Raw genomic sequence first — 41,993 nt, forward strand, 5'->3', positions numbered from 1 at the left:
CGGTGTCGGCTTCGACGCGCAGCCGCAGCCCGAACCGGTCGAGCCCGAGCGGCCGGATCCGGCCGCCGCGCAGTTCCGCGGGCAGGTGCTTGGCCAGCTGGCCGACGACGTCGGCGTGGTCGGCTTCCAGGTGCCGCAGCCATTTGGCCTCGTAGTCGTGGAACGGGTCCGGCGGCGCCGCGCTGAACGTGTGCGGGCGCAGCGAGTGGGTGCCTTCGGCGTCGGCGAGCACGAGCGACGCCGGGGTGAGCCGCAGCAGCGTCACGCCGTGGCCGACGTCGAGGAGGCGCTCGTCCGGGCGTGTTTCGGCGATCGCCACCGCCCGGGCGCGGGCCGAGACCGGGGACAGCGGCCGCAGCCAGCCGGTGATCCACAGCAGCCCGCGGATGGGTTCACGCAGCGCGACCGGGGCCTGGTCGGCGAGCTCGACCATCACGGCCAGCTCCCCGCGCTGGGTCTGCTTCGCCGCGTGGACCAGCTGGTGGTCGTCCGGCAGCAGCACGCTGACGCTGCCGCTGTGGTGCACGTGGTGCAGGAGCGGCACGACGCGCTCGCCGTCCAGATCCGCGCGTTCGCAGGTCGGCAGCAACGACGCGGGGCCGTTGCGCGTCGCGATCGTCTTGGCGCGCTCGGCGGGGTTCGGTGCCGGCGGGCGGCGGACGCTTGTGGGTGCCTCGGTCACGGCTCACCTCCTACTTAGGTGAGCCTAACCTGAATCCGACGGTCTGGATAGTCAAAGCGATCACGTGCTTTCCGCTGAACGGCGCATCCGGTAACGCCGATGCCCAGTTTGTCGAAGAGTGGGTAACAACCCGACCCCGTGGGGGTTCCGCGTGCCGATCGTCCCGGTCCCCGAGCGCGTCCCCGCGTTCGAGCTGGACCCCGCCATGCCGTCCGGGGCCCTGCCGATCTTCGGCGAGTACCTCGACCGACTCGGCCGCAACGCCGCGAACCAGCGGCTGCTGTCCTGGTTCTTCCTGGCGTTCGGGGTCGCCCAGTTCTTCACCGGCGCCGGGGTGGTGCTGCCGGTCGGCATCCTCGCGCTGGTGGGTTCGGTCGAGGCGTGGTGGCTCTACCGCGCGTACGTGCGCGTGCCGGAGACGCGGCTGAAGCGCGAGGCCTTCCGGCAGGTGGACATCGCCGCCGACGGCTTGGTCGCCGCGGGTCGGTCGGTCGGGGTGCGGCTGCCCGACGGCCGGTGGCTGCGCGTCCGCCTCGACGAGCCCTACCGGCTGCTGCTGGCCGCGCACCGGCGGGTGTGGCTGCTCGGCCGGGGGCAGAAGGTGTTCGTCGGCTTCCCCGGCGTGATGCGCGTCCGCCGCGCCCGGATCTTCGACGCGCCACCGGCGGACGCGGCCGCCGTGCCACCAGTCCCGGGGGCGTACTCGCCGCGGCTCGACCCGGTGCTGACCGCGCACCGGCGCCGCATCGCCCGCGACCACCGCGCGCTGGCCGCGTTCCTGCTGCTCCTGGCCGGATTCGCCGGCTGGGTCCGGCTCGACTTCCCGGCGACGGGCTGGATCGCGTGGACGTTCGCGGGCGGCGCCCTGCTCACCGCGCTCGTGGCGGCGGCCCGATCGGTGGCCTACAGCCGCTCCCTCGCGGCGGACCACTGGACGGAGCTGCGTGCGGTGCTGGACGGCCCGGTCCGCATAGGCTCCCGCGGCGCCCGCCTGAGCGGCCTGACGATGCTGGCCGACGGAACGGTGATCGCCTTCCGCATGCCCGCGGCAGACCCGTCGATGGCGGCGAACGTCGCGGCCACCGGACGCCTGTGGATCGCCGGCGTCCCGCGGCCCGGCGGCGCGACAGCGGGCGTGCCGGGCTACCCGGTGCTGGGCACGGTCTGGCTCGGCTGAGCGGGCGTCCGGTCGCGGCGGGGCAGCAGCAGCGGCGTCACCAGCACGAACGCCCCGGCGATGCCGATCGCCACGCGCGGGCCCGTGAAACCGGCCAGCGCGCCCCAGACCGCGGTCAGCGTGGCGATCGCCGCCTTGGTGCTGACCGACCACGCCGACAGCGTCCGCGCGATGCGGTCCCCCGGGAGCTGCTCGAGCCGGTAGGTCACGAGGACCGGGTTGAAGACGCTGCAGCTGACGATCAGGCCGAGTTCGACGACCATGACGTACACCAGGCCGCCCGGGCCGGCCGGGATGAAGGCCAGCGCGAGCAGCCAGCACGCCCTGACTGCGCCGCTCGCCACCAGGACGGGATGGCGGCCGAACTTCCGGACGAGCCGCGGGGTCAGCCGCGACCCGGCGAGCCCGCCGAGGCACGGGACGGCGAACGCGAGCCCGTACTGCCACGGCGTGAACCCCAGCTGGTTCAGCATCAGCACGGCGAGCAGCGGCTCGGTGCCCATGACCAGGCCGTTGAACACCATGGCGTTGAACAGCAGCGGCCGCAGTCCCGGGTGCGCCAGCAGGAACCGCCACCCGTCGGCGAGCTCGCGCGGGCGCAGCCGGGTGGCGTTGCGCGGCCGCGGCTCGGCTCCGCCGATCGCGCGGATCCCCAGCGCGGAAAGCAGGAAGCTGACGGCGTTCGCGACCACCGACGTCACCGGCCCGAACAGCGCGAACGCCGCTCCGCCCAGCGGTGGCCCGAGCGCGGTGGCGGTCCAGTTCGTGGCCTCGAACCGGCCGTTCGCGAGCAGCAGGTCTTCGGGCGGGACGAGCCCCTTGAGGAAGGCGCCGCTCGCGGAGGTGAAGGTGATGTCCGCCGCCGCGACGACCACCGAGACGGCCAGCAGCTGGGCGAAGCTCAGCACCCCGAAGGCATAGCCGGCGGGCACGCTGATCAGGGCGCCGAACCGGACCAGGTCCATGGCGATCAGCACCGGCTGCTTCCGGTGGCGATCGACCCACGGCCCCAGCGGCACGGCCACCAGCGCACCGACGGCCGGCCCGACCGCGGCCAGCGCGGAGACGGCCGCCGGCCCGGCGTGCAGCACCAGGATCGCGAGCAGGGGAAAGGCCCCGAAACCGAGCCACGTCCCGAACGCGCTCACGGCGTAAGCCGACCAGAGCCACCTGAACCGCGGTCCCAGCGACCGCCCGCGCATCACGTCGGCGATCAAAGCGGGGAACGGCCACCCGGGGCAACCGACATGCCGCGGCGCAACCGGTCGTCCTCGAGGAGCCGGCCCGCCTAACCCAGCGACTTCCGCGTCGCCTGTTCGGTCTCCAGGACGCCCTGGCGGATGCCCTCCAGCTGGTCGCTCAGCTCGCGCACCGCGCCGGTGTCGACGGCGACGTCCGTCGTCGCGGCCGTCAGCTCCGCCACGCGCGCCACCAGGCTGTCCAGGCCCAGCGCGCCGGACTGCAGCTGGGCCAGCAGCTTGTCCCGCGCGCCCGACAGCCGCGCGTGCACGTCCGCCTGCGCCTGGACCGCCGTCAGGGCTTGCTCCAGGTCGCCGCGCACCTCCGGGTTGGCCGTGCGCAGTTCACGCTGCAGCCGGCGTCGTTCGTGCGCGACGGCGTCGAGGTCGACGCGGGAAAGCGCCTGCCCGGTCGCCGACGCGCGGCCGGCCAGCCGTCGCAGCGTCGACAGCGTCTCCTGGACGACGGGCTCCATGTCCGCGACGCGGTCGGCCAGCGGGCCGGAAGCCAGGGAGCCGCTGAGGGAGGCGAACCCCTCCGCCGCGGCCGAAGCCCGGCGCAGCCAGCCGTCCTCGGCCGATCCCGGGACGACGTCCAGCACCCGCGCCTCGCGCGGTGCCGGCTCCTTCTCGCGCGTCGCGGCCGCCACACCCGCCCACACCGCGAGGACGGCGACGCCGACTCCGGCCGACGCGACGACCGGCAGCTGCACGGCCCACGCCACCCCCGCCGAGGTGGCGGCGAGCAGCAGCCCCCACGGTTCGGCGAGCTCACGGGCGAACTTCATGGCCGCCAGGATCTCAGAAATTCGAGATCACGGACGTGAAGACCTGGTTGATCGAGTCCGGTTTGGACGAGTCGTACTCCGATCCCGCCGTCGCCTCCGCGATCTGCTTCAGCACGTCCTGGTCGGCGTCCGAGCCGTAGGCGATGGTGAACAGCCGGACCGACTCCGCGTTGCCCTCCGGCCGCAGCTGCGGCAGCAGGTGCTCGACGTCGACGCCGCCGGAGTCCTCGTTGCGGCCGTCGGTGAGCACCACGACCGCGTTGATCGCCGTCGGGTCCAGGTGGGCGTTCAGGTACTGGTACGCGGCCAGCGACGAGTCGTACAGCCCCGTGCCGGACTGGGGCGTCAGCCCGCTGAGCCGCATCGCGAGGGTTTCCTTGCCGCTGTTGCCGAGCGGCTGCACCGGCAGCAGTTCCTGGTAGTCCTTGTCGCCGTCGAGGTGGGTCGAGAACTGCCAGAGCCCGACCTGGTCGCGGGGCACGAACTGGCCGAGCGAGTCGATCGCGGCCTGCTTCGCCAGGTCGATCTTGCTCTTGCCGGTGCCCTTCACCTCGTCGCCCATCGAGCCCGAGACGTCCACCACGAGCAGCACGTTCGCCTTCTTGCGCAGGTCGGTCCACGACGCCAGCAGCTTCGAGAGCACCGTGGGCGACGGCGGCCGCAGGAAGGTGATCTTCGCGTCCGGCTGGGCGCCGTTGGCCGTCGTCACCTGCGGGCCCGGTTTGCCGTCGAACGAGCGGAAGCCGAGCGCGGCGAACTTCGCCTGCGTCTCCTGGCCTCGCAGGAAGCCAAGGAAGTCGGCGGCGATCTGCTTGCGGGTCGCGTCGGCCCAGTTCAGCGTGACGAACGGGTGGTCGGAGTTCAGCGTCCCGTCGGCCGGGTAGACCGCCACGAGCGGCACCTTCGGCGGCGCGTGCTGACCGACCTTCGCCGGGTCGTTCGTCGGGTTGCCCTGGTTGTAGCCGATCAGCGAGCTCTCCTCGACGGTCACCGCCGAGATGTAGGACAGCGCCGCGCCGCGGTCGTCGGCCTTCTGCAGGTTCGTCAGGAACGTCAGCGTGTTGTCCCCGTAGTGCACGATCGCCTGCTCGATGTTGGAGACGAACTGCTTCGCGTCCGGCTTCTCGAGGGCGGCCGCGGTGAGGTCGGACGACGTGCCGGTGGCCGCGTAGTACGCGCCGATGGTGGCGTTCAGCCCCGCAGTGGAGATGTTCGGGTTCGTCTTGCCGAGCCGGAACTTCCCCCACTCCGGGTGGCCGTACTTCGCCCAGCCCGCCGGGTCGGTGGCCAGCGCGGCGAGGTCCTTCCAGCCGATCGGCTTGCCCGGCCAGCCGAGCGCCTCGGCCATCGGCTTCGGCATCGCGACGACCAGCGGCGAGTTTGCGACCGACTGCGGGTCGCCGTCCGGCACGATCGACGCCGTGTCGCCCTTGGCGTTGACGCGCAGCAGGTTGACCCAACCGCCCGCGGCCGGCGTCCAGACGTCCGGGCGCGGCCCGTCGGTGGCTTCGTTCCAGCCCCTCGCCAGCGCCTGCATCGCCACGCCGGACGATTTCGACCGCACGACGACGTCGACGCAATGGCCGGCGACGGTCCGTCCGGAGTAAGCCTTCGCCGCTTCTTGGACGATGCCGAACTTTTCCGGCGAAGAAGCGATGTTGAGCGCGACCGCGTCCGCCCCGGAGCACTTCGGCTGCTCGGCGGCGTCGTCGCCCGAACCGCTGGTCCAGTACCGGATCCCGATGATCAAGGCGATGGCGACCACGATCGCGGCCAGGAACGGGAGAATTTTTCTCCTGCGTCGCGCTGGTTGGGAATTGATCATCGAATCCTCCCCGTTCCGCCACCCGGAAGTTCATTATCCGGGCGCCGGAACGGGGCGGGGACGGTAATTCCGAATCTTGACTAGGACTTAGGGCCGCGGCGCGACCACGTCCAGGCGTAGCCGGGGTCCTCGGACGCGTCGGCGGCTTCGCCGAGCTCCAGCGGCGCGAACGTGTCGACCATGACCGCCGTCTCGTCGAAGAACTCCGCGCCGATCGACGCCTCCGCCGCGCCCGGCTGCGGGCCGTGCGTGAAGCCGGACGGGTGCAGCGACAGCGAGCCGATCCCGATCCCCGAGCCCTTCCGGGCCTCGTAGTTGCCGCGCACGTAGAACATCAGCTCGTCGGAGTCGACGTTCGCGTGGTTGTACGGCACCGGGATCGCGCCCTCGTGGTAGTCGACCTTCCGCGGGCAGAAGGAGCAGACCACGAAGTTCGGGCCCTCGAACGTCTGGTGCACGGGCGGCGGCTGGTGCACGCGGCCGGTGATCGGCTCGAAGTCGTCGATGTTGAACACCCATGGGTAGAGGCAGCCGTCCCAGCCGACGACGTCGAAGGGGTGCGTCGCGTACGTGTAGCGGGTCAGCCCGGCGCGGTGGCGCACGAGCACCTCGACGTCCTCGCCGTCTTCCAGTAGCGGCTCCGAAGGCCCGCGGATGTCACGCTCGCAGTACGGCGAGTGCTCCAGGAACTGCCCCTTCGCCGACAGGTAGCGCTTCGGCGGCCCGATGTGGCCGCGCGCCTCCAGGGTGAAGAGGTTGACCTCGCCGTGGGGGACGACCCGGTAGGTGCACGACGTCGGGATGACGACGTAGTCGCCGTCGCCGACCTCGAGGCGGCCGTAGATCGTCTCGAAGGTCGCGGAGCCGCCGTGGACGTAGAACAGCTCGTCGCCGGCCGCGTTGCGGTACAGCGGGCTGGGGGCGGTCGCCGTGACGAACCCGATGGTGACGTCGTTGTTGCCGAACAGCCGGCGCCGGTCGGTGACCGCGTCGGCCTCACCGCCGAACTTGAGGTCCTGCGTCTTGAACGCCCGCGGCTTGAGCGGGTGGTTCGGCGTGAGCGACCCGCGGTCCTCTTCGACGGCCACGGCGTCGACGATCGCCGTCGGCAGGCCGCGGTGGTAGAGCAGGGCGGAGTCCGCGGAGAAGCCTTCGACGCCCATGAGCTCCTCGGCGTAGAGGCCGCCGTCCGGCTTGCGGAACGCGGTGTGCCGCTTGTGCGGGATCTCACCTACTCGCCGGTAGTAAGGCATCGCCGTCCCTCCTGGAGGTGTCCGTTGTGCGAACGATTTTGTCCTCATGTCGTACGCTACTAGCGTGTCAGTCGTGTCAAGCGCTGTGGAACTCACGCCCCCCGGCCCCCGTGGAATTCCTCCCCTGTTCGCGAGGCTCGTCGACGACTCGGCGCTGTTCCCGCCGGGGGACGCGGCCATGCCCGAAGCGCTGCGCGCGCACTTCGCGAGCCGGGAGTCCGAACACGCCGGTGTACTGGGGGTTTTCCTCTGCCAGGCCTCCCGGCTGCCGGAACTGATCACCGAGCTGATCAAGATCAAACCGAAGCAGCCGCTGCCGCTTTCGCTGATCATCGACACCGGCCTGGGTGGTGTCCCGAAGGCCATCTCGATCGTCGAGTCGCGCAGTGAGCTGCTCGCGCTGCGGATGGTCGAGATGCCCGCGCCGTCGGACGTCGACGAGGTGTGGCTGGAGCGCGTCTCCGAGTTCGTGCCCGAGGACGTCATCCGGGTCGTCGAGCCGCGACGCGGTGTCGGCTGGCTCGACGGCGTGCGGAAGGTGATCGAGCACGGCAGCTGGCCGAAGATCCGCTGCGGCGGCCAGGCCGGCGAGAACTTCCCGAGCGTCGACGAGGTGGCGGACTTCCTCGCCGTCGTCAGCGGGTCCAGCGGGGCGTCGTTCAAGGCGACGAACAGCCTGCACCGCGCGGTCCGGCACACCGACCCCGGCACCGGCTTCGTGCACCACGGCTTCCTGAACCTGCTCGTGGCGTCCGCGCGCAGCCTCGCCGGCGGCGACGTCCGCGCGGCGCTGGAGTCGACCGATGCCCAGGCGCTGGCCGACGAGGCCCGCGCGCTGTCCGAGCCGGCCGCGAAGGCCGTGCGGGCGCTCTTCGCGTCCTACGCGGCGGCGTCGTTCGAGGAGCCCGTCGCCGACCTGGGCGAACTCGGCTTGCTGTGACCAGCCGGGAGGGGTCGCTGACGCTCGACCGGGGCTTGGCGCTGCTGCAGGCAGTGGCCGACGCCGGCGGCGACGCGGCGACCATCTCCGAGCTGGCCGTGGCCATCGGGGCCAGCCGCGCGGCCGTCTACCGGCTGCTCGTGCCGCTTTCGGAGCGTGGGCTGGTCTGGCGGGACGGCACCAAGGTCCGCCTCGGCGTCGGCCTGCTCCGGCTGGCCGGGCAGGTGCTGCCGCAGCTGCGTGACGCGGCCGGCCCGGTGCTGCGTGAGCTGGCCGAGAAGGTCGGCGCGACCGCGCACCTGTCGGTCGCGCAGGGGACGCAAGCGCTTGCGGTGGCGGTCGTGGAGCCGTCCTGGACCAACTTCCACGTCGCCTACCGGGTGGGCAGCCGGCACTCGCTGACCGCCGGCGCGGCCGGCAAGGCGATGACCCTGCGTCCCGGCGGCGACGGCTGGGTGACGTCGACGGGGGAGCTCGAGGCGGGTGCGTCCGGCGTCGCGGCGCCGGTCCGCGGGGTGCCCGGGCTGCGGGCGAGCGTCGGCGTCGTCTCGATGGAGCCGTTGAAGGCCGCCGAAGTGGGTCCCCAGGTCGTCGCGGCCGCTTCCCGGCTGGCCGGCATCCTGAAGACGGACGCCTCCTAGCGCCGCGAGACCGCCAGCAGCGGGCGGACCATCGTCAGCAGCAGAGCGACGTCGACGCTGAACAGTAGGCGCTCGAACAGGCCCAGCGTGACGTCCTGCTGGGCCGGGCCGAGAACGAGCGTGAGCACGAACCCGGCGAGCACCACGCCGACGCTGGCGAAGCTCGCCGTCGCCAGGCGCCGGATCGTCGTCCGGCGGGGCTCCCACGGGCAGCGCTCGCGGCCCTTCCTGGTGAGCACGAACGCGGCCGCGGGCAGCGCGACGAACGCCGTCAACGCGGCGATGTTGTGGACCTGCCCGGCGAGCGAGCGCGCCTGCCCGTCGGGGTCGACGGGCACGAGGCCGCACACGAGCAGCCCGGCCGACCAGACGCCGAGCAGCACGCAGACGGCCGTGGTGCCCGGACGGTGGGCCTTGGCGATGCCGGCGAGCAGCGCGACCGAGCCGAGCGAGAGGGCCAGGCACATGATGCTGAACAGGGGAGCGGCCGACGACGTGCCGAGCTTGCCGTAGACGTACTCCGACAGCGTCTGCCAGATCGGGCTGACCTGGCCGGACAGCCGCAGGTGCAGGTCGATCGAGATGGCCACGGCGAGACCGATGCCGCCGAGCGCGACCCGGCCGTGCAGCGGCGAGACCGCGCTCGAAGGCTTGTTCACCTGGTGCTCTCCCTTTCGTTTCCGAAAGGTTACCGGTGAACCTGTGAGCCGGCGGTCAGAAGGCCAGCTGGACCAGGGCGAACGCGGCGAATCCGGCGAACGCGAAGCCGGCGCAGCGCTGGATCAGCTTCGGGTTGATCCGGCTGCGGATCTTCCCGCCGATGAACACCGCGAGCCCGGCGACGACGACGAGCGCGGCGAAGGCGCCGACGCCGACCGCGACGGGGTTGCCGATACGGGCGGCGAGGCTCGCCGTCGCGAGCTGGGAGGCGTCGCCCCACTCGGCGGCGAAGAGCACGCCGAAGGACGTCATCGCGGAGCGCATGAAGGACAGCGGAGCCGGGCCGACGCGCGAAGCGTCATCGCCTGCTTCGTCGGCTTCGCTGAATCCCTCGCGAAGGAGCATGAAAGCACCGAGGCCGAACATCGCGGCGACCACGAGGGAAAGGACGACGTCCGGTAACAGCGTCAACACGCTGCCGAACGCGACCGCTATCACGCATTGCACGGCGAACGCCGCGCACACACCGGCGAAAACCGGCCAGCCGCGGAAACGGGTGGTCAGCACCAGGGTCGCGACCAGCGTCTTGTCCGGCAGCTCCACGGCGAGGACCAGGCCGAACGCGCTGATCAACGCCACCATAGCGGCAGTCATGAGTATTCTTTCGCCCCTTTCACTGCAACGATAAAGGGGAGCTCGGGAAAGCCGCAAGCTGATGGCGCACGCGAAATTGCCGGATCGGCGGTCATGAATTCGATATCCAGGGACGTCGCAGAAATTTCTTCGGCGTGCCGAATTTTCGGTTGTGGCCTGCGGTAGGTTCACCGGCATGGGGTCACAGGCGCGTGCTGCGCAGGTCGAAGAGGTCATCCGCCGGCTGGAAGCTCACTACGTCTTCCCGGACGTCGCCACGAAGCTCGCGAAGGTGCTTCGCGCGCGTCTCGACGAAGGCGCGTATGCGGACCTGGGCGACGCGGAATTCGCGACGGCCGTCACAGCCGATCTCCAGTCGGTGAACGACGACAAGCACCTGCGGCTGCGCCACCACGCCGACCCCGTGGCCGAGGACGGCGACGCCGAGCACGCGTCGGAGGACTTCCGGCGCGCGGCCGAGCTGGAGAACTTCGGCATCGCGTCGGTGCGGCGGCTGCCGGGCAACGTCGGCTATCTCGACACGACCCTGCTCTACCCGCTAGACATCGCGGCGGCGGCGATCTCGGCGGCGATGACGCTGGTCGCGCCGGCCGACGCGCTGCTGCTCGACGTGCGGCGCAACCGCGGCGGCACCCCGGACACGAGCGCATTCCTGCAGAGCTACCTCGTCGACGAGCGGACCCACTACCTGGACATCTACGAGCGCGAAGGCGACCTCGTCACCCAGATGTGGACGCTGCCGTACGTCCCGGGCCCGAAGTTCGGCGGCTCCAAGCCGATCTGGGTGCTCACCGGCCCGGCGACGTTCTCCGGCGGCGAGGACCTGGCGTTCTCGCTGCAGCGGCAGGGGCGCGCGAAGACCGTCGGCGAGCCGACGCGAGGCGGCGCCCACCCGCGTGAGCAGTACAAAGTGGACACCCACCTGGACGTGACGGTGTCGATCGCCCGCTCGTACGACCCGAAGACGGGCGAGAACTGGGAGGGCGTCGGCGTGCCGCCGAACATCCCGGTCGCCGCGGACAAGGCGTTCGACACGGCGTACGCGCTGGCCCTGCGGCACGTCCTCGAACTAGGCGACGAGGGCCCGCGGCGGGGCGTGGCGGACGAGGCGCGGAAGGCGCTCGACCAGCTGTAGGACGTTGGTCCCGCCGCGAACGGGACCAGTTGATCTGGCCGCGTCACCAGGCCCGGAGCACGCTGGACCACGTGGAGGTCCTTGAGCTAGCGCGGTGGCAGTTCGGCATCACCACCGTCTACCACTTCCTGATGGTCCCGCTGACCATCGGGCTGTCGATCCTGGTCGCGGCGATGCAGACCCGCTGGGTCCGCACCGGCGAGCTGCGGCACCTGAAGATGACCAAGTTCTGGGGCAAGCTGCTGCTGGTCAACTTCGCCATGGGCGTGGTGACCGGGATCGTGCAGGAGTTCCAGTTCGGGATGAACTGGAGCGCGTACTCCCGCTTCGTCGGCGACGTCTTCGGCGCGCCGCTCGCGATGGAGGGGCTCGTCGCGTTCTTCGTCGAGTCGACGTTCCTCGGCCTGTGGATCTTCGGCTGGGACCGGCTGCCGAAGAAGGTCCACCTGGCCTGCGCGTGGGCGTTTTCGCTGGCCACGATGGCCTCGGCGTACTTCATCCTGGCCGCGAACTCGTGGATGCAACACCCGGTGGGCGTGACGTTCGAGAACGGCAAGCCGACCATGAACTCGATCTGGGCGGTGCTGACGAACAACACGGCGCTGGCCGCGATCCCGCACACCCTCGCCGGCGCGTTCTCGGTTGCGGCGGCGTTCCTGGTCGGCGTCGCGGGCTGGCACCTGTGGCGCCGGCGTGGTCACGAGGACGTCTGGCGGTCGTCGCTGCGCCTCGGCGGCTGGGTCGGCGTGGCAGCGTTCGCGGTCCTCGCGATCACCGGCGACACGCAGGGCAAGCTGATGTTCGAGCAGCAGCCGATGAAGATGGCCTCGGCGGAAGCGCTGTGCCACACGGAGAAACCGGCGAGCTTCTCGATCATCGCGATCGGCGACGTGTCGGGCGCGAACTGCGAAGACGTCAAGACGTTCAACGTGCCGGCGCTGCTGTCGTTCCTGGCGCACAACGACTTCAAGACCGAGGTCAAGGGCGTGGAGAACCTGGTGACGGAGTACCAGGCCAAGTACGGCACGAACTACCCGGACGACCCGGCGCTCGGCTCACTGGCGGGCAAGCCGATCGACTACGTCCCGAACCTCCCGGTGACGTACTGGGGCTTCCGCATGATGATCGGCTTCGGCGCGGTCTCGGCGGGCATCGGCGTCCTGGCCCTCTGGCTGACCCGCCGCGGCCGCATCCCGGGCAGCCGCTGGTTCCCGTGGCTGGTCCTCGGCGGCATCGCGACACCGTTCCTGGGCAACAGCGCGGGCTGGATCTTCACGGAGATGGGCCGTCAGCCGTTCGTGGTGGCCCCCAACCCGACCGGCGTCGACGGCGTGTGGATGTTCACGGCCCAGGCGGTGTCGAAGGTGACGACCGGCGAGGTGTGGACCTCACTGATCGCGCTGACCACGGTCTACGCGGCCCTCGGCGTGGTGGAGCTGTACCTGATGCGCAAGTACATCCGCGGCGGCATCGAAGCGGTGATGCCCCCGAAACAGGAACCCGACAAGACGGGCGACGACACGCTCGCCTTCGCGTACTGAGGGCCGAGAAATGACAAAACCCCAGCTCAACGGCTATGCGGCCGCCCCAGTCTTACCCCAGGCAGCCTCCGCCCTTCCCGGGGGGCGTCCCCAAACCCAGTGTATCGGCCTGATCACTCTCGCGGGTTACCCACAGCAAATCTGTGGACAACTCGACCTGCTGTGGATAACTCACGGCGATCAGGGCGCGATCGGCGGCCATCGTCGGGTCGCTGTGGTAGGTGCGCGATGAGCCTCGAAATCGCCTGGTTCGTCGTCATCGCCTTCTTCTGGCTCGGCTACCTGTTCCTCGAGGGCTTCGACTTCGGCGTCGGCATGCTGCTGCCCGTCCTCGCGAAGGACAACACCGAGCGGCGCGTCATGGTCAACACCATCGGGCCCGTCTGGGACGGCAACGAGGTCTGGCTCATCGTCGCCGGCGGGGCCATGTTCGCCGCCTTCCCCGCCTGGTACGCCGGGCTGTTCTCGGCCGCCTACCTGCCGCTGCTGCTCGTGCTGCTCGCCCTCATCGGCCGCGGCGTCGCCTTCGAGTACCGCGGGAAGGTCGACTCCGAACGCTGGCGGCGCAACTGGGACCGCGTCATCATGGCCGGCTCGTGGATCCCGCCGCTCGGCGTCGGGCTCATCCTCGCCACCACCGTCCTCGGCCTGCCGCTCGACGCCGACGGCAACCGCGTCGGCTCCGCCTTCGCCGCCGTCCGCTGGGACACCCTGCTCGGCGCCGTCGCCATCGCCGCTTTCTCGATCACGCACGGCGCCGCGTTCCTCGCCCTCAAAACGAGCGGTGACCTGCGGGAACGCGCCCGCAGCCTGGCGCTGAAGCTGCTGCCGGCCGCCATGGTGCCGATGGTCGCGTTCCTCTCGGTCGTGCAGTGGCGCGCGGGCACGCTGTGGACGCTGCTCGCCTTCGGGATCAGCGCCGTCGCCGCGGCCGTCGCCTGGCTGCGGCTGCGGGCCGACCGCGACGGGCAGGCGTTCGCCGCGCTCGGCATCGTCATCGCCGGGGCCGCCGTCACGATGTTCGGCTCGCTCTTCCCGAACGTCCTGCCGTCGACGCTCGACGCCGCCAACACCCTGACCATCGCCGGCGCCGCGTCGAGCCCGTACACGCTGACCGTGATGACCTGGGTCGCCGTCTTCGGCGCGCCCGCCGTGCTGGTCTACCAGGGCTGGACGTACTGGGTGTTCCGCAAGCGCATCGGCACCCAGCACATTCCTGCGGCGGTCCACGCACCATGACGGAGCCTTTTTTCGGGGCGGAGCCCCGGTTGTCACAGCTTCCCGGACGCGCTCCCCTTTCCGCCTCGGAGTCCACAGTGGACTCGGCGCGGCCGGGAAAGGGCCCGCTCGGCGCATTGCCGGTCCTCGTGCCGGCCGTGCGCCGGGCGCTGGCCCTGGTCGGCTTCCTCGCCTTCCTCAACGCCGCCGCGCTGGTGGCACAGGCGTTCCTGCTCGCCGACGTCCTCGCGGCGATCGTCGGAGCAGGTGCCGGGGGACGCACCGCCCAGCTGGCCGCGCTGCTCGCGCTCGTCGCGACGCGCGCGCTGACCGGCTGGGCGGTGCGCACGGTCTCCGCCCGCGCGGCGTCGACCGCCCAACGCGAACTGCGCGCGAAAGCCGTCGACCACGCGCTGCGCCTGGGACCGGAGTGGATCGCCCGGCGCGGCCACGGCGAGCTGACCGCGCTCACCACCCGCGGGCTCGACGCGCTGGACGCCTACTTCCGCGAGTACCTGCCGGCGCTGGTGACGGCGGCCGTCGTGCCCCTCGGCGCCGGTGCGGCCATCCTGCTCGCCGACTGGCCGTCCGGCGTGATCGTCGCGCTGACGGTGCCGCTGCTGCCGATGTTCGCCATCCTCGTCGGCAAGTTCACCGCCGACCGCGTCGCCGGCGCGACCGACGCGACGCACCGGATGTCCGAGCGGCTCCTGGAACTCGTGCGCGTGCTGCCGGTGCTGACCGCGTTCCGCCGGGCCACCGCGCAGGCGGAGACGGTCCGGCGGCTGTCCGAACGTCACCGCCGCGCCACACTGAAGACGCTGAAGGTGGCGTTTTCCTCGGCGTTCGTGCTCGAACTGGTCGCGACGCTGTCGGTCGCGCTGGTCGCGGTGGTGATCGGCGTCCGGCTCGCGGGCGGTCACCTGCCGCTGGCCATCGGGCTCGGCGTGCTCATCCTCGCGCCGGAGTGCTACCAGCCGCTGCGCGCGGTCGGCGCCGCGTTCCACGCCAGCGAGGACGGCGTCGAAGCGGTCCGGCGCGTCGCCGATTTGCTGGCGCTGCCCGTGCCTGCGGCGGGGACCGCGGTTCCGTCGCGCGGCGAGCTGCGCGTCTCGGACCTGCGCGTCGCGCGGCGCGGCGGGTTCGCGCCCGACGGCGAGTCGTTCGCGGTCCGGCCCGGCGAGACGGTCTGGCTCCGCGCACCGAGCGGCGGCGGCAAGTCGACGACGCTCTCGGCGCTGCTCGGCTTCGTCCCGGCGCACGACGGCGCCATCACGGTCGGCTCGGCGAACCTCGCCGACGCCGACCTCGAGCGCTGGCGCGAACAGGTCGCGTGGGTGCCGCAGTCGCCGGTGTTCACCGGCGGGACGGTCCGCGAGGAGGTCGGCTCCTCCGGTGCGGTGCTCGCCGAACTCGGGCTGGCCGGACTGGCCGACCGCCCGGTTTCCCAGCTGTCGCTGGGCCAGCGTCAACGCGTCGCTGTCGCCCGGGCGCTGGTCCGGGTGCAGCGCGGGGCTTGGTTGCTGCTGCTCGACGAGCCGACCGCGCACCTCGACGAGGCCAGCGCACGTCTGGTGCTCGACGCGGTGCAGCGCGCGGTCGACAACGGTGCCGCGGCGATCATCGCGGCCCACGAGCGCACGGCCGCTGTCGACATGTCGCCAGCACCTTTGGTCGCTTCCGAGCCGTCCACAGTGGACGCTGAGGGCGCGCCGCTGGGGTGGCGCGCGCTCCTCGACGGGCGGTTCTTCGGCGGCGCCGCGCTGGGCGCGCTCGCGCTGCTGGCCGGGGTGGCGCTGACGGCGACGTCGGGCTGGCTCATCGCCAAGGCGTCCCAGCAGCCGCCGATCCTGACGCTGACGGTCGCGGTCGTCGGCGTCCGGGCGTTCGGCCTGGGCCGCGCGGGCCTGCGGTACGTCGAACGGCTGGTCACGCACGACGCCGCGTTCCGCATCGCCGGCCGCGTCCGGGTGCGGCTGTGGAACTCGCTGGTCCGGCTCGGGCCGGCGCGGAGCCTGCGCGCGGGCGAGGGGCAACAGCGGCTGGTCGCCGACGTCGACACCGTGCGCGACCTGCTGCCGCGGGTCGTGTCGCCACCACTGGTGGTGGCACTGGTCGCGATGGGAGCGATCGCCGTGCAGACGTCGGTGCTGCCCGCGGCCGGGCTGACACTGGCTGCGGCGGTAGCGCTCGGGTTGTGCGCGCCGTGGGTGGCGTTGCGCGCGGAGCGCCGCGCGACGTCGGCCCTGGCGGCCGGCCGTCGCGACGTGGCGACGCGGGTGTTGGTGCTGTTCGAGGCGGCGGCCGAGCTGCTGGCGTTCGGCAAGGCGGGCGAACACCGCCGCGCTCTCGTGGACGCCGACACGCGACTGTCCGCGCAAGCGCGTCGGCAGGCTTTCGGTTCGGGGGCAGCGGAAGCACTGGTGACGCTGGTCTGCGGTGCGGCGACGGTGGTCAGCACGGCGTTGGCGGCGCAGGCGGTCGCGGGCGGACGGCTCGACCCGGTCCTGGCGCCGTTGCTGGCGTTGGTGCCCCTCGCGTTGGCGGAGGTTCTCGCGCTGCTGCCGCCGGTGGCGCAGCACTGGGACACGCTGCAGCGCGCTCGCCGCCGTCTCGCCGACGTGCCGGAACCGCCGGTGGCCGTCCGGCGCGGCGAGGGTGTCGAGCTGCGGGGAGCGGACCTCGGCTGGCCGGGCGGGCCGGTGATCTTGCGCGACGTCGAGGTGGAGTTGGCGCCGGGCACGTACGCGGCGGTGGTGGGGCCGAGCGGAGCGGGCAAGTCGACGCTCGTCGCGGCGCTGCTGGGCTTCCTCGCGCCTCGCCGCGGCGTGGTCGAGGTGCCGGCGGGGGTGGCGTGGGCACCGCAGGAGCCGATGCTCGCCGCGACGACGGTCGCCGAAAACCTGCGCCTGGCCGACCCGACGGCGACCGAGGAGGAGTTGCGCGCGGCGTTGCGCGGCGCGGCGTTGACCGATGTGTCACCGGAGACGGTGCTCGGCAGTGGTGGCAGTGGACTGTCCGGCGGCCAGGCGCAGCGGGTGGCGCTGGCCCGGGCGCTGCTCGCGGCGCCGTCGGCGGGTCTCGTGCTGCTGGACGAGCCCACGGCGCACCTCGACGAGCCGACGGCCCGGTTTCTTCGGGAGCACCTGCGGGAGGCGCTGGCGGGCCGGACGGTGGTGCACGTGACGCATCGGGCGGAGGAGGCGGACGGAGCGGACGTGGTCCTCGAAGTCCGCGACGGCCGGGTCGTCACGCGGGTGCCGGTCAAGTGATCGAATCCTGCGGTGTCCTTGCCGGGGCGCCACCGCGCCGCGCGATAATGACGGAACTCATGGATCCGACGCTTGCCGCGCGGGCACTGTCCGCCGCCACCGAGATCACGAGCACCGCCCTGTCCGGCGACGACCCGGGAGCGGTGCTGGACACGGTCGTCGCCCGAGCGGCCGAGCTCGCGGACGCCGACCTGGGCCTGGCGATGGTGAGCACGGAGGACGGCCGCGTGGTGGTGGAGGCAGCCCACTACGCAACGCCCCACCCGGCTGCCGCCGCCGGCCGGATGGCGCCAGCGGGCGAGGCAGGCGCAAGTGGCGCGGAGCCGGAAGCGGGAGCTGGCCGGAAGTCGACCGGGCTCGGCGGCGACCCGGCCATGCCTGCGGACGACGCGAGCTCCGACCACCCTGCCGGAGCCCCACCCTCCCGCGCCGAAGTGACCGCGGCTGGTGAGTCTCTTCGCGGGCTTGTGCTCCCCGCCGACTCCGCGGCCGGGCGCGTTGCTCGCGGTGGGGAACCCGTGGCCAGTGCCGACTTCACCGTCGATCCGCGGACCGCGCCCTACGTGCCCGCCGAACTTCACGGCTATGGGCCCTTCGCTGCCGCGCCCTTCGGGTCCGGGGGGCGGGTTCTCGGGTCGCTGACCGTCTACCGGAAGCGGGGGCGGGAACCCTTCTCCGCCGGGACCGTCGAGATGCTCGTGGCCTTCGCCGCGCAAGCCGGGGTTGTCCTCGCACTCGCCGAGGGTGCCAACGCTCGCCACCGGGTTGCTCTCTACGAAGAGCGAGAGCGCATCGCCCGTGAGCTCCACGACGTCATCGTCCAGCGGCTCTACGGTGCCGGTATGCAGCTGGACCGGGTTCGGCGGAACATGCGCAAGCGGTTCGCCCAGGCTGACGGGGCCCGGCTCTCCGATGCCATCGACCAGCTCGACCAGACGATCGAGGAAATCCGCGGGACCGTGCGCGCGTTGCGGTCGCCGGAGCCTCGCCACGACACCGGCACGCCCACCGACCTCGCCGAGTCGGCGCGCGGCGAGGTCCGCATCGCCGGCGAGCTGCTCGGCTACCCGCCGACGCTGGAGCTGTCCGGCGAATTCGCCGACATCCCCGCGGAACGCGCCGACCACATCCGGGCCGCTCTGCGCGAAGCACTGTCCAATGTGGTCAGGCACTCCGGTGCCAGCGAAACCCGCGTGACGCTGACCAGGGACTCCGGCGGCGTCAAACTCCGCGTCCGGGACAACGGTTCCGGCGTTCCCCAAGGCGTCGCCACCCGTGGCCTGCGTCATCTCGCCGAACGCGCGGACGCCGCGGGCGGGAAGTTCTTCCTGAACTCCTCACCCAGTCTCGGCACACTCGTCGCGTTCGACCTTCCGCTCGACTGAACCCTGCGCGCGACTCATCCTTCTCGGGTCATCCAACCTCCCTTCCACGCCCTCGTCATGATCTTACCGAGTTCTCGAACATATATTCGACTCACGTTCGAGTGAATCTCGACCCGAAAAACCGCTGATCGAGATGGCGGACCGTGACGAGTCCGGGAAAGGTCGCAGCGAACGGCGGATTGCGGACGCGCCCCGCCGCGGGCGGTTACTTCTCGCGGCGCGCGATCCAGGCGGCCGCCTGCGTCCGGCGCTGCATGCCGAGCTTCGCCAGCACCGACGTGACGTAGTTCTTGACCGTCTTCTCCGCCAGGAACAGCCGCTCGGCGATCTCGCGGTTCGACAGGCCCTGGCCGATCAGCTCGAGCACGTCGCGCTCGCGTTCGGTCAGCGTCGCCAGCTCGTCCGTCGGCGGGTGGCGCATCTTGTCCAGCACCCGCGCGGTGCTCACCGGGTCCAGCAGCGACCGGCCGGCCGCGACCTCGCGGACCGCGTGCACCACGTCCTGCCCCCGCACCTGCTTCAGCAGGTAGCCGGCCGCGCCGGCCATGATCGCGCCGACCATGGCCTCCTCGTCGTCGAACGCCGTCAGCATCAGGCAGGCCGGCGGGTTCGGCTTCGACCGCAGTTCGCGGCAGAGCGTGATGCCGTCGCCGTCGCCGAGGCGGACGTCGACCACCGCCACCTCCGGCTCGACGTGCATCGCCATCGCCAGTGCTTCTTCGACGGTGCTCGCCTCGGCGACGACCTCGATGTCGGGCTCGTCGCCGAGGAGGTCGCGGAGTCCGCGGCGGACCAGTTCGTGGTCGTCGACGAGCAGTACCTGGATCGGCATACCCCGAGGTTACGGGGTGTGCGGACGCCGTGGTGGCGGCCGGTCGGCGCCGTCACACGTGAAATGCCTCAAAGGTGTGACCACGAATCCCGTAACGTTCCGGCCGGTATGTATTCCCGATCGGCGAATCCGCAGGTCAAAGCGGAAACGTCGGAGAATCACCGGACGCGCCGATCCTGGTGGATCGCTGGCATTTCCGGAATTTCGGAAACGTCCGTAACGGCCTCGCCGAGGCGGCGATAGTAACGACACATTCGCCCCGTTTCCGTCCGGAAGGAATTCCGTTGTCCCTGTTTCGCCGTGCCCTGACGACGGCCGCTGCCGTCGCCGGACTCGCTCTCCTCGGTCCCGTCTCCCTTGCGTCCGCCCAGGTCGCGGCGCCGCTCACCGGCGACCTGGACTGCAAAAACTTCCAGTACCAGGAAGAAGCCCAGGCCGTTCTCGACGCGAACCCGGGCGACCCCAACCACCTGGACCGCGACAAGAACGGCATCGCCTGCGAAACGCTGCCACACCGCCCGAAGGAGAGCGCCCCCGCCACGTCGACGCGGGAACAGGCCACGCAGACCGCGCCGAAGACGACCGCCAAGAAAGCGACCGGAAAGACCACGGGCCAGGTGAAGGTCAAGCCGGTCGGCGGCGTCGCCACCGGCGGCGGTGAGCCGGCCGACGACGTCCCGGGCGTCCTGGTGCTCGGCGGCACGCTGCTCGCCGCGACGGTGTCCGGCGGCATGGTGCTCTACCTGCGCCGGCGCCCGAGTTGAGGCACCCGCGCCTGTGGCCCGCGGTCGCGGCGGTCGCCGCGGCACTCGGCGTGGTCGTGGCCGTGGCCCTCGTCCTCGTCCTGGCCCCGAAGGCGCCGGACGAGATCGCCCCGCCGAGCCCGCCCACCGCGAACCCGCCGGGCACCGCCGGCATCGCGCACACCACGGCAACGGCCGCCGACGGCCTCCCCGCGGCGAAACCGGCGTCCCTGACCATCCCGGCGATCGGTGTGCGGGTCGCCGGGATCAAGGACCTCGGGCTGACGCCGGACGGCGCGCTGGAGGTGCCGGGCGACGCCACGACGGTCGGCTGGTTCACCGGCGCGCCGTCGCCCGGGGAGCCCGGTCCGGCGGTGCTCGCCGCGCACGTCGACTACAAGCACGTGCCGGGCGCCTTTTCGCGGCTCAAGGACCTGCGCCCGGGTGAGCTGGCCGAGGTCGGCCGCGCGGACGGCCGGATCGCGGTCTTCACCGTCTACCGCGTCGACCGCTACCCCAAGGCCGCGTTCCCGACCGACCGGGTCTACGGCGACACGCCGGACGCCGAACTGCGGCTCATCACCTGCGGCGGCGCGTTCGACCGGGGGAGCGGCAACTACCTCGACAACGTCGTGGCCTACGCCAGGTTGACCGCCGTCGAAACCTGAGCGAGCTCCACCTGCGCCAGCTCGAGCCGGCGGTAGGCGCGCTCGCCCAGCGACCAGACGTCCAGGACGTCGCCGTCGAGCTCGGGGTAGGCGATGACGAGGTGCTCGCCGCCGTACGCGATGTCCACCGGCAGCCCGGCTTCGAGCTGCCAGCAGAGCTGTTGCTGCTTCGGCGTGAGCCGGCCCGCGTAGCGGTCGCTCATCGCGCGGGCGAGCTGGCCGCGCAGCAGGGCCGGCCCGGTGGCGGGGGCGGCCAGCAGCCGCTCGGCGTGGCCGGCCGGGTCGGGGGACACCCGGTCGCCGGGGCCGGGGTCGCGGACGGCCGCCGTCGGCTCGGCCTGGTCGCGGGCGGGGAGCACGATGCTGCCGTCCGCGGTGTGGCGCGTCGGCGCGTAACCGGCTTCGCGCAACGCCTCCAGCGTGCCCAAAGCATCCACAGTGGACGTCAACACGGTGGGGGCCACCGCGCGCAGGCCGAGTTTGGCGAGCTTGCGGTGCGCGGCGAGCTCGGCCAGCACGGCGGGTTCGCCGACGACGACGCTCGCGACGTCGAGCACCTGCGCCTCGCCGTGCCGCCGCGCGACGTCGTTCACCAGGTACACCAGCGGCTGCGGCAGGTCGCCCGCGGCGATCGAACGCAGGTCTTCGAGCAGTTCGGCCGCCGCCGAGCCTTGGTCGAACGCTCGCCGCACGGACGCCGGGGAGAACCGCCAGCTGGTCGCGGTGCCCTGCGCTTCCCGGTCGGCGACGCGGTCCAGCAGCGCGGCGAGCCGGGCGTCGGGTGAGCCGGGCACGATCGCGGTCAGGTCCGTGCCGAACAACGCCGTCGTCCGGGCGCGGGAGACGAGTTCGCCGGTGACTTCGACGAGCTTGTCCGGCTCCAGCAGCGCACGCCCGGCCGCGGTCACCGCGCCGTGCGCGAAGACACCGAGCAGTTCGCCCTGCTCCAGGGCGATCCGGACGTCGTCGGCGAAGTCTTCGGCCGGCAGCGTCGGCGCGTGCCACCTCGCGAGCTCGGTCAGCGCGCCGAGGTCGGTGATCGCGTCGCCGGGCGCGAGCCGCGCCAGCAGCCGCACGAGCAGGCGCCGCACCAGCGCTTCGACGTCGACTTCGAACTCCGGCGGCGCCGGCTCCCACCAGGTCGCCAGCAGCAGCCGGTACAGCAACGCGGGTTCGGGCCGGGCGAGGTCCGGGTCCGTCGCGAGCGTGGGTGGCGGCGCCTTCTGACCGCGACGCGGCGCCGGCGGCTCGTCGGCCAGCAGCAGCCCGGCCTGCGCCGCGAGATCGATGGCCAGCGCGATCTCCGCCGGCGTGGCCCCGGTGTCCTTGGCGAGCTTCTTGATCAGCCGGGTCCCGATCGTGCCGTCCTTGAGCAGGGGCAACGGTTCCGCGGCGGCGAGGTCGAGAATCGCCGACACGCGGTCGAGCAGCCGCAGCGCGGCGGTCGAAGAAGCGGACTCCGCCGCGTCGGCCCCGGTGTGGGTGACGTCGTACTCGGGTTCGGCGGGCGTGAACGGCAGCTGGTGGCCGGGGCCGCGCAGCGCGAGCGACACCTCGATCGGCATGGCGATGGTGCCGTAGTACGTGCTGACCAGGAAACCGTGGTCGAACGCCCAGCCCGTCGTGGCCAGGCCCTGGACCTCGGGAACGCCGCCGGCCATGTCCAGCAGCAGCTTGCGGCTTTCGGCGGGCGCGGTGGCGAAGAGCTCCCGGACGCGGTCGCCGTCGCGGAGGAAGTGCACGAGCCCGGCCAGGAGCTGCGCCTTCCGCTCGGTGTCGGGCAGCCCGAGGTTTCGCGACAGCTTCGCCAGCCGGGCCGCGCCGAGCTCTTCGAGCAGGTCCGCGACCGGCCGGCCGAGCCCCTCGGCGGCGAAGCTGGTGCGCTGCAGCAGTTCCGGCAGGACGACGCCGTCTTCGTCGCGCCACAGCAGGGCGCGTTCGGCCAGTTCGTCCACAAGGGACACCACCGAACCGGTGCCGAGCAGGCCGGCGACTTCGCCGAGCGGGGCCGGCTGCCGCCCGAGCGCGTGGCACAGCTGGACGGCGCGCAGGACCTGCAGCAACGGCGTCGGCAACGCGAGCAGCGCCGCATCGAGGGAACCGGCGGACGCGAGCCGCGCCGCGACGACGTCGAGCCGCCGCGGCCACGGGTCTTCGAGCACGTCCGGCCGGTGGGCCAGGATCTTCGCCAGTGCGTGCTCGTCCAGACCCGCAAGCCGGCCGAGCAGTTCGTCGGCGGTGGTCATCGGCCCAGGTTAGATCACCGTTCGCAGGCGACGCCGTCGCCGTCGCGGTCGAGCGCGGGCCGGTAGCCGGGTTCGCCGCGGTACAGCGGTGCGGCGCCGGCGGCCTTCGCGGCCGAGCAGTTCGCGTAGTAGACGCTGTGGTCCGGTTCCGGGGCGGGCGCTTCTTCCGTGGTCACCACCACGGGCGGCGGCTTGGGCGCCGCCTTCGTCGCCGGAGCCTGAACCGGAGCCGGTGCCTGGGTGGGCTGCGGTGCGGGCGGCGCCGGGGCGTCGATCGTTCCGTTGCAGGGCGGTCCCCACAGCCCGCTGACGGCTTGCTTGGCCGCGCTTTCGGTGACCGCGAGCGCGGGCAACGCGGCGTTCGTCGCGTACTTGAGATATCCCTGCTGAATCGCCAACGTCGCGTAGTCCTGACCGTCGGCGAGCGTCAAGGCGATGCCCTGCGCCGTTTCCGCACCGAGCTTGACGGCTTTGCCGGAAAGGGTCGTGGTGGCCCAGCCGAGCGATTCCGCCGAGTAACAGCCGGTGCCGGCGGCGGGTGCGGTGACGCCGAGGACGTGCACCGTCCGGCTGCTGCCGTCGCTCCCGTTGACCACGACGGTCGCGCCGTCGGTCACGCCCGCGACGGTGTAGGTGACGGCGGCCGGCGTCGGCGTCGAGGAGGTGGTCGTGCTGGTCGACGGGGCTGCCGAGGACGCCGGTGCGGCGGCGGTGGTGAGCTTCGGCTCGGGTGCCTTGCCGAAGATCGCGCCGAGCACGAACAGGACCGTGAAGGCGGCCAGGACGATCTTCAGCCAGTTCGGAAAGCGCTTCTTCGGCTGCATGCGGGCTTTTCCTCGTTCCTCGAAACGGCGACGTGCCGAAGGTGTACTCGGGAAATCTCCCGCCCTTGTTACGCGCCGGGCGGTGATCGACCACCAGTCGTTATCCGGCGGATTGTTGCCGTCACGATCACGTCACGAACCACCGTTCCGCACCGAAAAGCTGTCACGACTCCCGGGTCCGGAACGACCTGCGGACGTGATCGAATCCCTCGCGCTGCTCGGCGCCGGCGGCCACCCCGCGCCCGGCCTCGACTTCACCGCCGTGGACATCCGGACCACCGGCCTGCGCCCCGGGCGCGTCGTCGAGCTCGCCGCGGTGCGGGTGCACGCCGACGGGTCGTTCGCCGGTGAGCTGGCGACGCTGGTGAACCCCGGCCCCGGCGTCCCGCCCGGCCCCGCGCTCGTGCACGGCATCACGCGCGGCGAACTCGACGACGCGCCGGCGTTCGGCGAGGTGCTGGGGCCGCTGCTCGACCTGTGCGCCGGCAGCGTGGTCGTGGCGCACGACCCGGCGTTCGCCGGCGCGTTCCTCGACCGCGAGCTCGGGCTCCTCGGCGTCCGGCTGCCCGCGCTGCCGGGCGTCTCGACGCTGGCGGCCGCGCAGTCCGTGGTGCGGCTGCCGAACTACCGGCTGGCCACCGTGGCGCACGCGCTCGGGGTGCCCACCCGGCCCGGGCAGTCGGCGTTGTCCGGCGCGCGGACGGTCGCCCAGCTGGTGACGGGCCTGTTCGGCCGGTACGGCCTGACGTTCGCGGCACCTCCGGTGCTGCCCGCCCTGCCGCGGTTCGACGGCGGCCGGCTGCTGCCGCGGGCCGAGGCGCTGCCCGCCGAACCGGGGTGGATGGCCGAGGCCGTCGAGCGGATCGCCGCTGACGACGCCTACTTGGACCTGCTCGCCGACGTCCTCGCCGATCAGCGCCTCACGCACGAGGAGGTGGCGGCACTGGCCGCGTTGGCGAGCGAGGCGGGGTTGCCCGAGGCGCACGTCCGGTCGACGCACGAGCAGCTCGTGACCGCGCTGCGCGAGATCGCGGAACGGGACGGCGTGGTGACCGCGGCGGAAGCGCGCGAGCTGCGGCAGGTGGCGACCGCGCTCGGCGTCGGCGCCGCCGGTGACCTGCGGCCGGCCGCGGGCGGGAAACCGACCCGGGTGCTGGTGCTCGGGACGACCGTCGAGGCGGACCGGCTGCGGGCCCGCGTCCTCGCCGAGGGCGTCCAGCTGGCGAAGAAGCTGACCGGCAGCGTCACCCACCTGGTGACTGACCCGTCCGTGCCCGCGAACGAGCCCCGGCTGGCCCGGGCCACCGAGCTGGGCGCCGCCGTGCTCGACGTCCGCGTGGCACCGGTGGCCCTCGGGTTCGAGCCGCCGCCCGCGGCTCGGGCAGCGTCTTCGGCGACGCCGAAGCGGCTCGGCGGGCGGATCCTGATGGGCGTCGGGCTGCTGCTGATGTTCGTCGTGGTGGTGGGGATGTTCGGGGGGACGCCGCTGGCGGGCGGGATCTTCCTGGGCGCGCTCGGTGTCGGCGCGCTGCTCGGCGGGTGGTGGCTGGCCGAACCCGCGCCGCGCTAACGTCGGTGCGGTGCCGAGACTGATCCACCTCAACGGGCCGTCCGGGATCGGGAAATCGACGATCGCCCAGGCCTACGCCGAGCGGCACCCGGGTGTGCTGAACCTCGACACCGACCGGGTGGTCCGCCTGATCGGGGGCTGGCGGGACACGTTCTTCGAGACGTTCAAGGCCGCGCAGCTGCTCGCCGTGGCCATGGCTCGGACGCACCTGCGGACCGGCCACGACGTCGTGATGCCGCAGCTCGCCACCCGGCTCGCCGACATCGCCCCCTTCGAGGCCGTGGCCGGAGAAGCCGGCGCGGACTACCGGGAAATCCTGCTCACCGCCGACAAACCGGTCGCTTGCGACCGCTTCGCCGAGCGGGCCGCGCACGGCGATCCCGCGACCAAGGGCATCGACGACGTCCTCGACGAACGCGGCGGCACGGCCGTCGTCGAGCGGATCCACGACCAGCTCGCCGCCTACCTCCCGCAGCGGCCCGCCTGCGCTGTCGTGCGGACCGACGGCTGTGCTCCCGAGGCCACCTACGAAGCCGTGCTCGCCCACCTGCGCGCCGCTTGAGGCGGTCCGGTTCACTGGACGGCATGGCTATTCCGGAGCTCGCGCTGCGGCAGATCGAACGCTGGTGCACGCAGCGCGTCCCCGAACACCTGCAGGACCGGATCCGGGTCGAGTGCCGGACCCGGGGCCGCGCGGTGACCATCGTCGAACGGCGGGCGCCCTGGTCGCCCCAGGCCGGACCCGAGTGGAGCGAACAGAAGATCGCGCAGCTGCGGCTCGACGAGTTCGGGATCTGGTCGGTGTGGTGGGCCGACCGCAACGGGCGGTGGCTGAGCTACCCGGACGCGCCCGTCGCCAGCACGCCGCCCGCGCTGCTCGCCGAAATCGACCGCAACCCCGGCGGCGTTTTCTGGGGCTAGGCCGGCGGCGGGAAGCGCACTTCGTTCCGGTCGATCTTCGCGTGCGCCGCGGCGTTCAGGTCGACGCCCAAGCGGTCCGCCAGCTGCAGCAGGTACAGCGTCACGTCCGCGATCTCGTCCAGCACCTTCGCCTCCAGTGAGGGGTCTTCGCGCCACGCGTCGGACTCCTCCGGGGTGAGCCACTGGAACAGCGAGGTCAGCTCGCCGACCTCGCCGGAAAGCGCCATCACGAGGTTCTTCGGGGTGTGGTACGGCTCCCAGGCGCGGGCCGCCGCGAAGCCGCGCAGGCGCTGGGTCACGTCGTCGAAGGTCACCCGCGCGATTGTGCACGCCCGTCACGGTGCGCTAACGGCCGTATGGCGGACTGGCGTTGACCGGTGAATCTCTCACTCAATAGGTTGAACTTCGTCGGGATGCTTGCGGGGCCCAAGGCCGAGAAAGGACCGTCTTGAAGTACCTGCGATCCGTCCGCGGCCGCATGCTGGGCATCGCCTTCGTCCCCGGTGGCGCGCTCGTCCTCGTTGCCGTCGTGATCGCCGTTTTCCTGGTCCACCAGGCGGTTCGGACCCGCGACCTGGCGATGGAGACGGCGTCCGCCGCGGACCGGACGGCCCGGGCGGTGGTCGCCCTGCAGGGCCAGCGGAGCGCGGCGATGGCCGCGCCCGATCGGCGCAGCGATGCGTACACGAGTTTCACGTTGCGGATCGAGTCCGCCATCGCGGGACTGCGCGAGTACGCGCGCCACGCCCCCGACGCCGAGTCCGCCTACCAGCAGACCACCGCCGTCGAGCTGCTTTCCGTTGCCGAAGGCATGGACCGCTCCGATTCCCTCGCTCTGGCCGGGCTGGACAACGTGACGCGGGGGTCGTTCACCTCCGCCGTCGCCGCCTACCGGTCCGAACTGGCCCGCGTCGTCCCGCAGCTCACCGAGAGTGGCCGGATGGCGTACGAGTCGCTCACCCGTAGCGCCGATTGGAGCAGGCTCGCCGCGGCCGAGAACGCTTTCACCGCCGCCGAGCCGCTACCCGTGCCGGAGTCGTCTTGGCGCAGTGCCGCCTACGCCGTGTCCGAGCAGCTCTGCATGCTGTACGCGCAACAGAGCCAGTACGCGGTGCAGCTGACGCTGGACGACGGCCGCCGCACCCTCGCCGGCGCGCTCGCGGCGGGGACGGCGCTGCTGCTGTTCGCCGGGCTCCTGCTGGTGGTCGTGCGGCGGCTGGTGGCGCGGGTGCCGGTGCCGGTCGTCCCGATCATGGTGCCGACCGTCGGCGCGGCGATCCCCCGGCCTCGCCACGCACGGTCACGACGGCCGGGCCTGCCGGAACCGTGGCCGCTGAAAGCCGTGCTCGACGACTTGCGCCGCCAATGAGCCGCTCACGAAGAGTCACGGATTACTCCGAAAAGAGCACGCGGTTGGCCCACACGCGTGGCCGCGGCCGTCGGGCACACTGGTGCGCGTGAGTCCCCACCCGGATCTTCGCCCCTACCTGCGCACTTTGGACGCGGAGACGCTGGCGGACCTGCTGCACGCGCAGGCCGAGCGCGATCCCGAGCTGCGGCACTCGCTGGAACTGCGTGCCGCCACGCAATCCGGTGACGTCAGCGAGGCGCACCGGCTGCTGGACACCGCGGTCACCGACGGGAACGCCGAGTACACCGCCAAAGTCGGCGCGGTCCTGGACACGCTCCAGCGGATGCTCGACGCCGGCAGCCGCGCCGACCTGGCGCCGCTGGCCCGGCGCACGGTCGACGACATCAGCCAGGTGCTGGAGCAGACCGGCGACTACACCGGCGACCTCGCCGACCGGCTGGACCGGGCCGTGGAGCTGTACGCCCGCGCGTGCACCGCCCGGCCGCCGGACCCGGAGAAGCTGGCCGACTGGATCCTCGAGGTCGAGTTCGACGGCCCCGGCCGCCCGGTGATCGACCTCGCCGAGTTCGCGGCGGCGCTGGGCGAGCCGGGGCTCCGGCGGATCAAGTCCACTGTGGACGACGTGCTGGCGGCGAACGGGCCGGGATACCGCCGGGACGTGGCCGAACGGCTGCGCGAGCAGCTGGCCGAGGTGCTCGGCGACGTCGACGAGCTGGTGGCGATCCTGTCGGCCAAGCCGCCGCGGGTGGACGTCAGCCTCAAGATCGTCCGGGTGCTGCGGGCCGCGGGCCGGCACAGCGAGGCCATCGCGCACGCCGCCCGCGCGCTCACGCACGACAAGAACCCGCCGCCCGAGCCCGCAGACGAGACTTCCCGGCGTCGCAAGGAATTCGACGCCAAGCCGGGCCAGGAGACGTTCGCAGCCCTCCGCGAGGCCGCGACGGCCGACGGGAAGTGGACAGTCCAGCGCCGGGACGCGCTGGCGTGCCTGCGTCAACGCGCCGCCGAGGGAATCGAGCAGGCCGACGAGCTGGTCCGCGTCCTGCTCGACGACGGCCGTCCCGACGAAGCCTGGCGGGCCTGCGTGCGGTTCGGCGCGTCGCCGGAGCTCAAGCTCGAGCTGGCCGAGCAGCGCGCGGCCGAGCACCCGGCCGAGACGATCCCGGTCCTGCGCGAGCACGTCGACGAGCTCATCGAGCGCAAGGACCCGCAGGCCTACCAGGAGGCCGCGCGGCGGCTGAAGCTGTTGCGCACCTTGCACAAGCGGGCCGGGACGACCGACGAATTCACGGCCTACCTGGGGGTGCTGGTGGAAAACCACCGGCGGAAAACCCGGCTGATCACGGAAATCCGGGCGGCCCGGATCGCGTTGCCCAAGGCCGTGACAACCGGGGCTTCGCCCCGGGCCGGGGGCTCCGCCACCCGGACCCCCGAAAGACCCGTAACCTCCCCGCGCACCCCTCGTTGACCCACTCGAACCGGTGATACACGTGCACCGGGACACCGTGAGCGCGCCAAGGCGTCGCGGTGGCCCGTTCCGCCGCCCGGCTCGGCGCCTCCCCGTCGAGCAGGCGTCGGGACCCGCGCCAGGGCCACCGCGACCCGCGTGCGGCGAAGTGAAACCATGACCTCATGAGCCCGGTGAGTCGCGCCCGCAAGAAGGCACCGCAGCCCGTCACCCACAGCGTGACCGGCTTGTTCAAGGACGTCCTGAACGACTTCTCGGCGCTGGGCGCCGACCCCGCGCCGGTCGACGTCGAGCTGCTCGCCTCCGAGGTGCTCGGCCAGTTCCGCGACCTGCCCGTCGAGGACGGCGAAGAGCCGTTCGGCCTGGAACTCATCGCCTTCGCGCAGCGGAAGATCACGCCGGGCGCCGCCGCACTGCTGGCCGCGCTGCGGGTCGTCGCCGAATCCGACGTCGAGCGCAAGGCCGCCGACGCCGGGCTGCAGGTGGTCCTCGGCCGCGGCATCCCGCAGCCCGCCTGGGCCGCCGGGCTGGGCCAGGTCACCGCCGGCGAGTGCTGGCGCACCGGGGACGTCTTCGGCGACGAGTCGTCCCTGCTCTGCGTCTTCTCCCACGGCGACCAGGCGTACGGCCTGCTCGCGCTGCTCGACTACACCGAGGGCGGCCGGGTGCGGGACCTCGTCGTGATCGACCAGCCCGCCGACGTCATAGCCGAGATGCGGGAGCAGTCCGACGCCGATCCCGAGCTGGTCGTCTTCGAGGCCGTCGACCCCGCCGAGGCGCACCGCCTGATCGCCGACGGCCTCGCCGCCACCGACCACCTCGACGAGGCCGACGTCAGCGAGGACTACGCGCGCTTCCACGCCGTCGCGCTGACCTGGTGCCGCGCGTTGCCGGAGCCCGCGCTCGTGCCCGAGGTGGCCGAGTGGTCCGACGCCGAGCGCGCCGCCGTCGTCGAGCAGTTCGTCGCGGCGAGCGGAGAAGACGCCGGCGCCGCCCGTGCGATCGGCGCCCTGCTGCTCGAACACGGCCTGCGCACCGACCCGGGCAACCCGCTGCGCGTGGGGCCGGAGAAGATCGCGCGGTTCCTCGAGGGCCTGCTGGGCGAGGAGTACGAGCTCGACGCCGACCACGAGGACGCCGTCGAGCCGGTCGTGCTGGCCTGGGTGCAGTGGACGGGCGAGCGGGCGCACCTGACCGAGACCGCGATCGCTGCCCTCGACGAGGCCGTCACGGACTACCTGAGCGAGTACGCCGACGAGGACGACTCCCCGCTGGAGCGCTACTTCGCCGACACCAGCGACCTGTCGCCGACCGAACTGGCCGACGCGCTGGAGCGGCGGATGTTCGCCGTGCCGTCGCTGACCACGGAAATCGACGAGGAAGAGGTCGACCTCGACCCGAACGACCCCGAGCAGCGCCGGGCGCTGGTCATCGCCGAGGCCGACGAGGACGAGGAAGAGCAGCGGCTGATCCTGCGCGCCACGATCGTCGACCAGCTGTGGGACAACGAGCCCGCCGAGGTCTGGCCGGCCGTCGAGCGCCTGCAGGAGGGCGAACTCGACCGCGACGAGATCTTCGAGCAGCTGATCGACGCGCTGGAAAACAGCCTGCTGGACGCGGAAAACCTCGAGTACGACGCCGACGCCTACGCCGAAGCGCTGGCCGAACTCTGATCGCTAGGGGAGGGGGCCTGCGGGTTCGGCCGCCTTCGCTCTGCGGCGGCGCTCCTGCAGCTTGTCGTCGAAGTCGACGACGAAGGTGCCGGCGGCCATCGCGATCAGCAAGGCCAGACCGAGCACCGCACCGACCCACGTGAGGATCATCGCGAACATCGTGGGCCTCCTCCCCAGCTCAGAGCCGTTTTCTTGACTCCTTCAGGGTCGCTTTCCCACGGTTGCGCCGGTATCGGCCAACCGGTTACGGCTGAACGTGCCGCCTCGGCCGATCGGCCGGATTCCGGCGCGGAGCGTCGCGGATCCGCGACGAATCGTGGCCGCGCACTCGCTCAGCGTGCGAATGCGCGGCATGTGGGTGACAGCGCGGGTAACCGGCTCGTGAGTGGTAAGGCGCGTTAGAACTCGCCTTACCACTCACGAGCGGGTCAGAGCTTGCGCAGGCGGACGCGGTTGATGGCGTGGTCGCAGTCCTTGCGCAGCACCAGCGTCGCCCGCGGCCGCGTCGGCTTGATGTTCTCCATCAGGTTCGGCTCGTTGATCGAGTGCCACAGGTGCCGTGCCTCGGCGCGGGCCTCGTCGTCGGGCAGGCCGGCGAAGTGGTGGAAGTGCGACGCCGGGTCCGCGAACGCCGTGTGCCGCAGCTCCAGGAACCGCTCGATGTACCAGCGCTGGATGTCGTCGGTGTGCGCGTCGACGTAGATGGAGAAGTCGAACAGGTCGGACACCATCAGCCGCGGCCCCGGCTGCAGCACGTTCAGACCTTCGACGATCAGGATGTCCGGCTGCTGCACCACCTGCTCCTGGCCGGGCAGGATGTCGTAGGCCAGGTGCGAGTACACCGGCGCGGCGACGCGCTCGGCGCCCGACTTGACCTCGGTGACGAACCGCAGCAGCGCGCGGCGGTCGTAGCTCTCCGGGAAGCCCTTGCGGTGCATGATCCCGCGCCGCATCAGCTCGGCGCGCGGGTACAGGAAGCCGTCGGTGGTGACCAGGTCGACGCGGGGGTGGTCCGGCCAGCGGGCGAGCAGCGTGCGGAGGATGCGCGCGGTGGTCGACTTGCCGACCGCCACGCTCCCGGCGATGCCGATCACGAACGGGACCTTCGTGCCGCGGGAGTCGTCACCGAGGAACGTCGTCGTCGCTTCGTAAAGCCGCTGGCGCGCGGCGACCTGCAGATTGATCAGGCGGGACAGCGGCAGGTAGACGTCGGCCACCTCGGCCAGGTCGACCTGCTCGCCGAGGCCGCGCAGCCGCAGCAGCTCGGCCGCGGTCAGCGGCAGCGGAGTCGAACTCCGCAGTTCTTTCCATTGTTCCCGGTGCAGCTCGACATACGGGCTGAGTTCGCGGACCCGGGTCATCGCACACTCCTCCGGCCGTCGCCTGCACTGGCGGACGTTTCACCTGCGTGATTAACGGTAGGGCTTACGGCCGGTGAAAGCGCTGTGACGTAGTCCACCCCCTAACAGGGGTTGATCACCGAGCGTCACGATTTCCGAAGACTTCGTCCCACGCCGCCGCGACCTGCCGGGCGCACGTCGCGGGGTCGACGCCGCCGACGCCGGTGCCCAGGCCGGGCATCGCGATCGTGTCGACGGACTCCCGCACCGGGCCGTGGTCGAGCCGGCCGTCGCGCCACGTCAGGAACACCGCGCGGGCGGCCAGGTAGGGGTGGACGGTGTCGGCGGGCAGCCGTTCGCCGGGCTCCCGCATGGTCGGCGCGCTGATCAACCACGCCGGTTCGGCCTCGCCGGTCGGCACCACCACGGCGTCGCCGATCGGCAGCTCACCGCCGTGGAAGGCCAGCACAGCGCTGCGGACGCTCTGCTCGACACCCGGGAACGCCCGTGCGTAGACGGCGTCGATCCCGCCGCGCATCCAGCCGTAGGAGTTGGCCGGGCTGACCACCGCCTGGGCGAGGACGTCGAGCACCGAGCCGCGGTGCACCCGGACCCGGCCGGCCAGCTTTTCCGCGGCGGCGGTCCAGGCGTCAGCGAGCGGGGCATCGACGGCGCACAGCACCAGTTCCGGGGTGCGAGGGGCGGTCGGCGGCTGCGCGCCCTCACGTCCGGTGTGCGTGCCCGATTCGGCGGTCACGCCCCCAGCATCGCAAAAAATGCCACCCGGCGTAACCGGTTCCCGTACCGGCTGTCCGAGTGAATGTCGCCACGGCCGGGCCCCGTAGCCTGGGGTCTGTGTCACGGATCGCATACTTCGGCCCGCAAGGGACCTTCACGGAACAGGCCGCGCGGGTGCTCGCCGCCGGCGAAGAACTGATCCCGGTCGAGACCGTCCGGCTCGCGATGACGGCCGTCCGCGAGGGCGAGGCGGACGCGGCGTGCGTCCCCATCGAAAACTCGGTCGAGGGCGTGGTGCCCGCCACGCTCGACGCGCTCAGCGAGTCGACCCCGCTGGTCGCCGTGGCCGAAGCCATCCTGCCGATCCACTTCAGCGTGCTGGCCCGGCCCGGGACCGCGGAGATCCGGACCGTCGCCAGCCACCCGCACGCGCTGGCCCAGGTCCGCGAGTGGCTGGAAGCGAACCTGCCCGGCGCCCACCCGGTGGCGTCGTCGTCGACGTCCGCCGCCGCGGTCGGCGTGCTGGAGGGCGACTTCGACGCGGCGGTCTGCGCGCCGGTCGCGAACGAGCACTACGGCCTCGAGGTGCTGGCGACCGAGGTCGCCGACGTCACCGACGCGGCGACGCGGTTCCTGCTGGTCCGCCCGCCGGGCGAGCTGCCCGAGCCGACCGGCGCCGACCGGACGTCCGTGGTCGCCGCGGCCGCGAACCGCACCGGCACGCTCGCCGAGCTGCTCACCGAGCTGGCCAGCCGCGGCATCAACCTGACCCGGCTCGACGCCCGGCCGACGCGCAGCAACTTCGGCGAGTACCGCTTCTTCATCGACTTCGAGGGCCACGTGGCCGAACCGCGGGTCCTCGACGCGCTCACGGCGTTGCGCCGCCACTGCCGCCACCTGCGGTTCCTCGGCTCGCACCCGCGCGCCGACGGAACCCGCACCACGATCGAGCCCGGCTTCGGCAACGACGACTTCGTCGAAGCGGCCGTGTGGGCCGACGCGGTCCGCAAGGGAGACCTGGCGTGAGGCTGCTGCTCATCCGCCACGGCCAGACCGACGGGAACGTCCGCGGCGCGCTCGACACCGCCCTGCCCGGACCGCCGCTGACCGACCTCGGCCGCGCCCAGGCCGACAACCTCGCGGCGCGGTTGTCGGGCGAGCCGATCGTCGCGGTCTACGCGTCGCAGGCGACCCGCGCCCAGCAGACCGCGTCGCCGCTGGCCGCGCGGTTCTCGCTGGACGTCCAGGTCATCGACGGCGTCCACGAGGTCGTCGCCGGTGACCTGGAGGGCGCGACCGACCACGAGTCGATCCGCACCTACATGGAGACGGTCCGGCGCTGGACGCTCGGCGAGCTGACGGCGTCGCTGCCGGGCGGCGAGAGCGGCACGAGCGTGCGCACGCGGATGCTGGACGCCGTCGGCCGGCTGCGCGCGAAGCACGAGCAGGCCGACCCGGACGGGGTGATCGCCCTGGTCAGCCACGGTGGGGCGATCCGGCTGTCCGGCGAATGGCTGGCCTCGAACGTGCACGCGGACGTCGCCAACGCCGCGTTGATCCCGAACACCGGCCTGGTGGAGCTGGACGCGCGGCCGGACGGCGAGTGGCACTGCCTCACCTGGGTTGACACGCCGCTCTGATCGTCACGAAAGTGTGATCCCGTCACGTTTGGGACACGCTTGGTGGGGAATTCACGAGGGCGACCAACCTGCCCCGCGATCCGCACGTCTACCCCGTAGCACCACATCAGGGAGGCGATTGACATGGTTCGGACGAAGCTCACTCGGTTGCTGCCGGTCGTTGCGGCTTCGGCGGGTGTTCTCGCGCTTTCCGCCTGCGGCAGCGGCGGCACCACGCCGGCGGCGAGCAGCTCGACGCCGTCCTCGACGTCCCCGGCCGCGACCACCACGGTCACCACCGCCACGTCGAGCCCGGCGAGCTCGGCCCCCGCCGCGCCGCCGGTCGCCCAGCCCGCGGACGACGGGCTCTGCAAGGCCGGCGACGTCAAGCTTTCGCTCGGTCAAGGCGACGCCGGGGCCGGCTCGGTGTACCGGCCGCTGCTCATCAAGAACTCCAGCGCCAAGCCCTGCACCATCCAGGGCTTCCCCGGGGTGTCCTACGTCGCCGGCTCCGACGGGCACCAGGTCGGCAAGGACGCCTTCCGCGAAGGCGCCAAGGGCAACGCCGTCAAGCTGAACCCCGGCCAGACCGCGGCCGCCGACATCCAGTTCGTCAACGTCGGCAACTTCGATCCGGGCACCTGCCAGCCGACGTCGGTGAAGGGCCTGCGGATCTACCTGCCGCAGGAGACCGCGTCGAACTTCGTGCCGAACGAAGGCACGGGCTGCGCCAGCACGAAGATCCCGGGCAACCAGCTCGCCGTGAAGACGGTCCACCCTGCCTAAATGCGGGCGCAGATTTCTTGCGCCTGAGCCAGGTGCCGCTGGCCGGAGATGTCGTTGAAGTGCAGGCTGAGCACCATCCGGCTGACGCCGTCGATGTGGTCGGCCAGCGGCTGGTAGTTCGCGTTGACCTGCGCGGCGGCCGCGGACAGCTCGCGCGCCGCCATCATCCGGTGGAGCCGTTCCGAGGTCAGGCCGGGCGTCAGCGCCGGCTGCCGGTCCTGGCTCGTGTCGGGCAGCTCGCCGACCCGGTCGAGCGCCTGGCACGCCGCGACGGCGTCGTCGAGCGCGCCGGCGTGTACGCCGGACAGGCCCCAGAGCAGGCCGAGCACGCTGCCGCCGAGCACGAACCCGGCCACCGCGCACAGCACCAGCAACCGGCGTGACGGGGGCGGCGGCGAGGGCTCGGCCGGAGACTCGTCGAAGTCGGGATCGGCGTCGGTGCCGGTCCCCGGGTCCACGGTGCGCATGACTGCCTCCTCACCACCTGGGTGAGGAGCTATTTCAGCTCACAAACCCGGATCGTGGTGCGTCAGCGCGGCGGCTGAGTCCGATTCGTCACCGAGGGGGAACCGCCGCAGCGCCGCGAACGCGAACGCGGCGATCGCCAGCATGGCCACGCCGGAGACGGCGAACGTCCGCGCGGCCGTGCCGAGCCGTTCGGTCAGCACCCCGCCGAGCAGCGCACCCAGCGGGATCGCGCCCCAGACCACCGTCCGCCACACCCCGAGCACCCGGCCGAGCAGCTCGCCGGGCACCAGCGTGTGCCGGGCCGTCGCGAGCACGACGTTGACCGCCACCACCGCGGCCGCGAACAAGGCGAACAGCGCGGCGCTCACGACCGGGGACCGCACCAGGCCCATCCCGCCGAAGCCGAGGCCGCAGCAGACGATCCCGCCGGCGACCACGGCGAGCCGCCCGGCCGACCGCACCAGCCGCGGGGCGGCGCCGGCACCGAGCAGCCCGCCGACGCCGCCGGCGAAGGCGAAGAACCCGAACTTCGCGTCGGACAGGTGGAGGTCCTGGAGCGCGTACAGCACCAGCTGCGCCTGCGCGAGCTCGCTGACCAGGCTGAGCAGCCCGGCGACGACGACCAGCCGCACCAGCAGCGGGTGCCCGCGCAGCCAGCGCAGGCCCGCACCCAGCTCGGTGCGCAGCTTCGCGGGCCGGACCGCCGCTTCGGCCTGGCCGCGGTAGGTGCCCGCCAGGCCGAGCAGGACCGCGGCCGCGATCGCGAACCCCGCGGAGTTGAGGACGAACGGGAGGGCGGCGAAGAGCGCGAACGTCAGGCTGCCGACCGGGCCGCCGAGGAACGTCTGGCCGACGATCTCGCACGCCTGCAGCTTGCTGTTGGCCGCGTCGAGCGAGCCGTCGCCGACGACCGCCGGGATCAGCGCGTTCGCCGCGCTGTCCGCGATCGTCTCGGCCGTGCCGATGACCAGCGCGACCAGGTAGACCAGCCAGATCGTCATGCCACCGGTGCCGACGAGCACGGCCAGCACGCCGACCGCGGCGGCCCGGGCGGTGTTGGCGACGATCATCGCGCGCCGCCGGTCGATCCGGTCGACCAGCGCGCCGGCGACCGCGGCGAACAGCAGCCAGGGCAGGAACTGGGTGGCGGACAGCCCGGCGATGAGCACCGGGTCGCGGGTCAGCGTCGTGGCCAGCAGGGGCAGGGCCACCTTGCCGATGCCGTCCCCCAGGTGGGACGCCGCGCTCGACGTCAGCAGCCACGTGAGTCTTCGGGATCGGTCCATCGGGGCCCCCGGGCACGTATCGCTGTCACCCAATGACTTGGGGTAACAGGATAAGGGCGCGTCAGCCGATTGTGGTCACGGTGTCACTACCAGTGCGCTCAGCCCCAGCCGAGCTCGTGGAGCCGGGCGTCATCGATGCCGAAGTGGTGGCCCAGCTCGTGCACGACGGTGATCAGGACCTCTTCGACGACTTCGTCCTCGTCCTCGCACATGGCCAGGATCGGCTGCCGGTAGATCGAGATCCGGTCGGGCAGCACCCCGCCGTACGACGACGTCCGCTCGGTCAGCGCGATCCCGTGGTAGAGCCCGAGGATGTCCGGCGCCTCGTCGTTGAACTCCTCGACGAGCACGACGACGTTGTCCATCGCCCGCGCGAACTCGGGCGGCACCTCGTCCAGCGCTTCCGAGACCAGCTCCTCGAACCGCTCGCGGCTCATCTCGACGGGCATCAGCCGCTCTGCTTCGTCGACGGCGGAGCGGAGTTCGACGTGGCCGGGCCACCGCCACCGTCCGACGGCGGGCCGCCGTCCTGGGGCTGGCCGCCGTCCGGGCCCCCCGGGGCCGCCTTGATGCTGCCGGTCACCGCCTGCAGGCCGCTCTTGTCGGGCAGCGCCGACGCCACCTTGCAGTTGACCTTCGTCGAGCCGACGTCCCAGCTCTCCTGCTCCCGCAGGTCCCAGGTCAGGATCAGCTTCTTCGCGTCGAGGTCGGCGCCGCCGGTGTAGTCCGCGGCCGCCTTGGTGCACTCGGTGTCGAGCCAGGCCTTCTGGTCGTTCTGCGAGGGGTAGCCGTCCTTGAACTTCGTCTTGAGGTCGAGGGTCGAGACGATCTCGTACGAGTGCGACTTCGCGCAGTCGATCGGGTCGCCGACGCCCTTGCCGAGCAGCGCCAGGCAGGTGCCGGGTTCGAAGACCAGCGACTGGTCCTGGTCCTTCGCCGGCCCGGTCGTCGGCAGCAGCTTGCCGCCCGGGCCGGCCCACTGCAGGCCGCACCGCAGCTGGCGGTCGCCGTCCTCCCACTGCGACGGCGTCGGGCGCAGCAGGTTCGTCGTGAGCTTCCCGTACGGGTCGAGCTTGTGCCCGAGGTACGGCTTCACGTCCGCGGTGCACTTCTGCTGCGCGATCTGCTGCCACTGGTCCAGCGACGGGACGGGCACACCCGCCGGGAACTGGGCGCCGATGTCGACGAGCGAGGTCACCTCGAACAGGTGCGGCTGGGTGCACGGCACCTTGTGCGCGTCGCTGGCGTCCGGGTTGTCCCAGGTCAGGCAGCTGCCGGGCGGCGAGTGGAACGCCTCCTGGGCGGCCGGGGACAGCTTGCCCGTCCCACCGCCCGCCCCGCCGGTGATGCCCTCGCTCCAGGAGAACACGACGCTGAGGGCGAGCGCGATGAGCGCGCCCGCGAAGATCCCGCCCATCACGACGCGGGTGCGCAGCGTCTGCGTGGCGGTGGGGAACCGATCGGCGCTGGGAGACATCGCAGTCCATGATGCCCGCGCCGCGCGCGACGTGCGCGATCCGGGTGGTTAGGGTGGGTCACGGTTTCGTGGTGGCCGGGATTACGGAGCGCACATGACGCAGGACAACACTGGGGACCAGCCGCCCCCCGAGCCGCCGAAGCGCGGCTCGATGAGGTTTCAGGACTCGAACACCCAGCCCCGCGAGCCCTCGCTGGCCGAGCAGCGGGCCCGCCGGCAGGCCCTCGCCGACGAGGAGCGCAACGAGGAGCTGGCCCGCCAGGCCGACGCCAAGGCGGCCACGCGGCGCAAGATCCTGATCGGCAGCGGCGTCACGGTCGGCCTCGTCGGCCTGGTCGCGACGTTCTACACGGTCGCGAAGCCGGAAGGCGACGTCACCGCGGTCTGCACCGACTCGAACGGCGTCATCCAGAACGACGACTACTGCGACGACACCTACGTGAGCAGTCACGGCGGCTACCACAGCGGCGGCTTCCTGTTCCTGCCGATCCCGGGCGGCGGCTACAACAGCTACCGCTACAACTACGGCGGCACCGGCGTCATCGGGCAGCGCGTGGCCGGTGGTTCGTACGACCCGCCGTCCGCCCGCACCAACGTCAACACGAAGTCCGGCAAGTCCGTCCAGCGCGGCGGCTTCGGCATCAGCGGCAAGAGCGGCAGCGGCGGCAGCGGCAAGAGCGGGGGATCGTAGGTGTACCGGGACCGGCGTGAGCCGCGGCGAGACTGGCAGCGGATCGTCGAAGAGCAGGGGCTCGTCTACGGCACGCCGGCCCGCGACAGCAGCGGCCGGATGCGGCCGTACTGGGACGAGTCGGTGCACTACGTCTTCGAAATGGACGAGGTCCTCTCGCTGGAGGCCGACGTCGAGCTGCTCCACTCGATGTGCCTCGAAGCCGTCGACAACGTCGTGACGACCGAGGGCTACCGGCGGTTCGGCATCCCCGAGTGGGTCTGGCCGCACATCGCCGAGTCGTGGAAGCGGCAGGACCCGCACGTCTACGGCCGGTTCGACCTGCGCTACGACGGCAAGTCCCCGGCGAAGCTGCTGGAGTACAACGCGGACACGCCGACGACGCTGCTCGAGGCGTCGCTGCTGCAGTGGCACTGGAAGACCGACGTCTTCCCCGACGACGACCAGTGGAACTCGATCCACGAGAAGCTCGTCGAGCGGTGGGCGGTGCTGCGGGACAAGCTGCCCTCGAACGAGCTGCACTTCACCTGGTCGGCGGCGGATCCGTCCGGCGAGGACAACGTCACCACGGCGTACCTGCAGGAGACGGCGGCCGAGGCGGGGCTCGACACGGTGGGGCTGGCGATCGAGGAGATCGGCTGGGACCCGGTGCTCAAGCGGTTCGTCGACCTCGAAGAGCAGCAGATGGCGACCGTGCTGAAGCTGTACCCGTGGGAGTGGGTGGTCGACGAGGAGTTCGGCCGCCACGCCGTCGAGTCGCTGCCGCGGACGCTGTGGATCGAGCCGCTCTGGAAGATGATCCTTTCCAACAAGACGCTGCTGGCGATCCTGTGGGAGAACTACCCGGGCCACCCGAACCTGCTGCCCGCCTTCGCCGACGACCCGGGCCTGCTCACCGAGTACGTCCGCAAGCCGAAGCTGGGCCGCGAGGGCGCGAACGTCCAGATCGTCGCGACCGGCTACGAGACGCAGACCGGCGGCGTCTACGGCGCGGAAGGCTTCGTCTACCAGGCGTTCGACCCGCTGCCGGAGTTCGACGGCTACCGGCCGGCGCTCGGCGCGTGGATCGTCGGCGACAGTTCCGCCGGGCTGGGCATCCGCGAGACCGGCGGCCTGGTCACCGACGACGGTGCGGCATTCGTCCCACACCGCATCGTCGAGTCGTGATAAAACACCCCATCGCTGACCTCTTGGGAGAAAACTCGTGACCTCGACGCTTGCGCTGTCCGACACGTTCGGCTCCGACCTCGTGCGGGGGATCGGCGCGATCCTGCTGTACGGCGTCATCGGCCTGCTGCTGATGTTCGCCGGCTTCTGGGCGATCGACTGGACGACGCCGGGCAAGCTGTCGAAGCTGGTGACGCAGGGCCTGCCGAACGCGGTGATCGTGACCGCGTCCGGGCTCCTCGCGATGTCGTTCATCGTCGTCGTGGCGATCTTCAACTCGGCGAGCGACCTCACCGAGGGCCTGATCACGTCGCTGGTCTACGGCCTGCTCGGGATCGTTGTCCAGGTGGTCGGGGTCCGGCTCCTGGAGTGGGCGACCCGCATCGACGTGGCCTCGACCATCGAGAGCGAGAAGTTCGCCCCGGTGAGCATCGTGGTCGCGTCGGCGCACATCGGCCTGGGCCTCGTGGTGGCGGTCGGCATCTCCTGATCATGGCCACGGTGCTCCGTTCGCACTAGCGTGGGGCTCGTGCGCCTGCTGAGGACACCGGACGACCGGTTCACGGACCTGCCCGACTTCCCGTTCGAGCCGCGCTACGCCGAGCTCACCGACCCCCACGGCGGCGTGATCAGAGTCGGCTACGTGGAGGCGGGCCCGGCGGACGGCCCGGTGGTGCTGCTCCTGCACGGCGAGCCGACCTGGTCGTTCCTGTACCGCAAAATGCTCCCGGTACTGGCGGCGGCGGGCCTGCGCGCAATCGCCCCGGACCTGGTCGGCTTCGGCCGCTCGGACAAGCCGGCCAACCTGACCGACCACACCTACGCAAGGCACGTCGAGTGGATGCACGCATTCGCATTCGACGCACTGGACCTGCACGAGGTGACGCTGGTCGGCCAGGACTGGGGCGGCCTGATCGGCCTGCGCCTGGTGGCGTCGTCACCATCCCGGTTCGCGCGAGTGGTGGCGGCGAACACGGGCCTCCCGACGGGCGATGTGGATATGCCACCGGTGTGGCACCAGTTCCGGGAAGCCGTCCAGAAGGCACCGGTGCTGGACGTGGCCCGCTTCGTGCAGTCGGGCTGCACATCGTCGTTGCCGGCCGCGGTCCGGGCGGCGTACGACGCACCGTTCCCGAACGAGGTGTACAAGGCAGGCCCGCGAGCAATGCCGGGCCTGGTGCCGTACCGCCCGGACGACCCGGCATCAGCGGCCAACCGTTCGGCGTGGAAGACACTGACGGAACTGGAGATCCCGTTCCTGGTGGCCTTTTCGGACGGCGACCCGATCACCGGCGGGATGGCGCCGATCTTGAGGCGGGCGATGCGCGGAGCGTCGGGCTTGGACCACCCCGTGATAGCGGGGGCCGGGCACTTCCTGCAGGAGGACGCGGGCGAGGAGCTGGCCGAGCACGTGGCAAGGTTCGTGCGCGGCTGAGTGAGCAGCCCCCGTTTTCCACGCTAGCGGAGGGGACCGACGAAATCGGCGCCCGATGTCGGGGTTGTCCACAGGGGAACGCACGTGAACCGGCGGCCGGCAGCGGGAGCCGAGGACGGCGTCACCGGGCCTCTCGCCCCTCGGCCCACGACGCGAACCGGCGGCCGGCAGCGCGAGATGACCAACGACGTCACCAGACCTCCCCCGCCCCTCATCCCAGCCGCTTTTCAGTCGACGGTCGGGTTTGTCAAGGCACGCTT

41 protein-coding genes (1 of these 41 running past the window's edge) are annotated in these 41,993 nt (G+C 71.9%); 23 read left to right on the plus strand and 18 right to left on the minus strand.

Going from position 1 to position 41,993, the window contains the following annotated elements; genetic code table 11:
- Positions 1 to 682 carry the 5' portion of a DUF2470 domain-containing protein gene (locus AB0M93_RS22490; RefSeq protein WP_364276109.1) on the minus strand. Its footprint begins 113 nt before the window's first position, so 682 of the gene's 795 nt are visible here — the first part of the coding sequence; its start codon is at positions 680 to 682; its stop codon lies beyond the left edge, outside the window.
- Between the two features lie 151 nt (positions 683 to 833).
- On the opposite strand from AB0M93_RS22490, the gene AB0M93_RS22495 reads away from it, so the two are divergent.
- Complete coding sequence (locus AB0M93_RS22495; RefSeq protein ID WP_364276110.1) at positions 834 to 1,859, plus strand: hypothetical protein; 1,026 nt, start codon at positions 834 to 836, stop codon at positions 1,857 to 1,859.
- On the opposite strand, the gene AB0M93_RS22500 is transcribed toward AB0M93_RS22495, so the two are convergent.
- The 4 genes from AB0M93_RS22500 to AB0M93_RS22515 all read right to left on the minus strand — a co-directional run bounded on the left by AB0M93_RS22500 (position 1,826) and on the right by AB0M93_RS22515 (position 6,963).
- Entirely contained in the window at positions 1,826 to 3,064 is a 1,239-nt protein-coding gene (locus tag AB0M93_RS22500; RefSeq protein ID WP_364276111.1) for an MFS transporter, read from the minus strand. The two genes, AB0M93_RS22495 and AB0M93_RS22500, sit on opposite strands and share 34 nt — an antisense overlap.
- A gap of 83 nt (positions 3,065 to 3,147) precedes the next feature.
- Positions 3,148 to 3,885, minus strand: coding sequence for a hypothetical protein (locus AB0M93_RS22505; protein WP_364276112.1), 738 nt, complete (start codon positions 3,883 to 3,885; stop codon positions 3,148 to 3,150).
- A gap of 13 nt (positions 3,886 to 3,898) precedes the next feature.
- Positions 3,899 to 5,710 carry a substrate-binding and VWA domain-containing protein gene (locus AB0M93_RS22510; RefSeq protein ID WP_364276113.1) on the minus strand — a complete coding sequence of 604 codons (1,812 nt, stop codon included), beginning with the start codon at positions 5,708 to 5,710 and terminating at the stop codon, positions 3,899 to 3,901.
- Positions 5,711 to 5,790: 80 nt separating this feature from the next.
- Complete coding sequence (locus tag AB0M93_RS22515; RefSeq protein WP_364276114.1) at positions 5,791 to 6,963, minus strand: homogentisate 1,2-dioxygenase domain-containing protein; 1,173 nt, start codon at positions 6,961 to 6,963, stop codon at positions 5,791 to 5,793.
- Between the two features lie 85 nt (positions 6,964 to 7,048).
- Between AB0M93_RS22515 and AB0M93_RS22520 the strand changes: the two genes are divergently transcribed.
- Both AB0M93_RS22520 and AB0M93_RS22525 read left to right on the plus strand, forming a co-directional pair.
- Positions 7,049 to 7,903 (plus strand): hypothetical protein, encoded by an 855-nt coding sequence (locus AB0M93_RS22520; protein WP_364276160.1) that lies wholly within the window; start codon positions 7,049 to 7,051, stop codon positions 7,901 to 7,903.
- Positions 7,900 to 8,544: a helix-turn-helix domain-containing protein gene (locus tag AB0M93_RS22525; protein WP_364276115.1), complete on the plus strand. Its 645-nt coding sequence runs from the start codon at positions 7,900 to 7,902 to the stop codon at positions 8,542 to 8,544. The genes AB0M93_RS22520 and AB0M93_RS22525 overlap by 4 nt, the downstream gene beginning before the upstream one ends.
- Here the strand turns inward: AB0M93_RS22525 and AB0M93_RS22530 are convergent.
- On the minus strand, positions 8,541 to 9,203 hold the full coding sequence (locus AB0M93_RS22530) for a DUF998 domain-containing protein (RefSeq protein ID WP_364276116.1): 663 nt from the start codon (positions 9,201 to 9,203) through the stop codon (positions 8,541 to 8,543). The two genes, AB0M93_RS22525 and AB0M93_RS22530, sit on opposite strands and share 4 nt — an antisense overlap.
- Before the next feature lie 55 nt (positions 9,204 to 9,258).
- A complete protein-coding gene (locus tag AB0M93_RS22535; RefSeq protein ID WP_364276161.1) occupies positions 9,259 to 9,846 on the minus strand; it encodes a TMEM165/GDT1 family protein in 588 nt (195 codons plus the stop codon).
- A 187-nt stretch (positions 9,847 to 10,033) separates the two neighbouring features.
- On the opposite strand from AB0M93_RS22535, the gene AB0M93_RS22540 reads away from it, so the two are divergent.
- From AB0M93_RS22540 to AB0M93_RS22560, 5 genes are all read left to right on the plus strand, one after another.
- Positions 10,034 to 10,993: a S41 family peptidase gene (locus tag AB0M93_RS22540; protein WP_364276117.1), complete on the plus strand. Its 960-nt coding sequence runs from the start codon at positions 10,034 to 10,036 to the stop codon at positions 10,991 to 10,993.
- Between the two features lie 71 nt (positions 10,994 to 11,064).
- Complete coding sequence (locus AB0M93_RS22545; RefSeq protein ID WP_364276118.1) at positions 11,065 to 12,534, plus strand: cytochrome ubiquinol oxidase subunit I; 1,470 nt, start codon at positions 11,065 to 11,067, stop codon at positions 12,532 to 12,534.
- A gap of 228 nt (positions 12,535 to 12,762) precedes the next feature.
- On the plus strand, positions 12,763 to 13,773 hold the full coding sequence (gene cydB, locus AB0M93_RS22550; protein WP_364276119.1) for a cytochrome d ubiquinol oxidase subunit II: 1,011 nt from the start codon (positions 12,763 to 12,765) through the stop codon (positions 13,771 to 13,773).
- A 77-nt stretch (positions 13,774 to 13,850) separates the two neighbouring features.
- A complete protein-coding gene (gene cydD / locus AB0M93_RS22555; protein WP_364276162.1) occupies positions 13,851 to 17,024 on the plus strand; it encodes a thiol reductant ABC exporter subunit CydD in 3,174 nt (1,057 codons plus the stop codon).
- Between the two features lie 59 nt (positions 17,025 to 17,083).
- Positions 17,084 to 18,409, plus strand: coding sequence for a histidine kinase (locus tag AB0M93_RS22560; protein ID WP_364276120.1), 1,326 nt, complete (start codon positions 17,084 to 17,086; stop codon positions 18,407 to 18,409).
- Between the two features lie 205 nt (positions 18,410 to 18,614).
- On the opposite strand, the gene AB0M93_RS22565 is transcribed toward AB0M93_RS22560, so the two are convergent.
- Positions 18,615 to 19,241: a response regulator transcription factor gene (locus AB0M93_RS22565; RefSeq protein ID WP_364244919.1), complete on the minus strand. Its 627-nt coding sequence runs from the start codon at positions 19,239 to 19,241 to the stop codon at positions 18,615 to 18,617.
- 284 nt (positions 19,242 to 19,525) lie between these two features.
- On the opposite strand from AB0M93_RS22565, the gene AB0M93_RS22570 reads away from it, so the two are divergent.
- A complete protein-coding gene (locus AB0M93_RS22570) occupies positions 19,526 to 20,005 on the plus strand; it encodes an excalibur calcium-binding domain-containing protein (RefSeq protein WP_364276121.1) in 480 nt (159 codons plus the stop codon).
- On the plus strand, positions 20,002 to 20,652 hold the full coding sequence (locus tag AB0M93_RS22575) for a class F sortase (RefSeq protein ID WP_364276122.1): 651 nt from the start codon (positions 20,002 to 20,004) through the stop codon (positions 20,650 to 20,652). The genes AB0M93_RS22570 and AB0M93_RS22575 overlap by 4 nt, the downstream gene beginning before the upstream one ends.
- On the opposite strand, the gene AB0M93_RS22580 is transcribed toward AB0M93_RS22575, so the two are convergent.
- Both AB0M93_RS22580 and AB0M93_RS22585 read right to left on the minus strand, forming a co-directional pair.
- Positions 20,622 to 22,898 (minus strand): helicase-associated domain-containing protein, encoded by a 2,277-nt coding sequence (locus AB0M93_RS22580; protein ID WP_364276123.1) that lies wholly within the window; start codon positions 22,896 to 22,898, stop codon positions 20,622 to 20,624. The two genes, AB0M93_RS22575 and AB0M93_RS22580, sit on opposite strands and share 31 nt — an antisense overlap.
- A 14-nt stretch (positions 22,899 to 22,912) precedes the next feature.
- Positions 22,913 to 23,722, minus strand: a complete 810-nt coding sequence (locus tag AB0M93_RS22585) for an excalibur calcium-binding domain-containing protein (RefSeq protein WP_364276124.1) — start codon at positions 23,720 to 23,722, stop codon at positions 22,913 to 22,915.
- A gap of 196 nt (positions 23,723 to 23,918) precedes the next feature.
- On the opposite strand from AB0M93_RS22585, the gene AB0M93_RS22590 reads away from it, so the two are divergent.
- Genes AB0M93_RS22590 through AB0M93_RS22600 form a run of 3 tightly spaced genes read left to right on the plus strand, consistent with a single transcriptional unit; the run spans position 23,919 to position 26,213 of the window.
- Complete coding sequence (locus tag AB0M93_RS22590) at positions 23,919 to 25,292, plus strand: 3'-5' exonuclease (protein ID WP_364276125.1); 1,374 nt, start codon at positions 23,919 to 23,921, stop codon at positions 25,290 to 25,292.
- A 10-nt stretch (positions 25,293 to 25,302) separates the two neighbouring features.
- Entirely contained in the window at positions 25,303 to 25,854 is a 552-nt protein-coding gene (locus tag AB0M93_RS22595) for an AAA family ATPase (RefSeq protein ID WP_364276126.1), read from the plus strand.
- A gap of 23 nt (positions 25,855 to 25,877) precedes the next feature.
- Positions 25,878 to 26,213 carry a DUF3024 domain-containing protein gene (locus tag AB0M93_RS22600; protein ID WP_364276127.1) on the plus strand — a complete coding sequence of 112 codons (336 nt, stop codon included), beginning with the start codon at positions 25,878 to 25,880 and terminating at the stop codon, positions 26,211 to 26,213.
- Here AB0M93_RS22600 and AB0M93_RS22605 read toward each other — a convergent pair.
- A complete protein-coding gene (locus AB0M93_RS22605) occupies positions 26,210 to 26,527 on the minus strand; it encodes a nucleotide pyrophosphohydrolase (protein WP_364276128.1) in 318 nt (105 codons plus the stop codon). The genes AB0M93_RS22600 and AB0M93_RS22605 overlap by 4 nt on opposite strands.
- A 134-nt stretch (positions 26,528 to 26,661) precedes the next feature.
- On the opposite strand from AB0M93_RS22605, the gene AB0M93_RS22610 reads away from it, so the two are divergent.
- The 3 genes from AB0M93_RS22610 to AB0M93_RS22620 all read left to right on the plus strand — a co-directional run bounded on the left by AB0M93_RS22610 (position 26,662) and on the right by AB0M93_RS22620 (position 30,726).
- Positions 26,662 to 27,582, plus strand: a complete 921-nt coding sequence (locus AB0M93_RS22610; RefSeq protein WP_364276129.1) for a nitrate- and nitrite sensing domain-containing protein — start codon at positions 26,662 to 26,664, stop codon at positions 27,580 to 27,582.
- 88 nt (positions 27,583 to 27,670) lie between these two features.
- Entirely contained in the window at positions 27,671 to 29,053 is a 1,383-nt protein-coding gene (locus AB0M93_RS22615) for a hypothetical protein (RefSeq protein WP_364276130.1), read from the plus strand.
- Between the two features lie 164 nt (positions 29,054 to 29,217).
- Positions 29,218 to 30,726: a hypothetical protein gene (locus tag AB0M93_RS22620; protein ID WP_364276131.1), complete on the plus strand. Its 1,509-nt coding sequence runs from the start codon at positions 29,218 to 29,220 to the stop codon at positions 30,724 to 30,726.
- Between the two features lie 3 nt (positions 30,727 to 30,729).
- Here the strand turns inward: AB0M93_RS22620 and AB0M93_RS22625 are convergent, their stop codons facing one another.
- The 3 genes from AB0M93_RS22625 to AB0M93_RS22635 form a co-directional block, all read right to left on the minus strand.
- Positions 30,730 to 30,885, minus strand: coding sequence for a hypothetical protein (locus AB0M93_RS22625; RefSeq protein ID WP_364276132.1), 156 nt, complete (start codon positions 30,883 to 30,885; stop codon positions 30,730 to 30,732).
- A gap of 269 nt (positions 30,886 to 31,154) precedes the next feature.
- Positions 31,155 to 32,087, minus strand: a complete 933-nt coding sequence (gene coaA / locus AB0M93_RS22630; protein WP_364276133.1) for a type I pantothenate kinase — start codon at positions 32,085 to 32,087, stop codon at positions 31,155 to 31,157.
- A gap of 115 nt (positions 32,088 to 32,202) precedes the next feature.
- Positions 32,203 to 32,823 carry a macro domain-containing protein gene (locus AB0M93_RS22635; protein ID WP_364276134.1) on the minus strand — a complete coding sequence of 207 codons (621 nt, stop codon included), beginning with the start codon at positions 32,821 to 32,823 and terminating at the stop codon, positions 32,203 to 32,205.
- Positions 32,824 to 32,921: 98 nt separating this feature from the next.
- Between AB0M93_RS22635 and pheA the strand changes: the two genes are divergently transcribed.
- From pheA to AB0M93_RS22650, 3 genes are all read left to right on the plus strand, one after another.
- Complete coding sequence (gene pheA / locus AB0M93_RS22640) at positions 32,922 to 33,830, plus strand: prephenate dehydratase (protein WP_364276135.1); 909 nt, start codon at positions 32,922 to 32,924, stop codon at positions 33,828 to 33,830.
- Positions 33,827 to 34,444 carry a histidine phosphatase family protein gene (locus AB0M93_RS22645; RefSeq protein ID WP_364276136.1) on the plus strand — a complete coding sequence of 206 codons (618 nt, stop codon included), beginning with the start codon at positions 33,827 to 33,829 and terminating at the stop codon, positions 34,442 to 34,444. The genes pheA and AB0M93_RS22645 overlap by 4 nt, the downstream gene beginning before the upstream one ends.
- Positions 34,445 to 34,561: 117 nt before the next feature.
- A complete protein-coding gene (locus tag AB0M93_RS22650; RefSeq protein ID WP_364276163.1) occupies positions 34,562 to 35,209 on the plus strand; it encodes a DUF4232 domain-containing protein in 648 nt (215 codons plus the stop codon).
- Here the strand turns inward: AB0M93_RS22650 and AB0M93_RS22655 are convergent.
- The 4 genes from AB0M93_RS22655 to AB0M93_RS22670 form a co-directional block, all read right to left on the minus strand.
- Positions 35,206 to 35,676 carry a hypothetical protein gene (locus AB0M93_RS22655; protein WP_364276137.1) on the minus strand — a complete coding sequence of 157 codons (471 nt, stop codon included), beginning with the start codon at positions 35,674 to 35,676 and terminating at the stop codon, positions 35,206 to 35,208. The two genes, AB0M93_RS22650 and AB0M93_RS22655, sit on opposite strands and share 4 nt — an antisense overlap.
- Before the next feature lie 39 nt (positions 35,677 to 35,715).
- Entirely contained in the window at positions 35,716 to 36,963 is a 1,248-nt protein-coding gene (locus AB0M93_RS22660) for an MFS transporter (protein WP_364276138.1), read from the minus strand.
- 98 nt (positions 36,964 to 37,061) lie between these two features.
- A complete protein-coding gene (locus tag AB0M93_RS22665) occupies positions 37,062 to 37,412 on the minus strand; it encodes a metallopeptidase family protein (RefSeq protein ID WP_020642760.1) in 351 nt (116 codons plus the stop codon).
- The gene (locus tag AB0M93_RS22670) at positions 37,412 to 38,440 is read right to left on the minus strand and encodes a septum formation family protein (protein WP_364276139.1); all 1,029 of its coding nucleotides are present in this window, start codon (positions 38,438 to 38,440) and stop codon (positions 37,412 to 37,414) included. The genes AB0M93_RS22665 and AB0M93_RS22670 overlap by 1 nt, the downstream gene beginning before the upstream one ends.
- Before the next feature lie 94 nt (positions 38,441 to 38,534).
- Between AB0M93_RS22670 and AB0M93_RS22675 the strand changes: the two genes are divergently transcribed.
- Genes AB0M93_RS22675 through AB0M93_RS22690 form a run of 4 tightly spaced genes read left to right on the plus strand, consistent with a single transcriptional unit; the run spans position 38,535 to position 41,733 of the window.
- Positions 38,535 to 39,131, plus strand: coding sequence for a hypothetical protein (locus tag AB0M93_RS22675; RefSeq protein ID WP_364276140.1), 597 nt, complete (start codon positions 38,535 to 38,537; stop codon positions 39,129 to 39,131).
- Positions 39,132 to 40,298 (plus strand): glutathionylspermidine synthase family protein, encoded by a 1,167-nt coding sequence (locus tag AB0M93_RS22680; protein ID WP_364276141.1) that lies wholly within the window; start codon positions 39,132 to 39,134, stop codon positions 40,296 to 40,298.
- A gap of 37 nt (positions 40,299 to 40,335) precedes the next feature.
- Positions 40,336 to 40,788, plus strand: coding sequence for a DUF350 domain-containing protein (locus AB0M93_RS22685; RefSeq protein WP_364276142.1), 453 nt, complete (start codon positions 40,336 to 40,338; stop codon positions 40,786 to 40,788).
- 30 nt (positions 40,789 to 40,818) lie between these two features.
- On the plus strand, positions 40,819 to 41,733 hold the full coding sequence (locus AB0M93_RS22690; RefSeq protein ID WP_364276143.1) for a haloalkane dehalogenase: 915 nt from the start codon (positions 40,819 to 40,821) through the stop codon (positions 41,731 to 41,733).
- The last annotated feature ends 260 nt before the right edge of the window (positions 41,734 to 41,993 follow it).

Source organism: Amycolatopsis sp. NPDC051102, from assembly GCF_040682815.1.
Lineage (GTDB): Bacteria > Actinomycetota > Actinomycetes > Mycobacteriales > Pseudonocardiaceae > Amycolatopsis.

Coding starts and splice junctions, on each gene's coding strand:
- AB0M93_RS22535 (WP_364276161.1), bottom strand. CDS start 9,846: ATGGTGGCGTTGATCAGCGCGTTCGGCCTGGTCCTCGCCGTGGAGCTG.
- coaA (WP_364276133.1), bottom strand. CDS start 32,087: ATGACCCGGGTCCGCGAACTCAGCCCGTATGTCGAGCTGCACCGGGAA.
- AB0M93_RS22510 (WP_364276113.1), bottom strand. CDS start 5,710: ATGATCAATTCCCAACCAGCGCGACGCAGGAGAAAAATTCTCCCGTTC.
- cydB (WP_364276119.1), top strand. CDS start 12,763: ATGAGCCTCGAAATCGCCTGGTTCGTCGTCATCGCCTTCTTCTGGCTC.
- AB0M93_RS22515 (WP_364276114.1), bottom strand. CDS start 6,963: ATGCCTTACTACCGGCGAGTAGGTGAGATCCCGCACAAGCGGCACACC.
- AB0M93_RS22625 (WP_364276132.1), bottom strand. CDS start 30,885: ATGTTCGCGATGATCCTCACGTGGGTCGGTGCGGTGCTCGGTCTGGCC.
- AB0M93_RS22565 (WP_364244919.1), bottom strand. CDS start 19,241: ATGCCGATCCAGGTACTGCTCGTCGACGACCACGAACTGGTCCGCCGC.
- AB0M93_RS22580 (WP_364276123.1), bottom strand. CDS start 22,898: ATGACCACCGCCGACGAACTGCTCGGCCGGCTTGCGGGTCTGGACGAG.
- AB0M93_RS22505 (WP_364276112.1), bottom strand. CDS start 3,885: ATGAAGTTCGCCCGTGAGCTCGCCGAACCGTGGGGGCTGCTGCTCGCC.
- AB0M93_RS22620 (WP_364276131.1), top strand. CDS start 29,218: ATGAGCCCGGTGAGTCGCGCCCGCAAGAAGGCACCGCAGCCCGTCACC.
- AB0M93_RS22560 (WP_364276120.1), top strand. CDS start 17,084: ATGGATCCGACGCTTGCCGCGCGGGCACTGTCCGCCGCCACCGAGATC.
- AB0M93_RS22600 (WP_364276127.1), top strand. CDS start 25,878: ATGGCTATTCCGGAGCTCGCGCTGCGGCAGATCGAACGCTGGTGCACG.
- AB0M93_RS22655 (WP_364276137.1), bottom strand. CDS start 35,676: ATGCGCACCGTGGACCCGGGGACCGGCACCGACGCCGATCCCGACTTC.
- AB0M93_RS22665 (WP_020642760.1), bottom strand. CDS start 37,412: ATGCCCGTCGAGATGAGCCGCGAGCGGTTCGAGGAGCTGGTCTCGGAA.
- AB0M93_RS22540 (WP_364276117.1), top strand. CDS start 10,034: ATGGGGTCACAGGCGCGTGCTGCGCAGGTCGAAGAGGTCATCCGCCGG.
- AB0M93_RS22675 (WP_364276140.1), top strand. CDS start 38,535: ATGACGCAGGACAACACTGGGGACCAGCCGCCCCCCGAGCCGCCGAAG.
- AB0M93_RS22585 (WP_364276124.1), bottom strand. CDS start 23,722: ATGCAGCCGAAGAAGCGCTTTCCGAACTGGCTGAAGATCGTCCTGGCC.
- AB0M93_RS22670 (WP_364276139.1), bottom strand. CDS start 38,440: ATGTCTCCCAGCGCCGATCGGTTCCCCACCGCCACGCAGACGCTGCGC.
- AB0M93_RS22660 (WP_364276138.1), bottom strand. CDS start 36,963: ATGGACCGATCCCGAAGACTCACGTGGCTGCTGACGTCGAGCGCGGCG.